Source organism: Streptomyces sp. NPDC002573, assembly GCF_042889625.1.
GTDB classification, from domain to species: domain Bacteria; phylum Actinomycetota; class Actinomycetes; order Streptomycetales; family Streptomycetaceae; genus Streptomyces; species Streptomyces gibsoniae.
Genome location: NZ_JBIARC010000001.1, coordinates 394,830 through 452,500 on the forward strand (window position 1 = coordinate 394,830; position 57,671 = coordinate 452,500).

44 protein-coding genes, 3 tRNA genes and 1 pseudogene (2 of these 48 cut by a window edge) are annotated in these 57,671 nt (G+C 72.4%); 25 read left to right on the top strand and 23 right to left on the bottom strand.

The genetic code is table 11. The annotated features are described in order from the left end of the window. The 5 genes in view from ACFYX0_RS01845 to ACFYX0_RS01865 are tightly spaced (at most 16 nt apart) and all read left to right on the top strand, a layout consistent with a single transcriptional unit that may run on beyond the window. Positions 1–1,176: the 3' portion of a condensation protein gene (locus ACFYX0_RS01845; protein ID WP_388965190.1), read on the top strand. It extends 126 nt beyond the left edge of the window; only the last 1,176 of its 1,302 coding nucleotides appear in the window; its start codon lies off the left edge, out of view; it ends in the stop codon at positions 1,174–1,176. Beyond that, entirely contained in the window at positions 1,173–1,907 is a 735-nt protein-coding gene (locus ACFYX0_RS01850; protein WP_355907320.1) for a class I SAM-dependent methyltransferase, read from the top strand. Before ACFYX0_RS01845 ends, ACFYX0_RS01850 begins: the two co-directional genes overlap by 4 nt. Positions 1,908–1,923: 16 nt before the next feature. After that, positions 1,924–2,835, top strand: a complete 912-nt coding sequence (locus ACFYX0_RS01855; RefSeq protein WP_388965338.1) for a hypothetical protein — start codon at positions 1,924–1,926, stop codon at positions 2,833–2,835. Continuing rightward, complete coding sequence (locus tag ACFYX0_RS01860; RefSeq protein WP_355907317.1) at positions 2,832–3,050, top strand: Trm112 family protein; 219 nt, start codon at positions 2,832–2,834, stop codon at positions 3,048–3,050. Before ACFYX0_RS01855 ends, ACFYX0_RS01860 begins: the two co-directional genes overlap by 4 nt. Continuing rightward, positions 3,047–3,856, top strand: a complete 810-nt coding sequence (locus ACFYX0_RS01865) for an FkbM family methyltransferase (protein WP_388965193.1) — start codon at positions 3,047–3,049, stop codon at positions 3,854–3,856. The genes ACFYX0_RS01860 and ACFYX0_RS01865 overlap by 4 nt, the downstream gene beginning before the upstream one ends. On the opposite strand, the gene ACFYX0_RS01870 is transcribed toward ACFYX0_RS01865, so the two are convergent. The 3 genes from ACFYX0_RS01870 to ACFYX0_RS01880 form a co-directional block, all read right to left on the bottom strand. After that, a complete protein-coding gene (locus ACFYX0_RS01870; protein ID WP_388965196.1) occupies positions 3,813–4,187 on the bottom strand; it encodes a hypothetical protein in 375 nt (124 codons plus the stop codon). The genes ACFYX0_RS01865 and ACFYX0_RS01870 overlap by 44 nt on opposite strands. 75 nt (positions 4,188–4,262) lie before the next feature. Further along, on the bottom strand, positions 4,263–4,640 hold the full coding sequence (locus ACFYX0_RS01875; RefSeq protein WP_388965199.1) for a hypothetical protein: 378 nt from the start codon (positions 4,638–4,640) through the stop codon (positions 4,263–4,265). 11 nt (positions 4,641–4,651) lie between these two features. After that, a complete protein-coding gene (locus ACFYX0_RS01880) occupies positions 4,652–8,731 on the bottom strand; it encodes a polymorphic toxin-type HINT domain-containing protein (protein WP_388965202.1) in 4,080 nt (1,359 codons plus the stop codon). 968 nt (positions 8,732–9,699) lie between these two features. On the opposite strand from ACFYX0_RS01880, the gene ACFYX0_RS01885 reads away from it, so the two are divergent. Then, a complete protein-coding gene (locus ACFYX0_RS01885; protein ID WP_355919617.1) occupies positions 9,700–10,284 on the top strand; it encodes a hypothetical protein in 585 nt (194 codons plus the stop codon). On the opposite strand, the gene ACFYX0_RS01890 is transcribed toward ACFYX0_RS01885, so the two are convergent. Continuing rightward, positions 10,281–11,174: a RimK family alpha-L-glutamate ligase gene (locus ACFYX0_RS01890; RefSeq protein WP_388965205.1), complete on the bottom strand. Its 894-nt coding sequence runs from the start codon at positions 11,172–11,174 to the stop codon at positions 10,281–10,283. The two genes, ACFYX0_RS01885 and ACFYX0_RS01890, sit on opposite strands and share 4 nt — an antisense overlap. 187 nt (positions 11,175–11,361) lie before the next feature. Here ACFYX0_RS01890 and ACFYX0_RS01895 point away from each other — a divergent pair, with 187 nt between their 5' ends. The 4 genes from ACFYX0_RS01895 (at position 11,362) to ACFYX0_RS01910 (ending at position 16,178) form a co-directional block, all read left to right on the top strand. After that, a complete protein-coding gene (locus ACFYX0_RS01895; protein ID WP_388965208.1) occupies positions 11,362–12,876 on the top strand; it encodes an acyl-CoA synthetase in 1,515 nt (504 codons plus the stop codon). Further along, complete coding sequence (locus ACFYX0_RS01900) at positions 12,869–14,230, top strand: carboxyl transferase domain-containing protein (RefSeq protein ID WP_388965211.1); 1,362 nt, start codon at positions 12,869–12,871, stop codon at positions 14,228–14,230. The genes ACFYX0_RS01895 and ACFYX0_RS01900 overlap by 8 nt, the downstream gene beginning before the upstream one ends. Positions 14,231–14,436: 206 nt before the next feature. Then, positions 14,437–15,474 carry a rod shape-determining protein gene (locus ACFYX0_RS01905; protein ID WP_355919605.1) on the top strand — a complete coding sequence of 346 codons (1,038 nt, stop codon included), beginning with the start codon at positions 14,437–14,439 and terminating at the stop codon, positions 15,472–15,474. A 521-nt stretch (positions 15,475–15,995) separates the two neighbouring features. Continuing rightward, complete coding sequence (locus ACFYX0_RS01910) at positions 15,996–16,178, top strand: hypothetical protein (protein WP_388965214.1); 183 nt, start codon at positions 15,996–15,998, stop codon at positions 16,176–16,178. A gap of 227 nt (positions 16,179–16,405) precedes the next feature. On the opposite strand, the gene ACFYX0_RS01915 is transcribed toward ACFYX0_RS01910, so the two are convergent. The 3 genes from ACFYX0_RS01915 to ACFYX0_RS01925 all read right to left on the bottom strand — a co-directional run bounded on the left by ACFYX0_RS01915 (position 16,406) and on the right by ACFYX0_RS01925 (position 16,796). Further along, positions 16,406–16,479, bottom strand: a tRNA-Ile gene (locus tag ACFYX0_RS01915). 166 nt (positions 16,480–16,645) lie between these two features. Further along, a tRNA-Asn gene (locus ACFYX0_RS01920) sits at positions 16,646–16,718 on the bottom strand. A gap of 5 nt (positions 16,719–16,723) precedes the next feature. Further along, positions 16,724–16,796, bottom strand: a tRNA-Asn gene (locus ACFYX0_RS01925). 164 nt (positions 16,797–16,960) lie between these two features. Between ACFYX0_RS01925 and ACFYX0_RS01930 the strand changes: the two genes are divergently transcribed. The 4 genes from ACFYX0_RS01930 to ACFYX0_RS01945 all read left to right on the top strand — a co-directional run bounded on the left by ACFYX0_RS01930 (position 16,961) and on the right by ACFYX0_RS01945 (position 22,850). After that, entirely contained in the window at positions 16,961–17,266 is a 306-nt protein-coding gene (locus tag ACFYX0_RS01930; protein WP_355919599.1) for a YtxH domain-containing protein, read from the top strand. Positions 17,267–17,470: 204 nt separating this feature from the next. After that, the gene (locus ACFYX0_RS01935; RefSeq protein WP_388965217.1) at positions 17,471–18,931 is read left to right on the top strand and encodes an FGGY family carbohydrate kinase; all 1,461 of its coding nucleotides are present in this window, start codon (positions 17,471–17,473) and stop codon (positions 18,929–18,931) included. 257 nt (positions 18,932–19,188) lie between these two features. After that, positions 19,189–20,922, top strand: a complete 1,734-nt coding sequence (locus ACFYX0_RS01940; RefSeq protein WP_388965220.1) for an ABC transporter ATP-binding protein — start codon at positions 19,189–19,191, stop codon at positions 20,920–20,922. After that, positions 20,922–22,850, top strand: a complete 1,929-nt coding sequence (locus ACFYX0_RS01945; protein ID WP_388965223.1) for an ABC transporter ATP-binding protein — start codon at positions 20,922–20,924, stop codon at positions 22,848–22,850. Before ACFYX0_RS01940 ends, ACFYX0_RS01945 begins: the two co-directional genes overlap by 1 nt. Before the next feature lie 33 nt (positions 22,851–22,883). Here the strand turns inward: ACFYX0_RS01945 and ACFYX0_RS01950 are convergent. The 5 genes and pseudogenes from ACFYX0_RS01950 to ACFYX0_RS01970 form a co-directional block, all read right to left on the bottom strand. Further along, a pseudogene (locus ACFYX0_RS01950) lies at positions 22,884–24,184 on the bottom strand (RNA polymerase sigma factor). Between the two features lie 156 nt (positions 24,185–24,340). Further along, the gene (gene dnaG / locus ACFYX0_RS01955; protein WP_388965226.1) at positions 24,341–26,248 is read right to left on the bottom strand and encodes a DNA primase; all 1,908 of its coding nucleotides are present in this window, start codon (positions 26,246–26,248) and stop codon (positions 24,341–24,343) included. A gap of 46 nt (positions 26,249–26,294) precedes the next feature. Further along, entirely contained in the window at positions 26,295–27,560 is a 1,266-nt protein-coding gene (locus ACFYX0_RS01960; protein ID WP_355919582.1) for an FAD-dependent oxidoreductase, read from the bottom strand. 138 nt (positions 27,561–27,698) lie between these two features. Continuing rightward, positions 27,699–29,075 (bottom strand): deoxyguanosinetriphosphate triphosphohydrolase, encoded by a 1,377-nt coding sequence (locus ACFYX0_RS01965; RefSeq protein ID WP_388965229.1) that lies wholly within the window; start codon positions 29,073–29,075, stop codon positions 27,699–27,701. 84 nt (positions 29,076–29,159) lie between these two features. Next, the gene (locus tag ACFYX0_RS01970; protein ID WP_355919576.1) at positions 29,160–30,056 is read right to left on the bottom strand and encodes a sirohydrochlorin chelatase; all 897 of its coding nucleotides are present in this window, start codon (positions 30,054–30,056) and stop codon (positions 29,160–29,162) included. A gap of 210 nt (positions 30,057–30,266) precedes the next feature. On the opposite strand from ACFYX0_RS01970, the gene ACFYX0_RS01975 reads away from it, so the two are divergent. Continuing rightward, positions 30,267–30,962 (top strand): vancomycin high temperature exclusion protein, encoded by a 696-nt coding sequence (locus ACFYX0_RS01975; protein WP_388965231.1) that lies wholly within the window; start codon positions 30,267–30,269, stop codon positions 30,960–30,962. 12 nt (positions 30,963–30,974) lie between these two features. Here ACFYX0_RS01975 and ACFYX0_RS01980 read toward each other — a convergent pair whose 3' ends face one another. Together ACFYX0_RS01980 and ACFYX0_RS01985 are read right to left on the bottom strand one after the other, a co-directional pair. Continuing rightward, positions 30,975–31,883: an intradiol ring-cleavage dioxygenase gene (locus tag ACFYX0_RS01980; protein WP_388965234.1), complete on the bottom strand. Its 909-nt coding sequence runs from the start codon at positions 31,881–31,883 to the stop codon at positions 30,975–30,977. Between the two features lie 116 nt (positions 31,884–31,999). After that, on the bottom strand, positions 32,000–32,410 hold the full coding sequence (locus ACFYX0_RS01985; protein WP_355919567.1) for a gamma-glutamylcyclotransferase family protein: 411 nt from the start codon (positions 32,408–32,410) through the stop codon (positions 32,000–32,002). A gap of 227 nt (positions 32,411–32,637) precedes the next feature. Here ACFYX0_RS01985 and ACFYX0_RS01990 point away from each other — a divergent pair, with 227 nt between their 5' ends. The 3 genes from ACFYX0_RS01990 (at position 32,638) to ACFYX0_RS02000 (ending at position 35,890) form a co-directional block, all read left to right on the top strand. Then, the gene (locus tag ACFYX0_RS01990; RefSeq protein WP_388965236.1) at positions 32,638–34,287 is read left to right on the top strand and encodes a M4 family metallopeptidase; all 1,650 of its coding nucleotides are present in this window, start codon (positions 32,638–32,640) and stop codon (positions 34,285–34,287) included. Between the two features lie 311 nt (positions 34,288–34,598). Then, positions 34,599–35,117 (top strand): hypothetical protein, encoded by a 519-nt coding sequence (locus ACFYX0_RS01995; protein ID WP_388965239.1) that lies wholly within the window; start codon positions 34,599–34,601, stop codon positions 35,115–35,117. A gap of 134 nt (positions 35,118–35,251) precedes the next feature. Beyond that, on the top strand, positions 35,252–35,890 hold the full coding sequence (locus ACFYX0_RS02000) for a class F sortase (protein WP_388965242.1): 639 nt from the start codon (positions 35,252–35,254) through the stop codon (positions 35,888–35,890). A 39-nt stretch (positions 35,891–35,929) separates the two neighbouring features. On the opposite strand, the gene nirD is transcribed toward ACFYX0_RS02000, so the two are convergent. The 4 genes from nirD to ACFYX0_RS02020 form a co-directional block, all read right to left on the bottom strand. Further along, positions 35,930–36,280 carry a nitrite reductase small subunit NirD gene (nirD, locus tag ACFYX0_RS02005; RefSeq protein ID WP_388965340.1) on the bottom strand — a complete coding sequence of 117 codons (351 nt, stop codon included), beginning with the start codon at positions 36,278–36,280 and terminating at the stop codon, positions 35,930–35,932. A gap of 5 nt (positions 36,281–36,285) precedes the next feature. Further along, on the bottom strand, positions 36,286–38,919 hold the full coding sequence (nirB, locus tag ACFYX0_RS02010; protein WP_388965245.1) for a nitrite reductase large subunit NirB: 2,634 nt from the start codon (positions 38,917–38,919) through the stop codon (positions 36,286–36,288). A 258-nt stretch (positions 38,920–39,177) separates the two neighbouring features. After that, entirely contained in the window at positions 39,178–41,919 is a 2,742-nt protein-coding gene (gene ppdK / locus ACFYX0_RS02015) for a pyruvate, phosphate dikinase (protein WP_388965248.1), read from the bottom strand. A gap of 507 nt (positions 41,920–42,426) precedes the next feature. Next, complete coding sequence (locus ACFYX0_RS02020) at positions 42,427–43,647, bottom strand: ROK family protein (RefSeq protein WP_388965251.1); 1,221 nt, start codon at positions 43,645–43,647, stop codon at positions 42,427–42,429. Between the two features lie 120 nt (positions 43,648–43,767). On the opposite strand from ACFYX0_RS02020, the gene ACFYX0_RS02025 reads away from it, so the two are divergent. The 3 genes from ACFYX0_RS02025 to ACFYX0_RS02035 all read left to right on the top strand — a co-directional run bounded on the left by ACFYX0_RS02025 (position 43,768) and on the right by ACFYX0_RS02035 (position 49,941). After that, positions 43,768–45,495 (top strand): hypothetical protein, encoded by a 1,728-nt coding sequence (locus ACFYX0_RS02025; protein WP_388965253.1) that lies wholly within the window; start codon positions 43,768–43,770, stop codon positions 45,493–45,495. Next, a complete protein-coding gene (locus ACFYX0_RS02030; protein WP_388965256.1) occupies positions 45,492–47,429 on the top strand; it encodes a glycogen debranching N-terminal domain-containing protein in 1,938 nt (645 codons plus the stop codon). Before ACFYX0_RS02025 ends, ACFYX0_RS02030 begins: the two co-directional genes overlap by 4 nt. A gap of 880 nt (positions 47,430–48,309) precedes the next feature. Then, positions 48,310–49,941 carry a sulfatase-like hydrolase/transferase gene (locus ACFYX0_RS02035; protein ID WP_388965343.1) on the top strand — a complete coding sequence of 544 codons (1,632 nt, stop codon included), beginning with the start codon at positions 48,310–48,312 and terminating at the stop codon, positions 49,939–49,941. 77 nt (positions 49,942–50,018) lie between these two features. Here ACFYX0_RS02035 and dusB read toward each other — a convergent pair whose 3' ends face one another. Continuing rightward, positions 50,019–51,092, bottom strand: a complete 1,074-nt coding sequence (gene dusB, locus ACFYX0_RS02040) for a tRNA dihydrouridine synthase DusB (RefSeq protein ID WP_388965346.1) — start codon at positions 51,090–51,092, stop codon at positions 50,019–50,021. 278 nt (positions 51,093–51,370) lie between these two features. Between dusB and ACFYX0_RS02045 the strand changes: the two genes are divergently transcribed. Next, on the top strand, positions 51,371–52,816 hold the full coding sequence (locus ACFYX0_RS02045; protein ID WP_388965258.1) for an MFS transporter: 1,446 nt from the start codon (positions 51,371–51,373) through the stop codon (positions 52,814–52,816). Positions 52,817–52,930: 114 nt separating this feature from the next. Here the strand turns inward: ACFYX0_RS02045 and ACFYX0_RS02050 are convergent, their stop codons facing one another. Further along, positions 52,931–53,851, bottom strand: coding sequence for a helix-turn-helix domain-containing protein (locus tag ACFYX0_RS02050; protein ID WP_388965261.1), 921 nt, complete (start codon positions 53,849–53,851; stop codon positions 52,931–52,933). Between the two features lie 101 nt (positions 53,852–53,952). On the opposite strand from ACFYX0_RS02050, the gene ACFYX0_RS02055 reads away from it, so the two are divergent. Beyond that, positions 53,953–55,380 (top strand): MFS transporter, encoded by a 1,428-nt coding sequence (locus ACFYX0_RS02055; protein WP_388965263.1) that lies wholly within the window; start codon positions 53,953–53,955, stop codon positions 55,378–55,380. A gap of 155 nt (positions 55,381–55,535) precedes the next feature. Here ACFYX0_RS02055 and ACFYX0_RS02060 read toward each other — a convergent pair whose 3' ends face one another. Further along, entirely contained in the window at positions 55,536–56,111 is a 576-nt protein-coding gene (locus ACFYX0_RS02060) for a YdeI family protein (protein ID WP_388965265.1), read from the bottom strand. 207 nt (positions 56,112–56,318) lie between these two features. Between ACFYX0_RS02060 and ACFYX0_RS02065 the strand changes: the two genes are divergently transcribed. Further along, the gene (locus ACFYX0_RS02065; RefSeq protein ID WP_355919089.1) at positions 56,319–56,519 is read left to right on the top strand and encodes a hypothetical protein; all 201 of its coding nucleotides are present in this window, start codon (positions 56,319–56,321) and stop codon (positions 56,517–56,519) included. Between the two features lie 10 nt (positions 56,520–56,529). Further along, on the top strand, positions 56,530–56,988 hold the full coding sequence (locus ACFYX0_RS02070) for a VOC family protein (RefSeq protein ID WP_388965268.1): 459 nt from the start codon (positions 56,530–56,532) through the stop codon (positions 56,986–56,988). Here ACFYX0_RS02070 and ACFYX0_RS02075 read toward each other — a convergent pair. Then, the gene (locus tag ACFYX0_RS02075; protein ID WP_388965270.1) at positions 56,985–57,599 is read right to left on the bottom strand and encodes a TetR family transcriptional regulator; all 615 of its coding nucleotides are present in this window, start codon (positions 57,597–57,599) and stop codon (positions 56,985–56,987) included. The two genes, ACFYX0_RS02070 and ACFYX0_RS02075, sit on opposite strands and share 4 nt — an antisense overlap. 26 nt (positions 57,600–57,625) lie before the next feature. Beyond that, positions 57,626–57,671, bottom strand: the end of a protein-coding gene (locus tag ACFYX0_RS02080) for an aldo/keto reductase (protein WP_388965273.1). Its footprint extends 998 nt past the window's final position; the window shows 46 of its 1,044 coding nt (coding positions 999–1,044); the start codon falls outside the window, past its right edge; it ends in the stop codon at positions 57,626–57,628.

A 57,671-nucleotide genomic window follows, 5' to 3' on the forward strand; every position in this document is an offset into this window, starting at 1 on the left:
GTCCATCTCCCGGGCGCCCTGGACCCCTCCCGGCTGCGCGAGGCGTTCACCCGGGCGCTGCACCTCCACCCCCGCATCCTGATGCGCGAGGCCCCCGTCCCCTGGTACGGCCGCCGCTACACCTGGGAGCTGACCGGGAACCCGGAGATCGAGGCGATCACCTTCGCCCCGTCCGGCCCGGACGCGCTGCGGGAGGCGAGGGCGCGGGCCCTGGCGCAGGCACCGCCGCTGACCCTGTCCCCGCCGATCCGCCTGGAGGTGGTGCCCGGCACCGGTGAGGACGACGGCACGGTCCTCGTCCTCACCGTCAACCACACCGCCCTGGACGGCCCGGCCTGTCTGCGGATCCTCGCGACGGCCGCCGAACTCTACGGAGGCCGCGACCACTCCCCCACGGCCCCGCCCGTACGCCCGCCCGAGACCCTCCCCCGGCCCCCGGACACCCCCTCGACCTGGGCCCCGCCCGCGCGGGTGGCGCCCGGCAGCCCCGGAGCCGCCCCCGGCAACGGCCTCCTCGTCACCGAACTCCCGCTGCCCCGCCGCCCGAAGGGCGCCCCCTACACCGTCAACGACCAGCTGATGGTGGCCACCGCCCTCACCGTCGCCCGCTGGAACCGGGAGCACGGCGCCCGGCCCCGCCCCATGCGCATCACCATGCCCGTCGACGACCGCCCCCGGGACGCCGGCATGCCCATCGGCAACGGCACCCGCCTCGTCGAGGTCCCCTTCTCACCCGGCGAGCTGACCGGCGCCGGCCTGCCCGCCCTCGTACGCCGCACCGCACGGCGGACCCGCGCGCTCAAGTCCCTCCCCCGCCCCCAACTCGGCCACGGCGCCGCCCTGCTCACGGCCCCCGTGGTGCCCGTCGCCTGGCGGGGAGCCGTCACCCGTGCGCTGCGCCGGGCCGCCACCCCCTGGACCTCGACCACCCTGCTCAGCAACATCGGCCGTGTCCCGTACCCGATGGACTTCGGCGAGGGGGCGGGCCGCGCGCACGCCGTGTGGTTCTCGGCCCCGGCCCGGATGCCCCGCGGTCTGACGTTCACCACCGCCTCCACCGCCGGCCGGCTGCATCTGGCCCTGCGCTGGTCCCGCGCCCTGCTCGGCGAGGACGACGGCGCGCGGCTGCGCGACCTCTTCGAGCACTGTCTGCACGCCACCGAGGAGGCCCCATGACCACGACCGCCCCCCTCCGCCGCGGACTGCGCGACTTCTACGAGGACCCGGCCGTGCCCGTCGCCTCCGGCACCGCCCGCAGTCTGCGTCAGGCCCGGATGCTGGCCGCCGCCCTCGGTCCGGCCGCGAACGGCGCGCGCACCGTCCTGGACATCGGGTGCGGCGACGGCACCGCGGCCGCCACCGCCGCACCTCTCCTCGCCGGCCATCGGATCGTCGGCGTCGACTGGTCCCAGGACGCGCTCGGCCGGGCGCGCACCCGGCTGCCGTACACGGTGCGCGGCGAACTCACCGACGGCGGGCTGCCGTTCCGTACCGGCGCGGCCGACGCGGTCCTGTTCAGCGAGGTCGTCGAGCATCTCGTCGACCCGGACTCGGCGCTCGACGAGATCCGCCGCGTGCTGCGCCCCGGCGGCCATCTCATGCTCTCTACCCCGAACCTCGCCGCCTGGTACAACCGCGCCCTGCTGCTCGCGGGCGTCCAGCCCGTCTTCTCGGAGGTCAGCCTGCGCGCGATCCACGGCCGCCCCGGCCGGGAGGTCGTGGGGCATCTGCGGCTCGCCACCGCCCGCGCCCTGCGGGAGTTCGTCGCGGCGGCCGGGTTCGAGATCGTGGCCCTGAAGGGCGCGCCCTTCCACGGCGTGCCGCGTCCGCTGCGCCCGCTGGACCGCCTGGCCTGCGCGGTGCCGTCGGCGGCCTCCATCCTGCTGCTGCACGCGCGAAGGACCTGAGGCCATGTGGTGGGGAGTGGCCGCGGCCCTGCTGGCGAACCTGCTCTACAGCTCCGGGTTCGTCCTGGAGAAGAAGGCCCTCGCCGCGCTGCCCGCGGTGGACTTCCGCCACCCGGCCCGGCTGCTGCGCCTGGTCCTGGGCAGCCCGCTGTGGATCGGGGGGTCGCTGGCGCTGGCCGCCGGTTTCGGCGCGCAGCTCGCCGTCTACCGCACCCTGCCGATCGCCGCAGCCCAGGGGATCTTCGTCTCCGGTCTGGTGCTGCTGGTGCTGCTGTCGGCGCGGCTGCTCGGCGAGGAGACCACCGGGCGGGAGCGGTACGCGCTCGGCGCCATCCTGCTCGCGCTGCTGATGGTGGTGCTGTCGCTGCGGGAGGGCTCCGACAAGGTGAGCCGCAGCGCCCCGTATCCGCTGGTCCTCACGATCTGCGTGCCTACGCTGGTGCTCGGCGTGTGGCTGTACGGGGCCGCCGAGCGGCGCGCCCGCCACCGGCACCGGATGCCCACGACGGGTGTCGAGTACGGCGTGGCGGTGGGCCTGCTGTACGGGGTCAGCTCGCTCGCCATCAAGGGGGTGGCCGGATATCTGACCACGAGCGGGCTCGGCGACGCCGTGCTCGGCCTGGTGCGCTCCCCGTACCCGTATCTGCTCCTGTGCACCGGCGGTTTCGGTCTGGTCATGTCGCAGGCGGCGCTGCAACGCTGCCGGGCCTCGCTGATCGTCCCGGTGTGCACCACGGTGACCTCTCTGTTCACGGCGGTGCTCGGCACCCTGTCGTTCGGTGAGGCGCTGCCCCATGAGCCGCTGCGGCTCGCCCTGCGTCTCGGGGGCACGGCCCTCGCGGTCGCGGTCCTGCTGGCGATGCCGAGGCACGACACCGCACCGCCGCCCCGACACCCCCTGCCCGCCAAGGAGTTGACTCGCCCGTGAACGCCGACGACCCGCTGCTGAGGATTCTGGCCTGCCCGCTGGACAAGGGCCCGCTGCATCTGCTCCCGGCCGACGACACCCCCGAGGCCCTCTACAACCCGCGGCTGCGCCGCCGTTACCCGATCGTCGACGGGATTCCGCAGCTGCTGCCCACCTCCGGTGAGCAGGTGAGCGAGGACGAGCACGAGCGGCTGCTGAAACGGCTGACCCGATGACGACGGCCGCCGCCCGCGTCGCCCGGTGTCTGCCCACCCGTCTGGTCGCGGCGACCGCCCGGCTGCTGTACCCGCGGTTCGAACCGGAGCTGGCCCGCCTCGCCGAGCTGTGCCCGCCCGGCTGCGGCACGGCGGTGGACGTCGGCGGCTGGTACGGCCCGTGGACGCACCGCATGGCGCGCCGGGCCCGCCGGGTGGTGACCGTCGAACCGGTTCCGCATCTGGCCCGGCTGCTGTCCGCCACGGCACCGGCGAACGTACGGGTCGTCCCGGCGGCGGCCTCCGACCGCCGGGGCACCGCGCGGCTGTGGCTGCCGCCCGGCGACGCGGGCGACCGGGGCGTGTCCTCCCTGGTCCGCCGGGACATCCACGCCCGGTCCCTTCAGGTGCCCTGCGTGCCCCTGGACGAGCTGGGGCTGCGCGACGTCGGCTTCATCAAGGTCGACGTGGACGGCAACGAGCCGGCGGTGCTGCGCGGGGCCCGGGAGATCCTGACACGTGACCGGCCCGCCCTCTTCATCGAACTGGAGGCCCGGATCCAGCCGATCGCGCCGGTCGTCGCCTTCCTCGCGGATCTCGGCTACGCGGGCTGGGTCCTGCCCGCCCGCTCCTGGCTGCCGCTCGACCCGCGGCTCCTCCAGGCGCACCAGGCGAGGACGTCGTACGTCGTCTCCCACGGCCTGCTGCGCCGCGTCCTGCCCCTGCGCGGCCCGCGCTACGTCAACTCGGCCCTGTTCCTGCCGGACGGGCGCCGGCCGGGGGTCACGGGGTTCCGGGGATGGGGCCGAAGTGGGAGGGGTCTCTGAAATCGCCCTCGTCCTCGTGCCGTTGAAGAGGCCCACCGACGATGAATCCGCGCATCCGGTCCTCGCCGATGACGTGGAGGTGCACGGGTTGGGACGTGACCGGAATGCCGTAGACGGATTCCACTTCCCGCACTTCCTCGGGAGTGCCCGCGCGGATGACGATGCCGCGGTAGAGCGGCTCCAGCAGGACCCCGCGGACGCCCTCGACGTAGAGGTCGATGCGCCGCTGGTCCGTTTGGTCCCGCGTGGCCCGCAGCAGCAGCCGGTCGCGGTGAGCTGCTGTGTAGTGCCACACCTGAAAAATGCGTTCCGACCGGAAAAGCTGGGCCATCTCTCCGTGCCTTCGGTGTCGTTCACGGCGTCCCGGCCCGGCGCGATGCCGGGCCGGGACGTACAGCGGATCTCTCTAAGCCGTCTCCGGCATGGGGAGGAAGCCGGACGGGGCGTCGTCGTCCGCGCCGGGGTGCTCATGGCACTCCAGCGGCCCGCCAACGACGAAACCCGTCATGCGGTCCTCCCCGATGACATGGAGCCGCCCTCCCTGTCGGAAGACCTCCGGGCCCAGGATCGAGGTGATGTGGCGCACCTCCTCCGACGTCCCCTCACGGATCACGATCCCGTCATACGAGGGGCGCAGGAACATCCCGTTCACACCGCCCACATGGAGGTCGATGCGGGTGTCGGACTCCGTCCGGCGGGAACTGCGCAGCAGGAGCCGGGCGTGGTGGGCGACGGTGTACTGCCACACCGTGAAGGCCCGTTCGGAACGGAAGATCTCGGCCATTTCCCTGTCCGCTACTTCTTCTTCTCCGGAGGCTTCGGCGGATCGAGTTTGACCTCCTTGCCGTCCTCGTCGAGGAAGTGCACATTCTTCCACTCGAGGTCACCGACCCGGTAGTGGTACTCGATCTGTGCCATTTCCCAGTCCGTGGCCGAGCGGTCCATCGTTCGGCCCCTTGCCACGGACGTGTCGAATTTCTCCTGCCAGGTCCCTTCGGTGGGACTGAAGCCCTTCAGGTTCACCCAGACCTGCTTGTTGCTCCGGAGGGCGTCCTTCACCCCGCTCATCCACTTGGTGAAGGGCGTACCGTCCGGGAGTTTGCCGATTTCCTCCTCAAGGCTCTTGTCCATGAGGTTGTAGCCCTTTTGCTGCGTGGTCGCGTCGTCGATGTACTTTTTCAGACCCAGCACCAGCGGCTTGCACTCGGAGTTGTGGACCAGCAGCGGGGTCTTCCCGGCCAGCACGTAGAACGTGTGCAGCCCCTCGACCGTGAGGCTGTAGGTGACGGCCTGCCGGTCGAAGGCGTGGTTGGCGACGACGGTCGCCGTCGCCCCGCTGTCCGTGCGCAGACTGTCCCCCGGCAGCAGATCCTCGGCGGGCACCCAGGCGCGGAGATTGACGCTCCAGAAGGGGTGGTCGTAGGTGGCCGTGATCGGACTACGGCCGCCGGTCGGCCCCCGGACGGTCACCGCGGCGAAGTGCTTGTCGTCCTTGGTGACGATCTGCCGGGTGACGTGCCGCGCCCCGGTCTCGCCGGTGAGCGGGTCCGTGGCCCTGACCAGGTCGCCGGCCCGGAGCTTCTCGATCGGCTTCTGGCTGCCGTCCGCCATGAGGACACGGGTGCCGGCCAGGAAGCACTCCCCGCAGCCGCGCTGGAGCCTCATCAGCGTCTTGTAGGCGATGCCGATCATGCGGAACTTGGACGAGACCGCCATGTCCCGGCCGAGTTGCCAGCACGCCTCCAGGTCGCCCTTCTGGGCGCAGTTCTCCAGCTGGGTCAGACCGGTGATGTCGTTGATGAACCCGTTGGCGGCCTTCGCCAGCGCTTCCAGCTCGGGGGCCCTGGACAGCACGTCGCAGTAGGCCTCGTGGTGCTGGCACCAGCGACCGGGGTTCTCGGCGGCCTCGCAGCCGACGATGCCGCACCGGTACAGCGCGGCGGCCCGCTGGCCCGGGTCCTTCTCCGCGGCCTCCTTCTTGGCCACGGCCTCCCGCCGGCGCTGCTCCTCCTCCTCGCGGTACTTCTTGACCGCGGTGGTGAACGCCTCGGCCGCCGCCTGCATGGCATCGGCCGCGCTCTTGCCGGCCCGGTCCGCCGAGGCCTTCGCCTCGGCCGCCGCCGTCCACGCGGAACTCGCGGAGTTCTGGGCCATCTCCGCCGACATGGTGGCGTCGCCGGCCGAGACCGCCGCGTCGTGCGCCGACTGGTCGGCCCGGTCGGCCGCGGCACGTGCGGTCCTCGCCGAATCCGCCGCCTGCCGCGCCGAGGCCTCGGCGTCCTTGGCGTGCTGGTCGGCCTCCTTGGCGTAGTCGGCCGCCTGGCTCTCGGACTGCCGGGCCTTCGTCGCCCACTTGTCCGCCTCGGTGGCCGCCTTGCGAGCCTTGGCCGCCGTGACCTGGGCCTTCGCCGCGTTCTGCTGGGCCTTGGCCGCGACCTCGGCCGCCTGCGCCACCAGCTGCTGCACCTGCTGCTGGTGCGTGAGGGACAGCATGTCCTTGCGCTGGGCGGTGTACTGGCCGGACTCGACGAACTGGCGGAGCAGATAGGAGGGGCCCTCCAGCGCGATACGCGCCGCGGACTTCACCTCCGGGGTGCCGGTGTCGGCGAGCTGGGCGGCCTTCACCCGGTCGTCCTCGACCTGGGCCTTGGCGAGGGTGTCGGTCAGGAACGTCCGGTAGGAGTCGGTGGTCCCGGCGTCCAGCGCCTTGCGGGCCCGCTCCTTGACGATGGGGCCCCCGGCGTCGGCGGCCTGCGCGATCGCCACCCGGAACGCCTCGCTGCCCACCTGGTACTGGCCCTCGTGCAGGAACGCGCCCACGGTGGCGGCGTCGCCCTTGAGCGCCTGCTCGGCGCCGTCGCGCACCTCCTTGACCGCGCTCTCCTCGGCCAGCCGCTCGACGTCCGTCCGGTCGTCCTGCTGCTGGGCGTCGGTGCGGCCGGTGCGCACGTAGGCGACGACGCCCGCGGTGTCCGCGCCGAGCGCGGTCTGGGCGGCGGCGCGTATCCAGGGCTTGCCGTCCTTGGCGTCGGCCAGGGCGAGTTGCCGGCCGAGCCGGGCGATCTCCTCGTCGCTGGTTCCGCCCTGTGCCTTCTGGGCGAGGTCGTCCGCGGTGCGACGGCGCTGGTCGGCGTCGTCGGCCTCCTGCTTGCGCTGCGCCTCCTGGGCGTCCTCCTGGGCCTTGAGATCGCGGGCGTTCTCGATGCCGGCGTTGGTCCGGGTGAGCAGCTCCGCGCTCTCCACCTGGCGGGCGAGCGTGTACACGGTCTGCGCCTGCTGGGCGGCCTTGGAGGCGGCGTTCGCCGCTTCGGTGGCCGCGTTGGCGTGCTCGGTGGAGCGCTGGGCCGCGGAGTTCGCCTCACCTGCGTGCTTGGCGGCGTCGTTCGCCGCGTCCGCCGCCTTCTTGGCGTGCGCGGCGGCCGACCGGGCGGCGTCGCGGGCGTCGGCGGCTGCCGTGGCCGCCTTGCGGGCGAGCGACTCGGCCTCGCCGGCGGCCCGGTTGGCCTCCGCGGCCTGCCGGCGCGCCTGGGCGGCGGCGGCCCGGGCGTTCGCCGCGGCGGCGCTGCTCTCCCCGGCGTACTGGCCGGCGAGGACGGCGGCGTCGGCAGCCGCGGCGGCGTTTGACCCCGCGCCGGCCGCGGAGGCGGCGGCGTCACCGGCGGCCGTGGCGGCCTTGACGGCCTGGTCCGCGGCGTCGGCTGCCTTGGTGGCGCCCTCGGCCGCCGCGTTCGCCTGCTGGGCGGCCTTCTTGGCCGCGTCCGCCTGCTTCGCGTCGGTCGCGGCCGCCGCGGCGGCGTTGCGCGCGTTCGAGGCGGCGTTGGCGGCACCGACGGCGGCGGCTGCCGCCTGGGCCGCGGCGGACGACGCCACGCGGGCCGACCTGGTGGCGGCGTCGGCCGCGGCGATGGCCCGCTGGGCGGCCTTCGCGGCTCCGGCGGCGGCACTGGCCGCCCGGTTCGCGGCGCGTGCGGCGTCCTCCGAGTCCTGCTTGGTGGCCTGCGCCTCCTGCGCGGCCTTCTGCGCGGCCTCCTTGGCCTGTTTGGAGGCCTCGATCGCCTCCTTGGAGGCGGCTTCGGCGGCCTTGGTCTCCTTGGCGGCGACCTTGCCCGCCCGCTCCGCCTGGTCCGCCAGCTCCCCGACGCTCGCGTACTCCTCGTCCTGGCTGCGGGCCACGAACTGGCCCACGTCCAGGAACTCGCGGATGTCGTCGGCCGAGCCGTTCAGCGCGAGCCGTCCGGCGGCCTTCACCTGCGTTCCGCCGGCGGCCACGATCTGGGCCGCCAGAACCCGGTCGTCCTGTTCCTGGGCCTCGCGCTGTCCCGAGGTCAGGAACTTGTCGATGTCCTCGGAGGTGCCGTTGAGGGCCGCCCGGCCGCGCGACTGCACCTCGGGGCCGCCCGCGTCGATCGCCCGGGCGACGAGGACCCGCTCGTCCTGCTGGAAGGCGTTCTGCCAACCCGCCTTCAGGAACTGGGCAAGACCGGGCTCCGGGCCGTCGAGGGCCTGGCGCACCGCGTCGAGGGTGTTCTCCCCGCCCAGGTCGCCGATCTGCGCCGCCTCGACCCGGTAGTCCTGCGTCTGCAGGTCCCCGTAGGTCGTGAGGAAGCCGGCGACGTCGTCGTCGCTGCCGGTGAGGGCCTGCTCGGCCGCGGCCTTGACCTCGGTGCCGCCGGTGGCCCAGATGTCCACCACCTGCTGCCGGGCGGTCAGGTGGTACGGCTCCACCGTGCCGTCCGGCGTGTCGCCCGAAATGCCGTCGGCGACGGCCGGGTACGCGCTCAGCAGACCGGCCAGGACCGCCGTCGCCGCCGCCCACGAGACGCCTCTGAGGATGCCTCTTCGTCTTCGCGCGGGCGGGCGCTGACTCCGTTTCATGGAACTCCTTGCTCAGCGGAGAAGGGGTGGGTGCATTCCGGCACTCAACGGGGCCGGAGGAAAGGGGAGTTCTGCCGGACCGTCCGAACGCGCGGGACAGGTGGCAGCACCCGTCGTCGCGGGGGCCGGCTAGCGGGATCGCCGGCGCGGGGCCGCGTCGAACGGGTCTGGGGGTCGGGAGATCGGAGACAGGGCGCCCGGAAGTCCGGGCAGGGAGGGCGAGGTGAGTGCGCGAGACGGGTGCGACAGGCGGGAGGAAGCCGGAGGCGAACGGCCCTCGCCGCACCGGCGCACGAGAACGCGAGGTCGCATCCGCCCGTCCGGCCGTCCTCAGCCGGTCACACGCGGTGGGTCACCTGAGCGAAAGGGGCGTCACCCGCGCGGCCTGAGCCGGGACACGCGCGACCGCGCCGCCCCGGGCCCGTCGGCCATCTCGGCGGACGGGGTGTCACCGTGCCGTGCGAGCAGCCCAGCGGCCGTGGTCACGGCAGCGGCAAGCCTCTTCATCTGCGTCCCTCTCCCCCTCGGCGCATCTGTCGCAGGGGGTGCTCCGGGACCGCGACGAGAGTCGGCACCACGGGCTGCACTGGTCAGTGAGCAGCCCGAAAGCGTGCCGTGAGCGGTCGGCCGTGCGCGGCGCACACGTGCGCCAAGAGCTCCGAACACGAGGCGAGCCGGGCGCTCGTTCCGTTCGAAGCTCTGAACCCCCTACCACTCCCCCTGCCGTCGAGAGAAGCGACCGCAGGAGGCGTGCGCAGCGAAAATTGCTCGCCGCACACGGTAGACGGTTGACCGTCGCTTTACTAGATCATGACAATGTGGCCGATCTCATGGGCCTCAGGAGCAACCTGTGAGCCACTGCCCCCATCCCGCCGCCCCCTGCCCCTCCTGCCCGCGGTGACCGTCGACGGGCAGTACGGTGGGGCCCGTAGACCCTCCACCGAGACCCAAGGCTGTCGGCGGCGCTCGTGAACCGGATCCCCCAACCCCCCTTCGGCCCGCGGGACTTCCAGCTCGTCCTGTTGCGCCGTATGGCCGACCACAACCCGGACCTGGTGGAGGACGCCCGCCGGACGCTGGGCGTGTCCATCGCCGACATGCGCGAGGCCAACCGGCGCTGGCAGGCGATGGTCCGCTCGCCGCGCGCCCGTTCGACCGGCGCCCTCATCCGCTCGGTCCTCGGCGAACCCGAGTCCAAGGCCCCCCGCCGGATCGGTGACCTGGACTGCGAGGCTCGGCTGTGGCCCGTCCCGCTCTGGCCCGATCTGCGCTTCGAGGTGCTGGCCGGCCCGGGCGGGCAGGTCTGGAACGAGTGGCTGATCCGGGCCCCCGGCGCACCGGCGCCGAAGCTGGAGACGATCGACGACCTGACCCCCTGGTCCTGCACGGTCGACGAGGCGGCCCGCGCCTTCGCCCCGGCCCGCCCCCTGGAGGGCACGGCCCCCACCCGCTGGGGCCTCGCCTTCACCGCCCCGGACGCGAACGGCGTACGGCGGGAGGTGGTCGCCGAGTTCACCTGGGGGCTGTTGCAGCGGGTGGCCGTCGGCGACTAGCGCACGCTCCTGTCCACCGCGGCCAGGACGGCGTCCACCACCCTCGGCACGGACCCCGGGTGCAGGGAGAGGAACAGATTGGGCTCGACCAGTTCCAGCTCCATCACACACGGCTGACCGTCCGCGCCGTCCACCAGGTCGACACGGGCGTAGAGCAGTTCCGGAGCGCCCGGTACGGCGGCCAGGGCGCGCTCGGCGACGGCGCGTTCGGCCGGGGTCGGGGTCCAGGGCTCGAGGCCGGGGTGCGCCACCTTCCGCTCGTCGTACGCAGTGCCGGGCGTGAGAACGGCCCCTTTGCGGCTGGCGTGCAGCAGCCGCCCGCCGAAGAACTGCAGCGCCCGCTCGCCGGCCACGTCTATGCCCCGCACATAGGGCTGCACCATCGCCGTGAACCCCTCGGCGTGCATCCGTGCGAGCTGCCGTACGGCGGTGTCGTGCTCCTCGGGCGTGTACCGGGCGGCGAACCGGGCGCCCGCGCCCGAGGTGGGCTTGACGACGTACTCGTCGTCGGGCAGCTCGACGGGGTCGCCCGGGGCCACGTACCGGGTGGGAACGACCGGGACGCCCGCGGCGGCCAGCTCCCCGAGATAGCGCTTGTCGGTGTTCCAGCGCACGACGGGCGCCGGGTTCGCCAGCCGCGTGAGCTTCCCGCACCGTTCGGCCCAGGCGGTGAACTCGGCGGCCCGCCAGCTGTAGTCCCAGGTGGAACGGATCACGGCCAGGTCGTACGCCGCCCAGTCGACGTCCGGGTCGTCCCAGTACACGGCGTCGGCACCCGCTCCGGCCGCCGTCAACTCCCGTACGAGCACGGGAAGATCACCGTCGGTCGTCACCTCGGGACCGGGCCGGCAGGTGACGAGCGCGACGCGCGCGGTGGCGGTACGAAACACGTCAGGACTCCTGTTCGCGGGACGACATGTGCGCGCAGGCTAACAACGCCCCGGGAGACCGCGGCACCCGTGTTGACCTTCACCTGAGGTCTCCGTCACTGGGGAGGCGGGTTTTCGCTCACCCTGGTGTAGGAACGGATTCGATGTCCGCACCACGTCCTGTCCGCTTCGACGCGAGGAGTCCCGCGTGCCCTCCCTCTTTCCGGCCCTGACCGACCCCCGGGCGGCGCGGCGGCCCGCGCTGCGGTTCGGGGAGCGGGCCCTGACCCATGCCGAGCTGGCCGCGGCGGCGGGCGCGCTCGCCGGGCGACTGGGCGGGGCGGTACCCCCTGGGGCGGAGCCGACCGGAACGGAGTCGACCGCTCCGGTGGCGGCGGCCCAAGCGGCCCAAAGGGTGGCCCTGTGGGCCGCGCCCTCGCTGGAGACCGCCGTCGCGGTGGTGGCCGCGCTGACCGCCGGAGTGCCCGTCGTCCCGCTCAACCCGAAGTCCGGGGAGCGCGAGCTCGGCCACATCCTGGCGGACAGCGCGCCGTCGCTCGTCCTGGCCGCTCCCGGCGACGAACTGCCCGAACCCGTACGGGCGTTGGAGCGCGTGGACGTCGACGTACGCGGCACGGGAACGTACGCACCCGCCGAGGTCGACGACGAGAGTCCCGCCCTCGTCGTCTACACCTCCGGGACCACCGGCCCGCCCAAGGGCGCCCTCATCCCCCGCAGGGCCGTGGCCTCGACCCTCGACGCGCTCGCGGACGCCTGGCAGTGGACCGAGGACGACGTCCTGGTGCACGGGCTCCCGCTGTTCCATGTGCACGGGCTGGTGCTCGGCGTCCTGGGCCCCCTGCGGCGCGGCGGCTCCGTACGGCACCTGGGGCGCTTCGACACCGAAGGCGTGGCCCGCGAACTGGGCGCCGGGGCGACCATGCTGTTCGGGGTGCCGACGATGTACCACCGGATCGCGGAGGCGCTGCCCGGCGACCCCGAGCTGGCCAAGGCGCTCGCCGGGGCCCGGCTGCTGGTCTCCGGGTCCGCCGCGCTGCCGGTGCACGACCACGAGCGGATCGCCACCGCGACCGGGCGCCGGGTCATCGAGCGGTACGGCATGACGGAGACCCTGATGAACACCAGCGTCCGCGCGGACGGGGAGCCGCGCGCGGGAACGGTGGGCGTGCCGCTGCCGGGCGTGGACCTGCGGCTCGTCGAGGAGGACGGCACCCCGATCCCGGCGTACGACGGGGAGACCGTCGGCGAGATCCAGGTGCGCGGCCCGAACCTGTTCACCGGGTACCTCAACCGGCCCGACGCGACCGCCGCCGCCTTCACCGCCGACGGCTGGTTCCGCACCGGGGACATGGCGGTGCGCGAGCCCGACGGCTATGTGCGCATCGTGGGCCGCAAGGCCACCGACCTGATCAAGAGCGGGGGGTACAAGATCGGGGCGGGCGAGATCGAGAACGCGCTCCTGGAGCACCCGGGGGTGCGGGAGGCCGCCGTCACCGGCGAACCCGACGACGATCTGGGCGAGCGGATCGTCGCCTGGGTGGTGCCGGCCGACCCCGCCGACCTGCCCGGCGCCGACGAACTGGCCGACCATGTGGCGCGCCGGCTCGCCCCGCACAAGCGGCCCCGCACGGTCCGCTACCTCGACGCCCTGCCCCGCAACGACATGGGGAAGATCATGAAGCGGGCACTGGGCGATGCCTGAACGCCTGTCCGCGCGGGAGGCGCTCGCCCTCGTCACCGACGACTTCACCCGGCTGCCGGGCCCGGCGGCCGGGGAGTCCGGCCCGAACGGACCGCTCGCCTGGACGGGCTACGACGCCTCGCGCGCCCGCGCCACGGCGCGCACCGGCGAGGAGGAGTCCGTGGTGGTCGGGCGCGGGACCGTCGGCTCCACCCCGGCCGTGCTGATCGCGTTCGAGTTCGGCTTTCTGGGCGGCTCGCTCGGCGAGCGCACCGGGGACCGGCTGGAGGCGGCGCACACCTACGCCCGTACGCACCGGCTGCCGGTGCTCTCGCTGGTCGCGACGGGCGGCAGCCGGATGCAGGAGGGCATGCTCGCACTGACCCAGCTCCAGCGCGTGGCCCGGCAGTCGGCGCTCACCCGTGCCGCCGGGCTCGCGCAACTCGCGGTCCTGCGGGACCCGACGACCGGCGGCGGCTGGGCCACCCTGGGCGCGGGCGCCGACGTGGTGCTGGCCCTGCCCGGCGCCCAGGTGGGCTTCGCGGGCTCCCGGGTGCGCCCGCCGGACGCGGACCCGGCGGCGTACACGGCGGAGGCGCAGGTGGCGGCGGGCACGGTCGACGCGGTCGTACCGCCCGGGGAACTGCGGGCGGCGGTGGCCCTGTGGCTGGGACTGCTGACGGCGCCCTCGGCCGAACCCGCCCCGGTGCCCCGGGCGCTGGGCGCGGCCGGCCTCCCGGCGACCGGCTGGGACGCCGTACGGCGGGCCCGGGATCCGGAGCGGCCCCGCGCGCGGGCGTATCTGGACGCGTACTTCACCCGCCGCGCGGAGCTCGGCGGCGACCGCGGCGGCGGCCGGGACCCGGACGGCATGCTGTGCGGCTTCGGCAGCCACGACGGCCGTACGATCGCGTACGCCGCCCAGACCGGTACCGCCACCCGCCCCGCCGGATACCGTTCGGCCACCCGGCTGATCCGGCTGGCCGACGCCCTGTCCGTGCCCGTGCTGACGCTGGTGGACACGCCGGGCGCCGCCAACGACGCGGAGGCCGAGCGGCAGGGGGTGGGCGCCGCCATCGCGGACCTGTTCACCGCCGTGGCGACGGCCCGTACACCGCTGACCACCCTGGTGATCGGGGAGGGCGGCTCGGGCGGGGCGCTGGCCCTGGCCGCACCGGACAACACCTGGGCCACCCCGGACAGCTACTTCTCGGTCATCGCGCCGGAGCTCGCCGCCGCGATACTCAAGCGCCCGGCGGACCAGGTGCGGGCGACGGCGGACCAGCTGCGCGTACGCCCCCAGGATCTGGTAGCCCTCGGAGTGGTACGGGGAATCGCGGGCGAGAGGACCGTCTCACCCCCGCCGCACGGATGAACCGGCACGGCACCGCCGAGGACCGGCAGGGGGCTCCGACACGGACCCCGCACACCCTCCCCAGGACACAACGCGCCCGGACACACCCGATCGGGTGAACCCGCCTGGCCCTCTTCAAGGGGCGGGGTCTCCCGGACCGGGCGACGATGCAGAGGAGAGGCCCGCCACCCGGCGGCCACCCGCGGTCCGTTCTCGGGAGGTACCGCATGACCGTCAGCCTGGACCAGCTGCGCCGTTGCCACTTCGCCGTCGACCTCGGCGCGGCCAGGACCCGTGTGTACGTCAAGGGCTCGGGGCTGGTCGTCGACCAGCCGAGCGCCGCGGCGGTGAACACCCGGACCGGTTCGCTGATAGCGGTCGGCGAGCTGGCCGAGAAGATGACAGGGCGGACCCCCTCGTACATCCGCGTGATGCGACCGGTGTCCGGCGGCACCGTCGTCGACATCGAGATGGCCCAGCGCATGCTGCGCCATCTGCTCGGTGAGAAACTCCGCCGCACCCTGCGCCGCAAGCCCCGGCTCCGGGCCGCCGCCTGCACCCCGCACGATGCCGACCCGCTGGCCCAGCGCGCGGCGGTGGAGACGCTCGTCGGGCTGGGGGCGCGCCGGGTGGAACTGGTCGACACCCTGGTCGCCGCCGCGGTGGGCTGCGGGCTGCCCGTCGAGCAGCCCGAGGCCTCCATGATCATGGTGTGCGGTGCCGCCGCCACCCAGATCGCCGTCCTGTCGCTGGGGAACATCGTGACCGCGGAACGGATCCCGGTGGGCGGCGAGGCCGTCGACCACGCGATCGTCCAGCATCTGCGCCACGAGCACGCGTTGATGCTGCCGAGCCAGTCCGTACGCCCGCTGCGGGTGGCCCTCTCCGGCAACGGGACCGCCCCCGACACACTCGCCGCCACCGAGATCCTCGGCCGGGACGTGGCGACCGGGCTCGCGCGCTCGGTGAAGGTCGACACGGCGGCGGTGCGGGAGGCGATCGAGACCCCGCTGACGGCCGTGCTCGACGGCATCGGCAAGGTGCTGCGGGACTGCCCGCCCGACCTGGTGGCCGACCTCGCCGACCGCGGCATCATGATGGTCGGCGGCAGCGCCCTGCTCCCGGGCCTGGACCAGATGCTGCGCCAGTGGACCGGCATGCCGGTACGCATCGCCGAACGCCCCGACATCTGCGCCGTACAGGGCCTGGGCGCCATGCTGGAAGGCAAGATCAAGCCCCTGACCCTGAACCCGCTGGCGGCCTGACCCCGGACTACCGCGCGACGAGCGCCCGCAGTCCCTCCACGGACTCGGGCGCCGGCCGGTTGCTCCCGTGCCCGCTCACGGCACCACGCCGCCAGACGCGACTCCGGCGCGCGAAAAACGCCGGAGCGACCGATGGGCCCGCCCAAGAGCACCCCGAACCGCTCCCCCTCGAAGCCGCCCTTGCCGCGCCGGGCGCTGTCGGCGTTCGCCATGTTCCCCGGCCCGCGCCCTGCTGCCACCATGAGCATGGCTGTGTGTCCGGAGTGTCTAGTGCTGCGACCGGGAAGGTTCACGGCTCGCGACGCCCGGCATGGCACCAGGGAGAAGCCGGTGGCCCAGTCCGACGCGCCCGTGGCCTGGATCGGCCTCGGCGGCGTGCTCGCGGGCGCCGTGGGCGCCGCGCTGGGGCCAGATACGCCTCGCTCGGAGGGATCAAGGCCGCCGCGGTCCCGCAGCTCGACCCTCTCCAGGCCGAACTCCGCGCCTTCACCACGCCGTTCATCGAGGCCAGGATCCAGCTGATGCCGGCGCTGGGCGGGCAGACTCCACCGGACGAATGGGCACGGATCGCGCCAACCCTGCCGCGTACGGCGCCCAAGTGTGCCGATCCGCTCGCCCCGTACGAGATGCCGGTCACCGTGCGCGGCAACGCCCACCGGGTGGACGGCCAGATCCGCTCCCACCAGGCCCGCCGCATGATGTGAGTCCCGACGGCCGGGCGACGTGTCTTTCATCCCGTCGGTCGCGTCCGCGCGAGTCAAGCCCGCCGCGCCGAGAGCCGGCCCGGGCCGTCCGTGATCCTCCCCCGACCGAGTGCACCTGGAGCGAAACGGACGACTGCGGCCCCCGGAGCCTGTCCGGGGGCCGCAGACTTGATCGGCGCGCTCTGAGTCACTGCTGATCACATCGTTTCTGCGCGCGTAGCGTGCAGTGGGGCGGGTGGGACTCGAACCCACGGCCGACGGATTATGAGTCCGCTGCTCTAACCGGCTGAGCTACCGCCCCATCACGGCGCGTCGCGTACATGTGTGCGCGCCGTCTGCCGCAGCATAGCCGCTCATACGATCTCCTGCTTCGGATGGTCGGCTACACGTGACCTTGAGGACTCCGCCGTGGGCGTGACGGTTCCTGCGGACATGAAAAAGGACCCCTGAGGGGTCCTCTTCAGACGCTCCCCCGACTGGACTCGAACCAGTAACCTGCCGGTTAACAGCCGGCTGCTCTGCCAATTGAGCTACGGAGGATCGAGCTCCCCCGACTGGACTCGAACCAGTAACCTGCCGGTTAACAGCCGGCTGCTCTGCCAATTGAGCTACGGAGGAATGCCTCGTTGCATCGAACGTACCCTCCTGGGTATCCGCCAGGGGGCGCGCGCTCGCTGCGACACATACATTAGCGCAAGCAGAGGGGTGCTCCGCCAATCGGTACCCGCCGCGCCGGATGCCCACCCAAGGGACGACGCAGACGCAAGGGAAGGATGGCCGCCATGCGCTATCGGCTCACGTTCGTCGCCGGGCTTGTCCTGGGCTATGTGCTCGGCACACGAGCCGGACGCGAACGTTACGAGCAGCTGAAGAAGTCCGCCCGTCAGGTCGCGCAGAACCCCGCCGTGCGCAACACCGCCGAGACGGCCGCACAGCAGGGGCGCGAGATCGCCGGCAAGGCGTACCACGCGGTGAGCGACAAGGTCGGCGACCACATGCCCGACTCGGTCGCCGGCCGGGTGCGCTCGCTGCGGGCACGGAACGCGAACGGCGACGGCTCGGACGACTGGGGCACCAGCAACACCTGACCCCGGGCTCGGGAAGTAAGGGATCGCACCGGCAGCACCACCTGCCGCTCCCGCCACGGCCGCACCCGACCCGCTTCTGCCACGGCTGTCCCTCCCGCCCCAGCGGGCACCCCGACCGCCTCCGCCGCGGTAGCCCTCCGATGACAGTCCGCCGCCGTCCCGAGGAGACGCGGCCACCCCCCTCCGTACGGCAGAATTTCCGCCATGGGGATAGTCGCCGGGTTGGACAGTTCGCCCGATTTCACTCGTATCGTCGTCTGCGACGCGGACACGGGGTCCGTGCTCAGGCAGGGATATGCACCGCATCCCGTCGAGAGCACCGAGGGTGGCAGCCGTCCCTCCGACGTCGATCCGCAGGCCTGGCTGCTGTCCCTGGGGGAGGCGGCCGGCGGCGGACTCCTGGAGGGCGTCCAGGCCATCGGTGTCTCGGCGCAGCAGAACGCGCTGGTCCCCCTCGACTCCCGGGGCGCCACCGTGCGGCCCGCGCTGGTCGGCGGTGACAAGCGGGCGCAGGTCGCGGCGGCCGACCTGATCGACGCCCTCGGCGGACGGCAGGCCTGGGCCGAGGCCGTCGGCTGCGTCCCGCAGGCCGCGCAGCCCGTGACCAAGCTGCGCTGGCTGGCCCGGAGCGAACCCGACAACGCGCGCCGCACCGCCCTGCTGCTGCAGGCCCATGACTGGCTCGTGTGGCAGTTGCTCGGGCGGCCCCTGAGAAGGACCACCGACCGCGGCGGGGCCTCCGGCACCGGGTACTGGTCGGCGGCGACCGGCGCCTACCGCACCGACCTCGTCGAGCTGGCGCTCGGCCACCAGGCCGCGCTCCCCGAGGTGCTCGGCCCCTCGGAGGCGGCCGGTACGACACCGGAGGGCCTGCTGATCTCCGCGGGCACCGGCGAGACCATGGCCGCCGCCCTCGGCCTCGGCATCGGGCTCGGCGACGCGGTCGTCTCGCTCGGCGCCTCCGGGTCCGTGATGGCCGTACACCCCGAGGCGCTCGTCGACTCCACCGGGATGATCACCTCCCTGGCGGACGCGACGGGCATGCATCTGCCGGTGGTGACCACGCTCAACGCCGTGCGCACCCTGCGCGGCGCCGCCGAACTCCTCGGCATGCCCGACCTGGAGTCGCTGTCGGAGCTGGCCATGAAGTCGACGCCCGGCTCCCACGGTCTGGTGCTCCTGCCCTATCTGGAGGGCGAGCGGACCCCGAATCTGCCGCACACCGCGGGCACCCTGGCCGGGCTGCGGCGCGAGTCGATGAAGCCCGAGCACCTGGCGCGCGCCGCGTTCGAGGGGATGCTGTGCGGGCTCGCGGACGCGCTGGACGTGCTGCGCGGCCGCGGGGTCGACGTGCGGCGGATCTTCCTGCTCGGTGCCGCCGCGGAGCTTCCCGCCGTACAGGCGGCGGCTCCCGCCCTGTTCGGAGTCCAGGTCGTGGTGCCGCAGCCCGCCGACTACGCGGCGTTCGGCGCGGCCCGGCAGGCGGCCTGGTCCCTCGGCGTGTCACAGGGCACCCTCGACCCGCGCACCCCGCCGGCCTGGCAGGGCGCGGTGGCGCAGGTTCTGGAGCCCGGTGACGAGCTGGCCGTGGGTCAGGCAGTACGTCAGCAGTACGTGTCGGTACGCGAACAGACGCATCCGGGGGCGTTCCGGTCACAGCCGTAGCTCATGGGCCGTGGGCCGGAGGCCGGTCCCGCGCCTGCCCGCGCCGCCCCCGATGTCGCAACGTCACACGCCCGGATGTCCCCGCGCCACCCCATCCGTCACCTCCCCCTACTCCGCCCGGTAGCTGAGTCCGAGTCAGCCCGACGGCCCCGCCGTCGGCTTAATTCGGTTGAGGTAACGCGGGTGGAGTGTCCGACGATAGGGGGTGGTGCACCTCCGCCCGCCCCGCCTCCGTCTGCAACTCCGAGAGATCTCGCGTGCTCATACGACTTCTGAGGGCCCACCTGGCCCCATACCGGAAACCCATCATCCTGCTGGTGCTGCTGCAGTTGCTGCAGACCTGCGCCACGCTCTATCTGCCCACCCTCAACGCGCACATCATCGACCACGGTGTCGTGAAGGGGGACACGAACTACATCGTGACCTTCGGCGGTCTGATGATCGCGGTCTCGCTGGGTCAGGTCCTCTGCAACATCGGCGCCGTCTACTTCGGCGCCCGTACCGCGTCCTCCGTCGGCCGGGACATGCGGGCCGCCGTCTTCGACCGGGTGCAGTCGTTCTCCTCGCGTGAGCTGGGCCACTTCGGCGCGCCTTCGCTGATCACCCGCACCACGAACGACGTGCAGCAGGTGCAGATGCTCACGCTGATGACGTTCACCCTGATGGTGTCGGCGCCGATCATGTGCGTGGGCGGCATCGTCATGGCGCTCGGTCTGGACGTGCCGCTGTCCGGCGTCCTGGTGGCCGTGGTGCCCGTGCTCGGCATCTCCGTGACGCTGATCGTGCGCCGGCTGCGCCCGCTGTTCCGCACCATGCAGGTCCGTCTCGACACCGTGAACCGGGTGCTGCGCGAGCAGATCTCGGGCAACCGGGTGATCCGCGCCTTCGTCCGCGACGACTACGAGAAGGGCCGCTTCCAGGGTGCCAACACCGAGCTGACCGAGGTGTCCCTCGGCACCGGCCGCACGCTGGCGCTGATGTTCCCCCTGGTGATGACCGTGGTGAACCTGTCGTCGATCGCCGTGGTCTGGTTCGGCGCGCACCGCATCGACAGCGGCGGCATGCAGATCGGCGACCTGACCGCGTTCCTCGCCTACCTCATGCAGATCGTGATGTCCGTGATGATGGCGACCTTCATGTTCATGATGGTGCCGCGCGCCGAGGTGTGCGCCGAGCGCATCGAGGAGGTGCTCGGCACCGAGTCGAGCGTCGTGCCGCCCGCCGCCCCGGTGTTCGAGCTGCGTCGCCACGGGTATCTGGAGATCCGCGGCGCCGGGTTCCGCTACCCGGGTGCCGAGGAGCCGGTCCTCAAGGCCATCGACGTGGAGGCCCGGCCGGGTGAGGTGACGGCCGTCATCGGGTCGACCGGCAGCGGCAAGTCGACCCTGCTCGGGCTGATCCCCCGCCTGTTCGACGCCACCGAGGGCGAGGTGCTCGTGGACGGCGTGAACGTCCAGGAGGTCGACCCGGCGCTGCTCGCGAAGACGGTCGGACTCGTCCCGCAGAAGCCGTACCTGTTCGCCGGGACGGTCGCCACCAATCTGCGCTACGGCAACCCGGACGCCACCGACGAGGAGCTGTGGCACGCGCTGGAGGTGGCGCAGGCCAAGGAGTTCGTGTCCAAGCTGGAGAACGGCCTCGACTCCCCCATCGCACAGGGCGGGACCAACGTCTCCGGCGGCCAGCGCCAGCGCCTCGCCATCGCCCGCACCCTCGTGCAGCGCCCCGAGATCTACCTCTTCGACGACTCCTTCTCCGCGCTCGACTACGCGACCGACGCGGCCCTGCGCGCGGCGCTCTCACGCGAGACCGCCGAGGCGACCGTCGTCATCGTCGCCCAGCGGGTGGCGACCATCCGGGACGCCGACCGGATCGTGGTCCTCGACGAGGGCCGGGTCGTCGGCACCGGTCGCCATCACGAGCTGATGGCAGGCAACGAGACCTACCGGGAGATCGTGCTCTCCCAGCTGACGGAAGCGGAGGCCGCCTGATGGCCGGGCCCATGGGACGCATGATGGGCGCGGGCGGCCCCGACCAGCGCTCGATGGACTTCAAGGGGTCCGGAAAACGGCTCCTCGCCCAGTTCAAGCCCGAACGCACCCTCATGATCGCGATGCTGGTCTGCGGTGTGCTGAGCGTGGGGCTCTCCGTGATCGGGCCGAAGATCCTCGGCAAGGCCACCGACCTGGTCTTCGCCGGCATCATCGGCCGGCAGATGCCCGCCGGGCTCACCAAGGCGCAGGTGCTCGCCTCCATGCGCAAGCGGGGCGAGGGCGGCATCGCGGACATGCTGTCCGGCACGGACTTCACCCCGGGCAAGGGCATCGACTTCGGTGCCGTCGGGAACATCCTGCTGCTCGCGCTGGGCACGTTCCTGGTGTCCGGCCTGCTGATGGCGGTCACCACCCGGCTGTCCAACCGGGCCATCAACAAGACCGTCTACCGGCTGCGTGAGGACGTACAGGCGAAGCTGTCGCGCCTTCCGCTGTCGTACTTCGACAAGCGGCAGCGCGGCGAGGTCCTCAGCCGCGCCACCAACGACATCGACAACATCGGGCAGACGCTCCAGCAGTCGATGGGGCAGATGATCAACTCGCTGCTGACGATCATCGGTGTGCTCGCGGTGATGTTCTGGGTGTCGTGGCTGCTGGCGCTGGTCGCGCTGGTGACCGTGCCGCTGTCCTTCGTCGTGGCCACCCGGATCGGCAAGCGGTCGCAGCCGCACTTCGTGCAGCAGTGGCGCACCACCGGCCAGCTGAACGCGCACATCGAGGAGATGTACACCGGGCACACCCTGGTGAAGGTGTTCGGCCGCCAGGAGGAGTCGGCGCGGCGGTTCGCGGAGCAGAACGAGCAGCTCTACGAGGCCGGGTTCAAGGCGCAGTTCAACAGCGGCATCATGCAGCCGCTGATGATGTTCGTGTCGAACCTCAACTATGTGCTGGTGGCCGTCGTGGGCGGTCTGCGGGTGGCGTCGGGTGCGCTGTCCATCGGTGATGTGCAGGCCTTCATCCAGTACTCGCGGCAGTTCTCGATGCCGCTGACGCAGGTCGCGTCGATGGCGAACCTCGTGCAGTCGGGTGTCGCCTCGGCGGAGCGGATCTTCGACCTGCTGGACGCCGAGGAGCAGGCGGCGGACCCGGTGCCGGGCCTGCGTCCCGAAGAGCTGCGCGGGCGGGTCGCGCTGGAGGACGTGTCGTTCCGCTACGACCCGGACAAGCCGCTCATCGAGCACCTGTCGCTGGCGGTGGAGCCGGGGCACACGGTCGCTATCGTCGGCCCGACCGGAGCCGGCAAGACGACGCTCGTGAACCTGCTGATGCGGTTCTACGACGTCACGGGCGGCCGGATCACGCTCGACGGGGTCGACATCGCGAAGATGTCCCGGGACGAACTGCGGGCCGGGATCGGCATGGTGCTCCAGGACACCTGGCTGTTCGGCGGGACCATCGCGGAGAACATCTCCTACGGTGCCGCGCGCGAGGTCACGCGCGGGGAGATCGAGGAGGCCGCTCGGGCGGCCCACGCCGACCGGTTCATCCGTACGCTGCCGGACGGCTACGACACCGTGATCGACGACGAGGGCACGGGCGTCAGCGCGGGCGAGAAGCAGCTCATCACCATCGCGCGGGCGTTCCTGTCGGACCCGGTGATCCTGGTCCTCGACGAGGCGACGAGCTCCGTCGACACCCGGACCGAGGTGCTGATCCAGAAGGCGATGGCGAAGCTGGCACACGGACGGACGTCGTTCGTCATCGCGCACCGGCTGTCGACGATCCGGGACGCGGACACGATCCTCGTGATGGAGAACGGCTCCATCGTGGAACAGGGCACGCACGAGGAACTGCTGGCGGCCGACGGCGCCTACGCGCGGCTGTACAAGGCGCAGTTCGCGCAGGCGGTCGCGGAGGTCGACTGAGTTCCCGGGGCCGCTCCTCGTGAGCGGCCCCTCTCAGTCGAGATAGCCCCTCAGCTGGTCCGCGAACGCGTGGTCCCGGAGCTTGTGCAGGGTCTTGGACTCGATCTGGCGGATGCGTTCGCGGGTCACGCCGAAGATACGGCCGATCTCCTCCAGGGTGCGGGGACGGCCGTCGACGAGGCCGTAGCGGAGTTGTACGACCTTGCGTTCGCGTTCGCCGAGGGTGGACAGGACCGCTTCCAGGTGCTGCCGCAGCAGCAGGAACGCGGCCGACTCGACCGGGCTCGCGGCGTCCCCGTCCTCGATGAGGTCGCCGAGGGCCACGTCGTCCTCCTCGCCGACGGGCGCGTGCAGCGAGACGGGCTCCTGGGCGAGCCGCAGCACCTCGATGACCCGCTCGCCGGGCAGTTCCAGGTGTGCGGCGACCTCTTCCGGTGTCGGTTCGTAGCCGCGTTCCTGGAGCATGCGGCGCTGGACGCGGACGACGCGGTTGATGAGTTCGACGACATGCACCGGGACGCGGATGGTGCGGGCCTGGTCGGCCAGGGCGCGGGACATGGCCTGGCGGATCCACCAGGTCGCGTACGTCGAGAACTTGTAGCCGCGGGCGTAGTCGAACTTCTCGACGGCCCTGATCAGGCCGAGGTTCCCCTCCTGGACGAGGTCCAGCATGGTCAGCCCGCGGCCGATGTAGCGCTTGGCGACGGAGACGACGAGCCGGAGGTTGGCCTCGATCAGCCGCCGCTTGGCCATCCGCCCCATGACCACCAGCCGGTCCAGGTCCAGGGCGAGTTCGGTGTCGAGGTCGGGGGTGCGGGCGAGCTTCTCCTCGGCGAACAGTCCGGCCTCGACGCGGCGGGCGAGTTCGACCTCCTCGGCGGCCGTGAGCAGGGGGATGCGGCCGATCTCGCGCAGATACTGGCGGAACAGGTCCGAGGAGGGACCGCCGGTGTCGGCGTGCCCGCGGAGCGGCTCGACGGGCTCGGGCGCGGGCTCTGCCGCGTCGGCGTCGGGGAGTTCGGGCGGCTCCTCCGTTCCGGACGGGTCCTGCGGTTCGGCGTCCGTCTCGGGGTGGTGCGCGAGCCGGCCCTGCGGGGGCACCGCGGCAAGGACGTCGCTGTCGGCGTCCGGATCGTCGTGGCCGGTCTCGGTCTCTATCAGGGTCTGGGTCTGCACGGGTGCGACCTCCAGGAATGTCGCTGCTGAGGGGTGCGACAGCGGTACGTCGGGGACGGGACCGGTGGTCCGCCCACCGGCCATCCCGTAGTCGTCGAGCGGGACCGCGGGGTGTCGGACCCGTGGACGGGCCGGCCGCGCTCCGGGGACTCAGGCACCGCACCCCAGTGTGGGGTACGACACATCGCCGCCACGAGGGGCGTGCGACCACTTTTTGAGTCCGGTGCGTGACCGGCCGGTTACTCAGCTCGCTTGACCGTCGCACCGGCAGTGACCGATGAGGCAGGACGGGGAGCCGAAGTCCCCGGCGGCGCTCAGAGGGCTGACGCGCCGCGTTCCCGCAGTGCCTGGTCGTACTGTTGCAGGACCCACAGCTCGTTCTGCACGGCGGCGAGTTGGGCCGGGTCTCCGTAGGCGCCGAGGCGGGTCAGGGTGCTCTGGACGTCACGGACCCGGCGTTCGACCGCCCGGCGGCGGACCGTGACCAGCTGGGCGCCCACGTAGGCCTCGTCCACCTCCTTGCGGAGCATGATCGCCTCGACGGCCAGCTCCGTGACCATGGCGCGGACCGTGTCGTCGGGTGCCGCGTCGCGGACGCGGACCAGATACTCCTGCGGGTCCTGGGCGCCGTACTCGGCACCTCCCGCGTCCATGATCGCCTGGCGGACGGCCGCGTACGGCGCCGCCGTGAACTCGTCGACCCCGTACGCGTCGAACGCCGGGGAGACCATCTCCGGCCACTGGAGCGCGAGTTTGAGCAGTTCCCGCTCGGTCGCGTAGACCGGGTTGCGGAGGTTGAGCGCGGGGCCCGGGACCGCCGGGCGGGGCGCCGCCTGGTACGGCTGCTGAGCGCGCTGTCCGGCCGGCGCCGGTCCCCGGCCGCCCCGGTCGCGGGCCCAACGGGCCAGCTGAGCCACCCGCTTGACCACGAACTGGGTGTCGAGGATGCCGAGCATGCCGGCGAGCTGGACCGCGACCTCGTGCTGGGCACCGCTGTTCTTGATCCGGGCGACGACCGGCGCCGCCTCGTCCAGCGCGGCGGCGCGGCCCGCCGGGGTGTCCAGATCGTAGCGGCCGACGATCTGGCGGAGCGCGAACTCGAAGAGGGGGGTGCGGGGTTCGGTCAGGTCGGCGACCGCCTCGTCGCCCTTGGCGAGACGCAGCTCGCAGGGGTCCATGCCGTCCGGCGCGATCGCGATGTAGGTCTCGGCGGCGAACTTCTGGTCGTCCTCGAAGGCCCGCAGGGCCGCCTTCTGCCCGGCCGCGTCACCGTCGAAGGTGAAGATCACCCGGGCCGAGCCGTTGTCCATCAGCAGCCGGCGCAGGATCTTGATGTGCTCGCCGCCGAAGGCCGTGCCGCAGGTCGCGATGGCCGTGGTGACGCCCGCGAGATGGCAGGCCATGACGTCGGTGTAGCCCTCGACCACCACCGCCCGGCTCACCTTGGCGATCTCCTTCTTCGCCAGGTCGATGCCGTACAGCACCTGGGACTTCTTGTAGATCGCGGTCTCGGGTGTGTTCAGGTACTTGGGTCCGTTGTCCGCCTCGTACAGCTTGCGCGCGCCGAAGCCGACGACGTCCCCGCCGATGTCGCGGATCGGCCACATCAGCCGGCCGCGGAAGCGGTCGATGGGGCCCCGGCGGCCCTCCTGGGAGAGGCCGGAGAGGATCAGCTCCTTGTCGCTGAAGCCCTTGCCGCGCAGATAGCGGGTGAGGTGATCCCAACCCTGGGGGCTGTAGCCGACGCCGAAGTGGACCGCGGCGGCCTGGTCGAAGCCCCGCTCGGCCAGGAACGCGCGTCCCGTGTCGGCCTCGGGGCTGGTGTCGAGCTGCTCCGCGTACCAGTCGGCGGCGAGCCGGTGGGCCTCGACCAGGCGGATGCGCTCACCGCGCTGGTGGGTGGGGTTGTACCCGCCCTCCTCGTAGCGCAGCGTGATGCCGGCGCGGGCGGCCAGGCGCTCGACCGACTCGGAGAAGGACAGGTGGTCGACCTTCATCACGAACGTGATGGTGTCGCCGCCTTCCTGGCAGCCGAAGCAGTGGAACAGTCCCTTGCTCGGGCTGACCTGGAAGGACGGGGACTTCTCGTCGTGGAAGGGGCACAGGCCCTTCAGGTTGCCGCCGCCCGCGTTGCGCAGCTGGAGGTACTCGGACACGACGGCGTCGATCGGGACCGCGTCCCTGACCGCCTTCACGTCCTCGTCGTTGATCCGTCCTGCCACGAGGAGATTCTACGGGGGCGGTGTGACAGCGGCGGCAGCCGTCGCGTCAGGGGACCAGGCTCTCCAGCGGTACCCCGGGGTCCGCCAGTGCCTCCTGGTCCACCGGCGTCCTGGCCCGGATCAGGTTCTGGATCCGCTCTGTGACGTCCCACACGTTCACGTTCATCCCGGCCAGCACCCTCCCCTCCTTCAGCCAGAACGCGATGAAGTGCCGCTTGCCCACGTCACCGCGCAGCACCACCTCGTCGTACGACCCGGGCGGCGCCCACCCCGAGTACTCCATCCCCACGTCGTACTGGTCGGAGAAGAAGTACGGCACCCGGTCGTACGTCACCTCGCACCCGAGCATCGCGCGGGCCGCCGCCGGACCGCCGTTCAGCGCGTTCGCCCAGTGCTCCACGCGCAGCCGGGTGCCGAAGAGGGGCAGGTGGAAGGAGGCGATGTCGCCGGCCGCGTAGATGTCGGGGTCGGAGGTGCACAGCCGCTCGTCGACCACGACGCCCCCGCCGTGCGCGCGGTCGGCGATCTCCAGGCCCGAGGACTCCGCGAGCGCGGTGCGGGGCGCGGCACCGATCGCCGCGAGCACGTCGTGCGCGGGGTGCTCCTCGCCGTCGTCGGTGCGGGCGGCCAGCACCACACCGTCCTGGCCGACGATCTCGGTGAGCCGCACCCCGAAGCGGAAGCGGACGCCGTGCTCGCTGTGCAGTTCGGCGAAGAGGCTGCCGAGCTCGGGGCCGAGGACCGCGTGCAGCGGGGTCGGCTCGGGCTCGATGACGGTGACCTCCGCGCCGTACTCGCGGGCCGCGGCGGCGACCTCCAGGCCGATCCAGCCGGCGCCCGCGATCACGAGATGGCCGTTGTCCCGGCCGAGTGAGGTGAGGACGCCCTTGAGGCGCTCGGCATGGGCGAGACGGCGCAGATGGTGGACGCCCGCGAGGTCCGTGCCGGGGATGTCGAGGCGGCGCGGCTCGGCGCCGGTGGCCAGCAGCAGCTTGTCGTAGTGGACGAGGGTGCCGTCGTCGCCGAAGCGGACCGTCTTCGCCGCGCGGTCGACGGCGTCCACGGTCTGGCCGAGATGCAGCTCGATGTCGTTGCGCGCGTACCAGGAGGGTTCGTGGACGAAGACGCTGTCGCGCTCCTCCTTGCCCAGCAGATAGCCCTTGGACAGCGGCGGTCGCTCGTAGGGGTGGTCGCGTTCGTCGCAGATCAGTATCACGCGGCCGGTGAAACCCTCCGCGCGGAGCGTCTCGGCCGCCTTCGCGCCGGCAAGACCTCCTCCGACGATGACGAATGTCTGATCCGCGTCGACCACTTGATGCCTCCTCGTAAGGATGTCGCCACATGGGAGCGTCCCGCACGTGGTGGGCTGCGGGAAGAGGGGGTGGCCCGATCAGGCCACTCAGGGTCACCTCCTGGACCCGTATGTCCCGGCTGTCTCAGTGTGTGCGGGTCACCCGCGTCCCGTCAGCCGGGCGCGCAGGGATCCCGCCGAGGCGTCGGTGAGCGAGGCGATCTGGTCGACGATCACCCGCTTGCGGGCGCGGTCGTCGGCCGCCTCGTGGAACAGCGCCCGGAACTGCGGGTCGAGCCCTTCGGGCGCGCGGGCGGTGAGCGCCTCGGCCAGTTCGGCCACGACGATCCGCTGCTCGGCGCGGATCCGCTCCTGCTCGGCGCGCTGCATCACATACCGGTCGGCGACCGCCTTGAGGACCGCGCACTCCATGCGGGTGCTTCTGGGGACGACGAGTTCGGCGGCGTACCGGGTGAGGCGGCCGCTGCCCCAGGCCGCCCGGGTCGCGCCCTCCGCGGCCAGGCAGAAGCGGCCGATGAGCTGGCTGGTGGCGTCCTTCAGCCGGGCCTGGGCGACGGCGGAGCCGTCGTAGCCGTGCGGCCACCACTCCTGGGTCAGCAGCCGGTCGAGGGCCTCGGCCAGCTCCTCGGGGTCGGTGTCCGCGGCCACGTACCGCCCGAGGGCGACGGCGAAGACCGCCTGCCGCTCGGGGTCGGCGTGCAGACAGCCCGGGTCGATGTGACCGGCGTGCAGGCCGTCCTCGAAGTCGTGCACCGAGTAGGCCACGTCGTCGGACCAGTCCATGACCTGGGCCTCGAAGCAGGTGCGGTCGTCGGGGGCGCCCTTGCGGAACCAGTCGAAGACGGGCCGGTCGTCCTCGTAGACCCCGAACTTCGGGGACGCGGGGTCGGCGGGGTGGGCGCCGCGCGGCCAGGGGTACTTGGTGGCGGCGTCGAGGGCGGCGCGGGTGAGGTTCAGCCCCACGCTGACGAGTTCGCCGGTGCCTGGGCTGCGCACGAAACGCTTGGGCTCGATCCGGGCGAGCAGGCGCAGGGACTGGGCGTTGCCCTCGAAGCCGCCGCAGTCCCGGGCGAACTCGTTCAGCGCCTGTTCGCCGTTGTGCCCGAAGGGCGGGTGGCCGAGGTCGTGGGAGAGGCAGGCGGCCTCGACGAGGTCCGGGTCGCAGCCGAGGGCCGCGCCCAGCTCCCGGCCGACCTGGGCGCACTCCAGGGAGTGGGTGAGCCGGGTGCGAGGGCTCGCGTCCCAGGCGTCGGTGGGGGTCCCCCCTGTTCGAGCGGAGCCGAGAACCTGGGGGACGCTGCCCGGGGTGACGACCTGGGTCTTGCCCGCCAGACGGCGCAGTGCCGCCGAGTGCAGCACGCGGGCGCGGTCGCGCTGGAAGGCGGTGCGGCCCGGGCGCTTGTCCGGCTCGGCGGCCCAGCGCTCGGTGTCCGTGGCGTCGTAGGCCCGGGCGGTCGCCGGACCGTCCCCGTACCGCGCGGAGGTCGTGTGGCCCTTCGGTGCAGTCCCGTCCATGACCCGACAGTAGACGCAGCCGGTGACAATCGGGATGTCGGCGTCCGCTTGGACTCGGCCGTTTCCCGCGCGGGCCGGTCGCGGTCAGGCCGACGCCAGGGCGTGGACGGCGGCCGGCTCGGAGGCGGCGAGGGCCTGGTCGTAGCGGTGCAGGACCAGACGGGCCACGGCCGGGTGCGCGCCGAGCGGGGCGGCCGCGATCCAGGGGGCCGCCGCGGCGCACTCGGTGGCGAACCGGCCCGGCGCCGCGAAGTACGAGGCGACGGCGATCCGGTGGTGGCCGCGGGCGGCGAGCGAGCGCACCGCCGCGGACACGGTGGGCGTGGCGGCGGAGGCGTAGGCGGGGACGACGGGCACACCGAGGCGTTCGGCGAGGAGCCGGGCGGTGCGGCGGGTGTCGGCGGCGGAGTCGGGGTCGCGGGAGCCGGCGGCGGCGAGCACCACCGCGCTCGCCCGGCGCCGGGCGTCGCTCCCCTCGGCCGGCCAGCCGGCCTCGACGAGCCGGGCGTAGAGCGTCTCCACGAGCAGGGGGTGCGGGCCGAGCGGGGCGGCCACGCGGGTGCCGGCCCGCGCCGCGCCGGCCATCTCGGGGATGTCCCGCTTGACGTGGTGGCCGCGGCCGAGGAGCAGCGGTACGAGCACGGCCCGGCCCTCGCCGAGGGAGGCGAGCGTGTCGGGGAGCAGTGGCGCGTTCAGCTCGATGTGGCCGAGGCGCACGGGCAGCCGGGGCCGCAGTTCGCGCACCCGTTCCGCGAGGGCGCCCACGGTGGACAGGGCCCGCGGGTCGCGGCTGCCGTGCGCGACCAGGACCAGCGTGGGCGGGGCCGGGTGCCGGGTGCCGTCGCGGGAGACGAGGCTGAGCCGGCTGCCGAGCTCGCCGGCGATCCGGTTCATGAGCTGCGCCGCGCTGTCGAGGCCGGCGCCGTGGGGCGGCCGGCCGCCGGGGCGGGACTCGTCGTGGGAGGGGTTCGACGCCGTCATGGACCGATCCTGGCGGTGCCACGTTGCCGTGCCGTTGCAGGGCCGTGACGGGTGTTTTCCGGGGTTTCACGGCAGCGGTGCGGGTGGTGTGATGAGGCGTCCGGGGACCCGCGGCTCGGTGGGCGAACCGGATCACCGTACGCCGCGTCTCCACTGACGACGACCGGTGACGACCGGTGCACCACCGACTCCCGGAGGGGACGCGTTTCGATGGGCCTGCCGCGCCTGAGGATCCGCAGACCGAGGCTGCCGCGCACCCGCACCGGGCGGCGGCGCACCGTTCAGGTCCTGATGCTGCTGTGCGTCCTGGCGCTGCTGCCGTCGACCTGGCTGTATCTCGCCACGGGCGACCGGCTGCGCACGGTCGCGGACGTGCCGCGGACGCAGGTCGCCGTGGTGTTCGGCGCGGGTCTGTGGGACGGCGAGCCGTCGCCGTACCTCGCAAACCGTCTGGACGCGGCGGCCCGGCTGTACCGGGAGGGCCGCATCGGGGTCGTGCTCGTCACCGGCGACAACAGCCGCGCGGACTACGACGAGCCGGACGCGATGCGCACCTATCTGACGCGGCACGGCGTGCCGGACGAACGGATCGTCAGCGACTACGCGGGCTTCGACACCTGGGACTCCTGCGTCCGTGCCCGGAAGATCTTCGGCGTGGAGCGGGCGGTCCTGATCAGCCAGGGCTTCCACATCCGCCGCGCGGTCGCCCTGTGCCGGGCGGCGGGCATCACGTCGTACGGCGTCGGTGTCGACGCCAAGCACGACGTGACCTGGTACTACGGCGGCACCCGGGAGGTCTTCGCGGCGGGCAAGGCGGCCCTGGACGTGGTGTTCCACCCGGACCCGAGGTTCCTCGGCCCGCGGGAGCCCGGGGTCGAGAAGGCCCTGGCCGCGTCGGGGCGGTGACGGGGCCGGGGCTCAGGGAGACGGGGGGTTCGCCGGGCGGGAGGCGCTCGCCGCGCTGTCCGGTGCCGGTGTCCTCGCGGTGCGCGGGGTGCTCGTCGCGGACGGCGTGGGCTCCCGCGCCGGGTCGACGCCGATGGTCAGCACCCCGACGAGCCCCCGGCCCACGCTCCCCGTGACGCTCATCAGTCCGTCCTTCCCGCCGCCCCTGCGGTACACCGGGTCCTCGGCGAGCGGAGTGCGCGTGCCGGTGCGCCGGGTGTACGGGGTCCTCGCGTACACCGCGTCGGTGTAGCGGTCGGGGAAGAAGAGCTGTCCGGTCCAGTTGACCCTGCCGCCTTGATAACCCCGGTCGGTCCAGCTGCCGCCGGTGCGGACCATGACGTTGATGTGGGGGGCCCGGCCCGTGCTCCAGCCGGGGAAGACCGTGGTGAACTCGGCGAGGCCCGCGTCGTCGGTCGTCTGGGCGCCACGCAGGAACGTCCTGGAGCCGGCCGGGCCGCCCGGCGCGGGTGCCCGGTCGCCCGGACGCGCGTCGGGATGGCCGGAGTAAGAGCCCCAGACGTCGCAGTGCCAGATCTCGACGTCGGCGCCCGCGAGGACGGCGCAGGCGTGCGGATGGTCACGCACGGTCAGCCGCAGCCTCAGCGGAACGCCCTGCCTGCCCTCGGTGACGTCCTTGCGCAGGGGCGCGCCGTCCAGGTGGTAAGGGCCCGGCACCACACTGCGGTTGAGCACGCACAGCTCGGCGTCCGGTGCGGTGTCCGGCACCCCGTCGCGACCGGGTCCGGCCCCCTCACGCCCCCGAGCACCGGTGTCGTCGTCCGAGGAGAGGACGGAGAAGAGCCCGAATCCGAGGACGGCACCCGCGGCGGCGCCGCCCAGCGCGAGTGCCCGCCGCCGGGTGATGTCGCTGTCGGTCATGGGCGGGACCCTAGGGCCGTGCGGGGCGGCGGCGGGAGGGGACGCACGGTGCGGTCGCCCGCACGAGCGACAGGGGGCCAGGGGCTCACAACTCCGCGCGCGCGGGGGCGCCCGGCTCACCCCCGGGCGCGCCAGTCGCCGCCCTCGACGCGTCTGCCGTGCGTCCGCAGCCGTGCCGCGACGGCCGGCCCGGCGACGTACACCCAGGCCCGTACGGCCCGGCCGTCTCCCGCCGTCACCTCCCGCGCCACCCGGTCGTAGAGGCTGCGGGGGTCGCCCGGCACACAGTCCTCCAGGCGGTCGAGGGCGACGAGGAGCGCGTCGTACGAGCCGGGGAGCGCGGTGACGATGTCGCCGCTGACCGTGCCACCGTCCGTCTCCACGGCGTACGGGTATCCGGGGCCGTGGTACAGCACGGCCCCGGCCAGCAGCCCCGGTTCCTCGGAGCGGGTGCGGCCGCGCAGGAACAGGTCGTGGTTGCGCTCGCCGGGGCGCAGGGTCCCGTACACGAAGAACGGCAGACTCACGGGCCCGCCTCCCGGCCGCCGTCCCGGGCGGATCCGCCGGCCCTGACCATGGCGCTCTCCTTCCGCGCTCTACCGAAGCCTTGCAGGAACGATTCTGCCCCCCACACATACCTCCGCGAACGCGCTATGGACATGACATGTCATGGACCTTTAAATCTGAGCGACGTCAGGGGACCCACGCCCCTGGCTCCCCACACGCGCCCCCGGGCGCCTTCCCGAGGAGACCGATGAGTCGGATACGGCACATCCGAGGTTCCCGTCTCGCCGCGGCCGGCACCGCCGTGACCACTGCGGCCCTGTTCGCCGCCGCTCTCGCCCCCGCCCCCGCCGCCGGCGCGGCCGACAGACCCGGCCGCGCCACCGCGATCGACCACGCCACCGCGGCGCTGGCGCACCAGGCCTCGCGTCTGGGCCTCACGTCGGCGGAGGGCACCAGCGTCCGCGACGTCGTCGTAGACGCGAACGGCACCCAGCATGTGCGCTACGACCGAACGTACCGTCACCTCCCCGTCCTCGGCGGCGACTTCGTCGTCCATCTCGCCCCGAACGGCACCTACCGCAGCGCGGACCTGGCCACCCGGCGCACCGTCTCCCTGCCGACCGTCACCCCCTCGGTGAAGGCCCCCGAGGCCGCCGACCTCGCCTCCGCCGCGCTGCGTGCCGCCAACGCCGGAGAACTGCTGAAGAACGTGACCGCCAAGCCGCAGCTCGTCGTCGACGCGCTGCGCGGCGCGCCCCGGCTGGCCTGGCGCACCGATGCGGTCGGCCAGGACTCGCTCGGCAACCCGGTCGCGCGCACGGTCCTCACCGACGCCCGCACCGGCAAGCAGATCGACGCCTGGGACAGCATCGAGACCGCGAGCGGCGACGGACAGTCCCTCTACAGCGGCACGGTCCCGCTGGAGACCACGCAGTCCGGGTCGACGTACCAGCTCAAGGACGCCACGCGCGGCAACACGTACACCGGAGACGCCGCGAACAAGACGGACCTGTGCTTCCTCGGGATCTGCTTCAGCCGCGCCCCCGCCACCCTGTTCACCGACGCCGACAACCACTGGGGCACGGGCGCGACGTCCGACCGCTCGTCGGCGGGGGTGGACGCGCAGTACGGCACCGACGAGACCTGGGACTACTACAAGAACGTCCACGGGCGGAACGGCATCGCGGGCGACGGCAAGGGCTCGTACAACCGCGTGCACTACGGCAACAACTACAACAACGCCTTCTGGGACGACAGCTGCTTCTGCATGACGTACGGCGACGGCGACGGGACGACGTTCGGGCCGCTGGTGGCGCTGGACGTGGCGGGCCACGAGATGTCCCACGGCGTGACGTCGAAGACGGCGGCACTGACGTACTCCGGTGAGTCCGGCGGCCTGAACGAGGCGACCTCGGACATCTTCGGGACGCTGGTGGAGTGGTACGCGAACAACTCCTCCGACCTCGGTGACTACCTCATCGGCGAGAAGATCGTCCGCTCCGGCTTCGGCAAGTCGGCGCTGCGGTACATGGACCAGCCGTCCAAGGACGGAAACTCGGCGGACTGCTGGAGCAGTTCGGTCGGCAACCTCGACGTCCACTACTCCTCGGGCGTCGCGAACCACTTCGCGTACCTGCTCGCGGAGGGCAGCGGCGCGAAGACCCTCAACGGGGTTGGCTACAACTCCCCCACCTGCGACGGTTCGACGGTCGCGGGCATCGGCCGGGACAAGCTCGGCAAGATCTGGTACCGGGCCCTGACGGTCTACATGACGTCCTCGACGAACTACGCGGGCGCGCGCACGGCGACCCTGAACGCGGCGAAGGACCTCTACGGCGCGGGCAGCGCGGAGTACAACGCGGTGGCCGCGGCATGGAGCGCGGTGAACGTCGCCTGACGGTCGGTCATGGCCGGCCGGGTGCCGGCACCCGGCCGGCCCCGCCCTGTCCCCGTCACCCGTTCATCGCCACTACTCCAGCTTTCGTGATCTTTTCCGCGACGGATTCGCCGTGCGGTCGTGACCTGCGCAAACGCCTCCAGGATTCACCCGCGAGGAGCGCGGCTGAGCACCCGTTCGCCACGATGCGGACGCATCGTCGACGAGCGGTACCCGCCCGGTGCCCTTTTCCTCGGAAGAGCAAGGGCACGACCGACACAGCGGCATGCTGGGGATGCCGCGGGCCGTGCCCTCTCGGAGGAGCACACACGATGCGACGTACGGCCCGTCCCCTGACCGGCACCGCGCTCGCCCTCGGCGCCGCGGTCCTCGCCGCCGCGCCCGCGTACGCCGGTGACACCGGAATCCTGGAGGTCTCCCCCTCCGCCGTCGTTCCCGGCGCCCAGGTCACCGTCAACACGGCGGCGTGCGGAGCTAACCGCGCGGCGGCGGGCGACGCCAGCGCGGTCGGGGCCGGCCAGTTCGTGATCGCGCCCGGCACGCACCAGCAGTACGCGAGCGGGCAGTTCCGGGTCCCGCCGGGCGCGCAGCCCGGCACGTACGAGATCGTCGCCAAGTGCTCGGGCGGCGCGCACGCCACCGTGACCGGCGATCTGACGGTGACCCTCACCGCGGCCCAGACCCAGCCGCGGGGAAGCATGAAGACGGGGGTCGGCGGCGCACTGGGCCCCGACCCCGTGAAGACCGCGGCCGGTATGGCGGCTCTCGCCGTCGCCGCCGCGGGCGGTACCTGGCTCCTGCATCGCAGGCTACGAGCCGACGAGATGTGAGCGGACGCTCCCACGCTGTCCGCTCACCGGTACCGCCCTCCCCATCCCCCTCCGGGTCCGACTGCCCCTCGCGGCCCGGAGGGGGCCCCAAGGCCCACGGCCCTCAGGGCCGCCGGTCCGAGAAGGAGGACCCCGTGCGCAAGGTCGGCAGGTCCGGCACGGCCGGCGACGTCGTCATAGCGTCCGTCACGGTGATCGCCCTGTGCTCGGGGGTGTGGCTGCTGCGCGGCGCCGCCGAGACCCACGCCCCACCGCAGCCCTCGGACACCCGGACGGTCGCGCACGTCGGACGCGAGCCGGCCGCCGTGTCCGCGCTGCCGCCCTCGGTCCCCGACCGGATACGCATCCCCTCGATACGCGTGGACGCCCCGCTGATGGGACTCAGGCTGACCCGCACCGGCAGCCTCGACGTCCCGCCCGCCGTCTACAAGAACCTCGCCGGCTGGTACGAGGCGGGCACCATGCCCGGCGAGACCGGCACCGCGATCGTCGCCGGGCATGTCGACAACGCCGAGGGCCCGGCGGTCTTCTACGACCTCGGCGCACTGGGCAGGGGCAGCACGATCGAGGTCGACCGGCGCGACGGGTCGACGGCCGTCTTCACGGTCGACGCGGTCGAGGTGTACCAGGCGAAGGACTTCCCCGACCAGAAGGTCTACGGGGCGGCGCCCCGCCCCGAACTGCGGGTCATCACCTGCGGCGGCGGCTACTCCAGGACGACGGGCTACCAGGGGAACGTGGTCGTCTTCGCGCATCTGACCGGCAGTCGCTGACCGCCGGGGACGGTCGCTGAGGACAGCAGGGTGGCGTGTTCAGGCCGTCCGCACCTCGTACGTCGCCAGCCGCACGGTCTCGTCGTCCAGGCACTGCCCGGACAGCAGGTCGAAACGCTGCTTGAGAAGCGGCGAGGCCACATAGGGCCGGCCCTCATGGGTGCCGGTCAGACCGCGCGAGACAACGGCGGCTCCGCCGAACGGGTCGCGGTTGTCGACGGCGTACAGCCGGCCCGCCCGGTCCAGGAACAGGGCGACCTGACGGCCGTCCGGCAACAGCGCCGCCACCCCGCGCCCCGGCGTCAGCAGGGCGAGGTCGCAGAGCGTCAGCCAGTCCTCCCCGAAGCGCAGTTGGACGCGTCGCTCCGTCTTCTCGGGGGCCAGGGTCAGCAGGGTCATCGCGAGGCACTTCCTTCCAGGGGGGGCCTGCCGAGGGTCAGCAGCGGCAGGTCGGGCTTGATCTGGTCGCGCTCGGCGACGAAGCCGACGACCGGATCGGGGGTGTCGGGGGCGTTGACGAAGGACACGAACCGGGCCAGCCGCTCCGGGTCGCCGAGGGTCTCCGCCCACTCGTCGCGGTAGTTGGCCACATGCGCGGCCATCAGGTTCTCCAGCTCCTCGCAGATGCCGAGCGAGTCGTGCACGACCACGTCCCGCACATGGCCGAGGCCGCCCGGGATCCGCTCCAGCCAGGCCGAGGTGCGCTCCAGGGGGTCGGCGGTACGGATGTAGAACATCAGGAAGCGGTCGATCAGCCGGACGAGTTCGGCGTCCGACAGATCCTGGGCGAGCAGATCCGCGTGGCGCGGGGTGGCGCCGCCGTTTCCGCCGACGTAGAGGTTCCAGCCGCCCGCGGTGGCGATCACCCCGAAGTCCTTCGACTGGGCCTCGGCGCACTCCCGGGCGCACCCGGAGACCGCCGACTTCAGCTTGTGCGGGGACCTCAGGCCCCGGTAGCGCAGCTCCAGGTCGATCGCCATGCGGACCGAGTCCTGGACGCCGTAGCGGCACCAGGTCCGGCCGACGCAGGACTTCACGGTGCGCAGCGCCTTGCCGTACGCGTGCCCCGATTCGAAGCCCGCGTCCACCAGCCGGGCCCAGATGAGAGGGAGCTGCTCGACCCGGGCGCCGAACAGGTCGATGCGCTGACCGCCGGTGATCTTCGTGTAGAGGCCGAAGTCACGGGCGATCTCACCGATCACGATCAGCTTCTCGGGGGTGATCTCCCCGCCGGGGACCCGGGGCACCACGGAGTACGACCCGTTCTTCTGCAGATTGGCGAGGAAGTGGTCGTTGGTGTCCTGAAGGGCGGCCTGCTCCCCGTCCAGGATGTGGCCGTCGGCGCCGATCGAGGGAGCGAGCGAGGCGATGATCGAGGCCACCGCCGGCTTGCAGGTCTCGCAGCCGTCGCCGTCCCGGGCCCCCTGCCGGCCGTGGCGCTCCAGCAGAGCGCGGTACGAGGTGATCCGCAGCGCCAGGACGATCTCGTACAGCTCCTCGCGGGTCTGCGCGAAGCAGCCGCACAGGCCCTTGTCGACCTCGATGCCGCCCGCCTCCAGCTCGGCGTCGACCAGCTGCCCCAGCACCTTCAGACAGCTGCCGCAGCCCGTGCCGGCCTTGGTGCACTTCTTGACCTCGGGCACCGTCGTACGGCCCTCCTCGGTCACCGCGGCGCGGATGGCGCCCTTGGTGACGTGGTGGCAGGAGCAGACGACCACCTCGTCCGGCAGCGCCGACGGACCGAGCTGCGCCGGGCCGCCGGAGCCCGCCGGGAGCACGAGCTGCTCGGGGGCGACGGGTGGCACCGAGCCGGTGAGCGCGCGCAGCGTCCCGTACGCCTCCGCGTCGCCGACCAGGATGCCGCCGAGCAGTTCGCCGTCACGGCCGATGACCAGCTTCTTGTACGTGCCCGAGCGGGCGTCCGCGTAGACGACGTCGAGGCAGTCGGCGGTGGTGCCGTGCGCGTCGCCGAAGGAGGCCACGTCCACGCCGAGCAGCTTCAGCTTGGTGGACAGGTCGGCGCCGGTGAACGAGGAGCGGTCGGCCTCGTCGGCGGCGATGGTCGCGGCGGCCGTCCCGGCCATCTCGTAGCCGGGCGCGACCAGGCCGTAGACCCGCCCGTCGGCCGCCTGCGCGCACTCGCCGATCGCGAACACCCGTGGGTCGCCGACGGTGCGGCAGCGCTCGTCGACCGTGATGCCACCGCGCTCGCCGACCGGGAGGCCGCAGTAACGGGCGAGCTGGTCGCGGGGGCGCACCCCGGCCGAGAACACGACCATGTCGGTGGCGAGCACGGTTCCGTCGGACAGCCGCATGCCCGTCACCGCGCCGTCCTCGCCGGTGAGGATCTCCTGGGTGCCGGTGCCCGTGTGCACGGTCAGGCCCATGTTCTCGATGGTGCGCAGCAGGGCGGCGCCGCCGCCCTCGTCGACCTGCACCGGCATCAGGCGCGGCGCGAACTCCACGATGTGGGTGGCGAGGCCCAGTCCCTTGAGCGCGCCGGCCGCCTCCAGGCCGAGGAGACCGCCGCCGACCACCGCGCCCGTGACCGCCCCCGCCCTCGCGTACTCCTCGATGGCGAGCAGGTCCTCGATGGTGCGGTAGACGAAGCAGCCCGTCGCGTCCCTGCCCGCGACGGGCGGGACGAAGGGGAAGGAGCCGGTGGCGAGGACGAGCGTGTCGTACCGGACCGTCAGCCCGGACCGGGCGGTCACCGTCCGCGCCTGCCGGTCGACGGCGGTCACCGGGTCGCCGAGGTGCAGCTCGACACCGTGCCGGGCGATGAACTCCCGGTCCGTCAGGGACAGTTCGTCCGGGGTCGTGCCCGTGAAGTACGAGGTGAGGTGGACTCGGTCGTAGGCGGGGCGGGGCTCCTCGCCCAGCACGACCACCCGGTGCGTGGCGGTCAGACCGCGCTCGGCGAGCGCCTCGAGGAAGCGCTGGCCGACCATGCCATGGCCGACGAGCACGATCGTGGGGGTGTCTGCGAGTCCGGTGCCGGTCGTCGCCGCGCGCATGTCCGAGGTCATGCACCGCAGCGTGCGGCGCCGACGTTACCCGGCCGCATCACCGCTGTTTCCCGGGCGGAACGCTGCGCTCAGCGGGGGCCGGGCGCCGGTGTGAGGGGGCGAGCTACGCCCACCGGGCCGAGGCACGGCATACGCGCACGACGAGAGGGCGGCATCCCCCGCACAGGGATGCCGCCCTCTCCGGATGGTCCGGAGCCGCCTTCGTGAGTCGGTGAGGGTCGGGTACCGACGACGGCTCCGGAGGTCTTGCGGTGCGGGTCAGCGGTGGTCGCTGCCCTGCGACTGCGAGGCCGCCCGGCCCGCCTCCAGACGGGCCACCGGGATCCGGAACGGCGAGCAGGACACGTAGTCCAGTCCCACCTCGTGGAAGAAGTGCACCGACTCGGGGTCGCCGCCGTGCTCGCCGCACACACCGAGCTTCAGGTCGGGCCGGGTCTCCCGGCCCGCCTTGGCCGCGTCACGGACCAGCTTGCCGACGCCGTCCCTGTCGATGGTCTCGAACGGGGAGACGCCGAAGATGCCCTTCTCCAGGTAGGCCGTGAAGAAGCTCGCCTCCACGTCGTCCCGGCTGAAGCCCCACACCGTCTGGGTGAGGTCGTTGGTGCCGAAGGAGAAGAACTCGGCGGCCTCGGCGATCTGCCCGGCCGTCAGGGCGGCGCGCGGCAGCTCGATCATCGTGCCGATCGCCAGCTTCAGCCGGGTGCCCGTGGCCTCCTCGACCTCGGCGATCACCCGGTCCGCCTCCTCGCGCACGATCTCCAGCTCCTGGACCGTGCCGACCAGCGGGATCATGACCTCCGCGCGCGGGTCGCCCTTCGCGGCCTTGCGCTCGGCCGCCGCCTCGGCGATCGCCCGTACCTGCATGGTGAACAGGCCCGGGATCACGAGGCCGAGGCGCACGCCCCGCAGGCCCAGCATCGGGTTCTGCTCGTGCAGCCGGTGCACGGCCTGGAGCAGGCGCAGCTCGTTCTCGTGCGGCTCCTGGCGGGACTCCGCCAGCGCCACGCGCACCGACAGCTCGGTGATGTCGGGCAGGAACTCGTGCAGCGGCGGGTCGAGAAGGCGGATGGTCACCGGGAGCCCGTCCATCGCCTCGAAGAGCTCGACGAAGTCCTTCTTCTGCAGCGGGAGCAGTTCCTTCAGGGACTCCTCGCGCTCGGCCTCCGTGTCGGCCAGGATCAGCCGCTCGACCAGCTCGCGCCGGTCACCGAGGAACATGTGCTCCGTGCGGCACAGGCCGATGCCCTGCGCGCCGAAGCGCCGCGCGCGCAGCGCGTCCTCGGCGTTGTCCGCGTTGGCACGCACGCGCAGGCGCCGCTTGCGGTCGGCGAACGCCATGATCCGGTGCACCGCCTCGACCAGCTCGTCGGCGTCGTCGGCGCCCGCGTGCATCCGGCCCTCGAAGTACTCCACGACCGGGGAGGGGACCACCGGGACCTCACCGAGGTAGACCTTGCCGCTCGACCCGTCGATCGAGATGACGTCGCCCTCCTCGACCACATGGCCGCCGGGCACGGTCATCCGCCGGCGCTTGGTGTCGACCTCCAGTTCCTCCGCGCCGCACACACACGTCTTGCCCATGCCGCGCGCGACGACGGCCGCGTGGGAGGTCTTGCCGCCGCGGGAGGTGAGGATGCCCTCGGCCGCGATCATGCCGTCGAGGTCGTCGGGGTTGGTCTCACGGCGGACCAGGATGACCTTCTCGCCGGAGCGCGACCACTTGACCGCGGTGTACGAGTCGAAGACCGCCTTGCCGACCGCCGCGCCCGGCGAGGCCGCGATGCCCCGGCCGACCTGCTCGACCTTCGCGCTCTCGTCGAACCGCGGGAACATCAGCTGCGCGAGCTGCGCGCCGGTGACGCGCTGGAGCGCCTCGGCCTCGTCGATCAGACCCTGGTCCACCAGCTGCGTGGCGATACGGAAGGCGGCGCCCGCCGTGCGCTTGCCGACGCGGGTCTGGAGCATCCAGAGCTGACCGCGCTCGATGGTGAACTCGATGTCGCAGAGATCCTTGTAGTGGTTCTCCAGGGTCTCCATGATCTGCATCAGCTGGTCGTACGACTTCTTGTCGATCTGCTCCAGCTCGGCGAGCGGCACCGTGTTGCGGATGCCCGCGACGACGTCCTCGCCCTGCGCGTTCTGGAGGTAGTCGCCGTAGACGCCCTGGTGGCCGGAGGCGGGGTCGCGGGTGAAGGCGACGCCCGTGCCGGAGTCGGGGCCCAGGTTGCCGAAGACCATCGAGCAGACGTTGACCGCCGTGCCCAGGTCGTGCGGGATGCGCTCCTGGCGGCGGTAGAGCTTGGCGCGGTCGCCGTTCCAGGAGTCGAAGACCGCCTTGATGGCGAGGTCCATCTGCTCGCGCGGGTCCTGCGGGAAGTCGCGCCCGGCCTCGGTCTTGACGATCTTCTTGAACTTGGTGACCAGCTTCTTGAGGTCGGCGGCCTCGAGTTCCGTGTCGACCGTGACCTTCTTGGCCGTCTTGGCCGCCTCCAGCGCGTCCTCGAAGAGCTCGCCCTCGACGCCGAGCACGGTCTTGCCGAACATCTGGATGAGGCGGCGGTACGAGTCCCACGCGAAGCGCTCGTCGCCGGCCTGCTTCGCCAGGCCCTGCACCGACTTGTCGGAGAGGCCGATGTTCAGGACGGTGTCCATCATGCCGGGCATGGAGAACTTCGCCCCGGAACGCACCGAGACCAGCAGCGGGTTGTCGGCCTGGCCGAGCTTCTTGCCCATGCGGTCCTCAAGGGCGGAGAGGTGCGCACTCACCTCGTCACGCAGTGCCGCGGGCTCCTGGCCGCTGTCCAGGTAGACCTTGCAGGCCTCGGTGGTGATGGTGAAGCCCGGAGGGACGGGCAGACCGAGATTGGTCATCTCGGCGAGGTTCGCACCCTTGCCGCCCAGGAGGTCCTTGAGGTCCTTGTTGCCCTCGGTGAAGTCGTAGACGAACTTCACACCCTCCACGCCGTTCTCCGTTACGTGGGGATCTTTGTTTTCCGACACGGTCTCGACTCCTCGAGGACGCGGTGGCTGCCCTGACGGCGAGGAACATACCCAGATCGAAGGAGCCTGGGTACGTCCACTTGCGCGTCATGCGCCTGTAACCACTCGTCCGCCACTGGATCGAAAGTCAAAGCTTCGCAAGCGCCGACCGGGGGATGTTTTCACTTCTTGAACGCGCCAACACCCGTAGACCCGTTTTGCCGCTCAAATGAGCAGCTATCGCCACGTTTGAGTTCGATCGATGAACGATCAAGGGGTGGCACTGAGTGCCATCCTTTGAGAAGTGCAGTCGCCCAAGTTCTGCTCATCTGAGCGCAACCACTATCAGGGGTGGCGAGAATCACGCTATGCGAGGCAGCCCGTTTTCACCATGCGGACGCCCGTACGGACGGAAATGTCCGCGTCATGCGCACGACGCCGCGGGGGCGTCGCACCTCCCGATCGCGTCGCACCTCCCGATCGCGTCGCACCTCCCGATCGCGTCGCACCTCCGGACCGCATCGCGCCTCATACCCCGAGCGCGAGCAGCCGTTCCTCCACCCGCTCCGGTGTGTAGAGATGCTCGACGACCAGGGCACCGGCCCCGGCCAGGCCCGCCCGCTCCCCGAGCCGGGAGGTCACCACGTCCAGATGCGCGGTGGAACGCGGCAGCGCCCGCTGGTACAGCAGCTCCCGCACCCCCGTCAGGAAGGGTGTTCCGGCCAGATCCCCGGCGATCATCAGCACCCCCGGGTTCAGCAGCGTCACGACCGTCGCGAGAACGTCCCCGACCCGCCGCCCGGCCTCCCGGGCGAGCGCGGCGGCCTCCGGGTTCCCCGCGGCCAGCAGCTCCCGTACGTCCGAGCCGGAGGCGGCCCGCACCCCCTGCTCCGCGAGCCGGCGCGCGACGGCACCGCCGCTCGCGACGGCGGCGAGACAGCCGTAGGAACCGCAGCGGCACAGCGCGCCCGACCCCTCGGGGACCCGGATGTGGCCGATGTCCCCGGCGCCGCCGTCGACGCCCCGGTAGATCCGGCCGTCGACGACCACCCCCGCGCCGATGCCGGTGGACACCTTGACCAGCACGAACGCCGAGCAGTCCGGGTGCGCGACACGCTGTTCCCCGTACGCCATCAGGTTCGCGTCGTTGTCCACGAGCACCGGCACGTCCGTGGCCCCGTGCGCATGCTCGGCGAAGGCGCGGCCGAGACGCCCGCGTATGTCGTACGCGTCCCAGCCGGGCATGATCGGCGGCTGGACGACTCGTCCGGTGTCGCTGTCCACGGGTCCGGGAACGGCGAGGCCGATCCCGCAGACCTCGTGCGCCCCGTGCCCCGCCTCCTCCAGCAGCCGGGCGAACCGGCGGCCCAGTTCGCCGAGCACGACGTCCGGGCCCTCCTCTATGACCAGGACCCCGGTGTGCTCGGCCAGGATCTCCCCGGTCAGGGAGAGGACGGCGGCGCGGGCGTGCCGGGTGTCGAGGTCGGCGGCGAGCACCACGGCATGGGCGTCGTCGAACTCCAGGGTGATCGAGGGGCGCCCGCCCAGCGGGGAGTCCACCGGTCCGCCCGCGCCCTCGCGCAGCCAGCCGGCCCGGAAGAGACGGTCCAGGCGCTGGCCGACCGTGGCCCGGGACAGGCCCGTGGCCTGCTGAAGGGCACCCCGGGTCGTGGCCCGGCCACTGCGGACCAGCGCGAGCAGATCTCCCGCGCCGGCCTGCCGACCCGGCGTCCCGGCTCTTCCTCTCATGCGCACCCCCTTGCGTTCACCAACCGCGCCTTACATAGTGAGTTTTGCTTGTTAAATAGACGTAACTCCACGGTAGCCACTGCCGAACCGAGCGGCAGGACGTCGTTCAGGGAGACCTGAGTGGACCGCACCACCCGACTCACCGCCCGCCGTACGGAACCAGCCCGTCCCGTACGCACTCCCGGCACGCCACCGACGCCCCCTCCACGCCTCGGCCCCCGCCCCGGACCCGCCGTATACGGTCCGTCCACCCGCCGGGGGGCGCTGCACGCGAGGGCCGCACAGGTGCTCGACGGAAACTGGACGGGCACCTCCACGGTGCCGTCGCACAGCCTGTACCCCCACCAGTGGTCCTGGGACTCCGCGTTCATCGCGATCGGCCTGCGCCATCTGTCGCCGCTGAGGGCGCAGACGGAACTGGAGACGCTCCTCGACGCCCAGTGGGCGGACGGGCGCATCCCGCACATCGTCTTCAACCCCTCCGTACCGCTCGACGCCTACTTCCCGAGCCCCGACTTCTGGCGTTCCTCGACCGCGGGGCGCGCTGCGGGCGCCCCGCGCACCGTACAGACCTCGGGCATCGTGCAGCCACCGGTGCACGCGCTGGCGGCCTGGCTGGTGCACCGGGCCGACCCGGGGCTGTCCCGGGCGCGCGGCTTCCTCCCCCGCGTCTACCCACGCCTCGCCGCCTGGCACCGCTATCTGCTGCACCGGCGGGACCTGGGCGGCGGCGGGCTCGTCTCGGTGGTGCACCCCTGGGAACAGGGCATGGACAACAGCCCCGCCTGGGACGCCCCGCTGTCCCGGATCACCCCGGCCCCGGCCCGCGACTTCCGCCGCGCCGACCTGGACCACGGCGCACCGCAGGACCGCCCCACGGACCTGGACTACGGGCGGTACGTACGGCTGGCGGCGGACTACCGGGCGGGCGGGTACGCCGACGGGGAGGGAGGGTTCGCGGTGGAGGACCCGGCGTTCAACGCGCTGCTGATCGCGTCGGAGCACGCGTTGGCCCGGATAGCCCGGGAGCTGGGCGCGACGGGCACCGCCCGCCATGCCCGCGCGCAGCGCCTGACGACGGCCCTCGTCGACCGCCTCTGGGACCCGGCCGAGGGGATGTTCTTCTGCCGGGATCTGCGTGGAAGGGTGGACGAGAGCGGTGCTCTTCACGTGGAGCAGCGCTCACGGGAGAGCGGTGCACTCTCTTCGGAGCGGCACTCTCGGAGCGGCGCCTTCCCGACGGGCCGGCGCTCTCGGAGCAGCGCTCTCCCGACGGAGCACCGCTCTCAGAGCGGTGCTCTCTCAACGGAACAGCGCTCCCCCTCCGGTGCCCTCGTCCCCGAGCGCTGCGTCTCCGGACTCGTCCCGTTGCTCCTGCCCACGCTCCCCCGCGACATCGCGGCCGCACTCGTGCGCACCCTGTCCGGTCCCCACTTCGGGCTGGGCGGCGCGACCCGGCTCGTGCCGAGCTACGACCTGCTCGGCGAGGCCTTCGACCCGCACCGCTACTGGCGCGGCCCGGCATGGTTCAACATCGGCTGGCTGCTGGAGCGCGGCCTGAGGACACACCGGGAGCAGCCGGCGGCCGACGCCCTGCGCGAGGCCCTGCTGGAGACGGCGGACACCTCGGACTTCGCCGAGTACGTCGACCCGTACACCGGCGAGGCGTGCGGCGTGCAGGGCTTCAGCTGGACCGCCGCGCTCACCCTCGATCTGCTGCACAACCCCCCACACCCACCAGCGCACCCGAGAAAGCCAAATAAGGGGGAATCCCTTACCAAACGTGGCGTATCCCCCGCGGACACCGGCACGTTCGACAGGAGCGACAAGGGAGAGGACCGGGGATGACGGACCGGCATCATCTGCTCGTGCACGGCGGCACGTTCGCCGCCGTGGGCGACGGAGGCGACATCAGCGGAGTGCGGGGCGGCAACTCCCCGGCCGGGTTCTTCGTACGGGACGCACGGCACTTGAGCCGGTGGCAGCTCACCGTCGACGGCGCGGTGCCCGAGGTGCTCACCCCGGTCACCGCAGGGGACACGGCGCACTGCGTCCTCGTACCGCGCGGCGGTCGGCAGGAGCCGCCCGCATACACCCTCTTCCGTGAACAGGCCGTCGTGGACGGCGCGTTCGTGGAGTCGCTGCGGGTCACCAACAACCGCCCGGTGCCGACCAGGGTACGGGTGGCGGTCACCGCGGACGCCGACTTCACGGACCAGTTCGAGCTGCGCTCCGACCATCGCACGTACGCCAAGTCGGGTGCCGTGCGATCCCGTCAGGTCCGCGACGACGGCGTGGAGTTCGGCTACCGGCGCGGCGAGTGGCAGTCCGGCACCACCGTCACGTCCGAGCCCCCGCCGGACGGCGTGGAGGAGACCGGCACGGGCGCCCGCCGCCTGGTGTGGGCGCTGGAACTCGACCCGCACGGCTCGGCGGAGCTGCTGCTGCGGGTCGCCGCCCGGCCGCACGGGGTCGCACAGGCCCCCGCGGTCCCGGCGTCCCCCGCCGCAGCCGTCGAGCAACTGCACGCACTGGAGGACGCGTTCGTCGAGGGCGTGGCGTTCCCCACCGGCTGGCCCGAACTGGCCACGGCGTGCGCTCAGGGCCTGAACGACCTGGCCTCGCTCCAGGTCCCGGCGACCGGACCCGACGGCGAGGAACTCCTCGTCCCCGCCGCGGGCGCCCCCTGGTTCCTCGCGCTGCTGGGCCGCGACGCGCTCCTCACCTCCCTCTTCGCGCTGCCCTACCGCCCCCGGCTGGCCGCCGCCACCCTGCCCGCGCTCGCCGCGACGCAGGCGACCGAGGTCACCTCACGTTCGGTGGCCCAGCCCGGAAAGATCGTCCACGAGGTGCGGCACGGCGAGCTGGCGCACTTCGGGCAGGTGCCGTTCGGGCGGTACTACGGTTCGGTCGACGCGACCCCGCTCTTCCTGGTGCTGCTGGGGGCGTACGTCGAGCAGACCGGCGACCTGGCGCCGGCCCGCCGCCTCGAACCGCACGCGCGGGCGGCGATCGGCTGGATGCTGGACCACGGCGGGCTCACCTCCCGGGGCTATCTCGTCTACCGCGCCGACCAGGGCGGCCTCGCCAACCAGAACTGGAAGGACTCCCCCGGCGCCATCTGCTCAGCCGACGGCAGCCGTCCGCACGGACCGGTGATGGCGGCGGGCGCGCAAGGATATGCGTACGACGCCCTGCGCCGCACCGCGCACCTGGCCCGCACGGTGTGGGACGACGAGGTGTACGCGGCGCTGCTGGAACAGGCGGCCGGGGATCTGCGCGACCGGTTCCAGCGCGACTTCTGGATGGAGGAGCACTCCTTCCCCGCGCTCGCACTGGACGGCGAGGGCCGCCAGGTGAACGCGCTCGCGTCGGACGCGGGGCATCTGCTGTGGTCGGGCCTGCTGGACAAGGAGTACGGCAAGCTGGTCGGCCGGCGCCTGCTGGAACCGGACTTCTTCTCCGGCTGGGGGGTGCGCACCCTGGCCGCGGGCCAGGCGGCGTACCACCCGTTGTCGTACCACCGCGGCTCGGTCTGGCCGCACGACAACGCGCTGATCACGCTCGGCCTGGCCCGCTACGGGCTGCACGACGAGGCCCGTACGGTGGCGAACGCGCTGGTGGAGGCGTCGACGGCGACGGGCCACCGGCTGCCGGAGGCGTACGCGGGCTACGGCCGTGGCACCCATCCGGAGCCGGTGCCGTACCCGCACGCCTGCACCCGGGAGTCCCGTTCGGCGGCGACACCGCTCGCGCTGCTCACCGCGGTCGGGGGCGCCTGACGCGCGTGTCCGTGGAGCCGGGCGGAGCCGGTTGACCTCGGGTTTGCCGGGTGTTTGCCGGGCGCTGGGGCGGTCGGCTTGAACGTAGCCCGGCGGCGGCCCGTACGGGATGATGGCGGGCCCAGCCTCCCCAGCGTGGCCCGCCCCTCCACCACGGGCTTCGCACGGAAGGACCCTCGGGTTGCCTCTCAACACACGTCAACGACAGACGCAGGACAAGGCTGGGGTGGTCGCCGACGGGGTGCTGCCGGCGGAGGATGAACAGCCGGACGCGGAGGGGACTGCGGCCGCTCCGGAGACGTCGCCGGAGAAACCGACCTCGGAGCACCGGACCGCGGAGGAACGGCCGTCGGAGCCGTCGGAGCACCCGACAGCGGAGGAGCCGGACGGTCCCGGCACCGCCGAGGCCGCCCCCACCGACGAGCCCGTGGCCGCGGATGAGAACGACGAGGCGGAGGGGACCACTTCCGCTGACGCCCCCGTCGCCGCCGAAGACGAAGCCACCGGCGAGGAAGCGGCAACGACCACGCACGCGGACGCGGACACGACCGCGGAGACGGACGCAGACACCTCTGAGGAAAAGGACGCTGACGCAGAGGTAGAGGCAAAGGCCGCTGCGAGCACGGCAGCTGACGCAGAGGAAGAGGCAAAGGCAGGCGCGGACAAGGAAGCTGACACAAAGACAGCGGCAAGTGCAGGCGCGGATGCGGATACTGACGTAGAGTCAGCCATTCCCGCAGCCGCGGACAAGGAACCCGACGCGGACAAGGGCGCGAGCAACCCCGTACCCGTCACCGAGGAAGGGGGGACGGCAGCCGGTGTCCCGTCCGCCCGCTCCCGGCGCGGGCGGCGGCTGCGCGCCTGGAAGGAGAACAACCCGGTGGCCGCCAAGGTCATCGGGATCAGCGTCTCCGTGCTCGCCGGTCTGTTCGTCGTCGCCTCGTTCGTGCTGCCCAACCGGCCGGAGAACTTCGAGCTCGCCCAGTTCACCCGGCTCCCGGTGGAGGCGCTGATCGGCGCCGTCGTGCTGACCGCGCTGCCCCGCCGGCCCCGGCTGATCACCGCCTGGCTCGGCGGCGTCCTGCTCGGTGTGCTGACCATCCTCAACCTGCTGGACGTCGGCTTCTACCAGTACCTCGGCCGCGGCTTCAACGTCATCCTCGACTGGCCGCTGTTCACCGACGCCTACTCCTATCTCCAGGACACACTGGGCGGAACGGGCGCCCTGGGCGTGCTGATCGCGGCTCTCGTCATTCCCGTCGTCGTGCTCGGCGTCTCGGCGCTCGCCGTCGTACGGCTGAGCAACGTGATGGCCCGGCACCGCGCCACCACCACCCGCAGCGTCCTGGTACTGAGCATGGTGTGGATGACCTGCCAGGCCCTCAGCCTCCAGGTCGCCGGCGTGCCGCTGGCCGCCGAGCACACCGTCACGATGCTCCAGTACCGCTCCGACCGGATCCGGGAGACGGTCCGTGACGAGCGGGAGTTCGGCAAGACGGCGAGGGCGGACACCTTCGGCAACACCCCGGGCTCCCAGCTCGTGCCCGACCTGCGCGGCAAGGACATGATCTTCACGTTCATCGAGAGCTACGGCCGTAGCGCCGTCGAGGACCCGATCATGGCGCCCGGCGTCGACAAGACCCTGGACTCCAGCACCCAGGCCCTGGCGAAGGCCGGCTTCCACGCCAAGAGCGGCTGGCTGACCTCGGCGACCTACGGCGGCAGCAGCTGGCTCGGCCACTCCACGTTCATGTCCGGCCTGTGGGTCAGCAACCAGAACCGCTACCGCACTGTCACCGCGAGCGACCACCTCACCCTCACCGACGCGTTCAAGAAGACCGGCGCCTGGGACACGGTCGGCGTCATGCCGGGTGTGCAGAAGGGCTGGCCGGAGTCGAAGTGGTACGGCCTCGACAAGGTCTACAACGCCTTCCAGCTCGGCTACAAGGGCCCGAAGTTCAGCTGGTCGACGATGCCGGACCAGTACGCGCTGGAGCAGTTCCAGCAGCGGGTGCACGGCAAGAAGCACGACAAGCCGCTGATGTCGTTCGTCATCCTGACCTCCAGCCACCAGCCCTGGGCGCCCATCCCGAAGATGGTCCCCTGGAACCAGCTGGGCAACGGCTCGATCTTCGACGCCATCCAGAAGGCGGGCAACAAGCCGGCGGACATCATCGCCGACCCCACCCGGTCCAAGGAGGAGTACGGCAAGACCATCCAGTACTCGGTGACGGCCCTGACCCAGTGGCTGGAGCGCTACGGCAACGAGAACACGGTCCTCGTGTTCCTCGGCGACCACCAGCCGATCTCCCGGGTCAGCGGCGACCACGCCAGCCGTGACGTGCCGTGCGCGATCGTCGCCAAGGACCCGAAGGTGTTCGACAAGATCGCCGACTGGGGCTGGTCGGACGGCCTGCGGCCCGCGCACAACGCGCCGGTGTGGAAGATGAGCGCCTTCCGCGACCGCTTCCTGAAGGCGTACGGCTCGACCCCGCACCCGTCGAAGGGCTGACCCGCCGCCCGAATCCCCGGGGGCCGCACCGCACCGGACGGTGCGGGTGCGGCCCCCTCGGGTTTCCGCTCCGGAGTTCAGCCCCCGGACGTGTCCAGCTCCGCGTCCTCGCTGATGCCCGAGCAGTCGTACGGGTCCTTGAGCCAGCCGTCCGGCAGCACCACGCGGTTGTTGCCGGACGTCCGGCCGCGCGGGCCGTCGGCGCCGACCGGCCAGGCCTGGTCGAGGTCCAGCTCGTCGAGACCGGCCCGCAGCTCCTGGAGCGAGGAGGTGATGGCGAGCCGCTTGCGCATCTCGGAGCCGACCGAGAAGCCCTTCAGATACCAGGCCACGTGCTTGCGGAAGTCGACGACTCCGCGCGACTCGTCGCCGAGCCACTCGCCGAGCAAGGTGGCGTGCCGGACCATGATGTCGGCCACCTCGCGCAGGGCCGGCCGCGCCGTCTCCCCGGTCCGTCCCTCGAAGGCCGCCACCAGATCCGCGAACAGCCACGGCCGCCCCAGGCAGCCGCGGCCGACCACGACCCCGTCGCAGCCCGTCTCGCGCACCATGCGCAGCGCGTCCTCGGCCGACCAGACATCGCCGTTGCCGAGCACGGGGATCTCCGGCACATGCTCCTTCAGCCGCGCGATCGCGTCCCAGTCCGCCGTGCCGCCGTAATGCTGTGCGCTGGTGCGGCCGTGCAGCGCGATGGCCTGCGCGCCCTCCTCGACGGCGATCCGGCCGGCGTCCAGGTAGGTGAGGTGGTCGTCGTCGATGCCCTTGCGCATCTTCATCGTGACCGGGAGGTCACCGGCTCCGCTCACGGCCTCGCGCAGGATCGCCCGCAGCAGGTTCCGCTTGTACGGCAGCGCGGCGCCGCCGCCCTTGCGGGTCACCTTGGGCACCGGGCAGCCGAAGTTCAGGTCGATGTGGTCGGCCAGGCCCTCTTCCGCGATCATGCGGGCGGCCTTGCCGACGGTCGCCGGGTCGACGCCGTAGAGCTGGATCGAGCGCGGCTGCTCGCTCGCGTCGAACTTGATCAGCTGCATGGTCTTGTCGTTGCGCTCGACCAGCGCCCGGGTCGTGATCATCTCGCTCACGAACAGGCCCTTGCCACCGCTGAACTCCCGGCACAGTGTGCGGAACGGCGCGTTGGTGATCCCGGCCATGGGCGCGAGCACGACGGGCGCCCGGAGGGCGTGCGGACCGACCCGCACCGCGGAGTCCGTCCGGCTCGCCGGGGTCGCCGAGCTCTCCGGGTCGCCCGGGTTCGTCGGGGTCGTCGGATCCGCCGAGGTCATCGGGTTCGTCGGGGTCATCGTGGACGTGGGCATTTCCCCATTGTCACGCACGCCGGCGGGTACCCGGCACGGGTGGCCCGGTGATCGGACCACCGTGCATCGGTCATTAGTTAGCCGCACTATCGAATTCGTCGTACGATGTTCCCATGCCCGAGCTGAGCCACCGCCGGCGTCTGCTGGTGCTCGCGATCTGCTGTATGAGCCTGCTGATCGTGAGCCTCGACAACACCGTCCTGAACGTCGCCCTGCCCTCGATGCAGCGCGAACTGCACGCGACCACGTCGGGGCTGCAGTGGACCATCGACGCGTACACCCTCGTCCTGGCCTCGCTGCTGATGCTGGCGGGCTCCACAGCCGACCGGATCGGCCGCAAGCGCGTCTTCATGGCGGGCCTCGTCGTCTTCAGCGTCGGCTCGCTGCTGTGCTCCCTCGCCCCGAACCTGGAACTGCTGGTCGTGTTCCGGATGGTGCAGGCGATCGGCGGCTCGATGCTCAACCCGGTCGCCATGTCGATCATCACCAACACCTTCACCGACGCCCGGGAGCGGGCCCGCGCGATCGGTGTGTGGGGCGCCGTCGTCGGCATATCGATGGCCGCGGGCCCGCTGGTCGGCGGGCTGCTGGTGGAGTCGGTCGGCTGGCGCTCGATCTTCTGGGTCAACCTGCCGGTGGGCCTCGCCGCGCTCCTGCTGACCCTGCGCTTCGTCCCCGAGTCCCGGGCGCCCAAGGCCCGCCGCCCCGACCCGGTCGGCCAGCTGCTCGTCATCGCCCTGTTCGGCTCGCTGACCTACGCGATCATCGAGGCCCCGGACGCCGGCGCCGCCCGTGTCGTGCCGTTCGGCGCGCTCGCGCTCGTGGCCCTGCTCGCCCTGCTCCGGTACGAGCCCCGGCGCACCGAACCCCTCATCGACCTGCGGTTCTTCCACTCGGCGCCGTTCAGCGGGGCCACCGTGATCGCCATCAGCGCGTTCTCGGCTCTGGGCGGCTTCCTCTTCCTGTCCACCCTGTATCTGCAGAACGTACGGGGCCTGGACGCCCTGCACGCGGGTCTGTGGATGCTCCCGATGGCGGCCCCGACCTTCCTGTGCGCACCCCTGTCCGGCCGGCTGGTCGGCAGCCGCGGACCGCGGCTGCCGCTGCTGATCGCGGGCTGCGCGATGACCGCGAGCGCCGTGCTGTTCGCGGCGTTCGAGGCGGAGACGTCGAACGTCACCCTGTTCGTCGGCTACGTCCTCTTCGGCATCGGCTTCGGCTTCGTCAACGCGCCCATAACCAACACCGCCGTCTCCGGTATGCCGCGCGCCCAGGCCGGTGTCGCCGCCGCCGTCGCCTCCACCAGCCGCCAGCTCGGCCAGACCCTCGGCGTCGCAGTGGTCGGCGCGCTGCTGGCCGCGGGCGTGGGCTCCGGGGCGTACCAGGACACCTTCGTCTCCGCCGCCCGCCCCGGCTGGTGGGTCCTGACCGTGTGCGGTGTCGCGGTGCTCTCCCTGGGCGCCCTGACCACGGGCCGCTGGGGCCGCCGCACGGCGGACCGCACGGCGGAGCGGCTCCAGGCGGCCGAGGTGCGCGAGGCGGCCGGAGTCAGCGCCTAGGCCCTGTCGTCAGACGACAGGACCTAGCGCCGCGACCGGAGAGCCTCACCGGCACGCGTCGCCCGGCACGGCCTTGGTGCGCACCCGCCCCGCGAGGGGTACATGCCGCCCCGGCTAGACCGCGACCCGCTCCCGCTCCCGGGCGAGGGAGAGCAGCCGCTCGAGCCCCGCACGGGATCCGGCGTCGGCGGGTGCGTAGGTCACCATCCGGGGGCCGTCGTGCGGTCCCAGCCACAGGTCCGTGTGGTCCAGCGTCAGCAGGCCCACATGGGCGTTGCGGAACTGCTTGCGCTTGCTGCGGGCGCTCACCACCTCGTGCAGCTCCCACGCCTCACGGAACTCGGCGGACTCCGCCGACAGCCGTTTGAGCAGCATCTTCCAGGCGGGCTCGCCGAGGTGGCCGGCCATCGAGGCGCGGAACTTGGCGGCCATCAGCCGCATGGTCTCCTCCAGCAGCACGATCGACGCCTGCCAGTCCGGGTTCGTGTAGCAGAGCACCATGCAGTTGCGGTCGGCCGGCGCGATCGCGTCGAGGTCGCACAGCAGCAGCCCGTAGGTGCGGTTGTAAGCGAGGATGTCGTACCGGCTGTTCTGGATGCAGGCCGGAATCGGCTCCAGCTGCTCCAGCAGGGCCCGCTGGGCCTCGGTGACGGACGGGCAGTGCGCGCCGGGCGCGGGGTCGACGACCCCGGCCAGATTGAACAGATGCGCCCGCTCGCTCACGTCGAGCAGCAGCGCACGGGCGAGGGCGTCGAGGACCTGGACGGAGACCTGGATGTCCCGGGCCTGTTCCAGCCAGGTGTACCAGGTGACGCCGACCGCGGAGAGCTGGGCGACCTCCTCGCGGCGCAGCCCCGGGGTGCGACGGCGGCGGCCGCGGGGCAGCCCGACCTGCTCGGGGGGGATGTGCTCGCGGCGGTGGCGCAGGAAGGCGGCCAGTTCGGACCGGCGGATCTCGGAGGCGGGCATCGCCCGCACATCGTCCTGACCGGCGGTCCCCGGGACCGCCGCCGTCTGCTGCACCATGGTCGTCATGCCTCCAGCCTGCCGCCCACCGGACCCTGTTGCCAGGTAGCGCTGCTACCAGGATAAGGGGACTCTGGTACCACGCTGGGAGTTGCCGCAGGCTCTATGCCGTGACCGAGACTCTGATTTCCCGTACCGTCCGCTCCCCGGTGGCGACACCCCGGTTGGGCGGGCTCGGACTGTTCACGGTGCTGCTCGGTGCGGCACTGCCCCTCATCGACTTCTTCATCGTCAACGTCGCCCTCCCGACCATCGGCGGGGACCTGCACGCGAGCGAGCCCGTCCTCGAACTCGTCGTCTCCGGGTACGGACTGGCGTACGCCGTCCTGCTCGTCCTCGGCGGCAGGCTGGGCGACCTCTTCGGCCGGCGCGAGTTCTTCGTCGCCGGGATGGCGGCCTTCGGCGTCACCTCGCTGGCGTGCGGGCTCGCCCCGAACGCCTGGACGCTGGTCGCGGCGCGTGCCGCCCAGGGCGCGGCGTCCGCGGCGATGCTCCCGCAGGTGCTCGCCACCATCCAGGCGGCGACCAGCGGACAGCGGCGCGCCCGGGCGATGAGCCTGTACGGCGCGACCGCCGGGCTCTCCATGGTCGCCGGGCAGATCCTCGGCGGTGTGCTCGTGGCCGCGGACATCGCGGGCACCGGCTGGCGCTCGGTGTTCCTCGTCAACGTCCCGGTCGTGATCGTCGGCCTGGTCCTGGCCGTACGCGCGGTCCCCGAGACCCGCTCGCAGCACCCCGAGCCGGTGGACGGCCCCGGCACCGCGCTGCTCGCGGTCTCCCTGCTGACGCTGCTCGCCCCGCTCACCGAGGGCCGGGCGACGGGCTGGCCGCTGTGGACCTGGCTCTCGCTGGCGGCTTTCCCCTTCGCGACCTGGGCGTTCTACGCCGTGGAGCGCCGGGCGGACCGACAGGGGCGGACGCCCCTGGTGCCGCCGACCCTGTTCGCGCTCACCTCGCTGCGGCGCGGGCTCGTCCTGCTGGTGCCGTTCTCGCTCGGCTTCAGCGGCTTCATGTTCGTGATCGCGGTGGCGCTGCAGCGCGGTGCCGGGCTCGGCCCGGTCCCGGCGGGTCTCGCGCTCACGCCGATGGCGGTGGCGTTCTTCGCGGTCTCGCTCTGCGGGCCCCGGCTCGTGGCCCGCTTCGGCACCCGGGTGGTCACGGCCGGCGGACTGGTTCAGGGGGTCGGCGTGGCGCTGATGGCGCTCACCGCATGGCACTCCTGGCCCCATCTGGGCACGGTGGAGCTGCTGCCGGGCGCGGCGGTGGCCGGTGCCGGCCAGGCGCTCCAGCTCCCGATCCTGCTGCGGATCATCCTGTCCGAGGTGCCGCCGGCCCGGGCGGGTGTCGGCGGCGGTGTCATGATCACCACCCAGCAGTCGGCGCTGGCGCTGGGAGTGGCGACGCTCGGCTCCCTCTTCCTGTCCCTGGTGTCCGACTGGGGCATGCGGGACGCACTGGTCACCACGCTCCTGGTCCAGCTGGCCGGGATCGCCCTGACCGTGGCCCTGAGCCTGCGGCTGCCGCGCACGATCAGCTAGCACGCGCGCGTACGACGGCACCTTCCCGCACCTCGCGGCCGGACGCCCCGGCCCCGCTCACCCGGGGCCGATCAGGCATCGAGGCCCCGCCGCCCCGGATCCGCCGGACAGACCCTGCCCGGTCCGGGGCGGCAAGGCCTCGGCCGCCGCCGTCCTCAGGGATAGATCTTCTTTCCTTCGGCGAGCATCGCCACGTACTTCTCGATCCGGCGCACCCTCGTCTCGGGTTTCTTGGCGTCCTGCACGCGGTACAGGACCGCATAGCGGTTCCTGCTGTCCAGGGTGGCGAAGAACTCCGCCGCGGCCGGCTCGGAGGCCAGGGCGCGGGCGAGGTCCTCGGGGACCGACGCCGTGCTCGCACCGTCGTAGGCGGCGTCCCAGCGACCGTCCGCCTTGGCCCGCTCCACCTCGGCCAGCCCCGCCGGACGCATCCACCCCTGCTCGATCAGGGCCGCCGCCTTGTCCCGATTGATCTTGGACCACCTGCTCGCGCGTGTGCGCGGGGTGAAGCGCTGAAGCCAGTTCTCGTCGTCGAACTTCTTCTTCTGCCCGTCGATCCAGCCGAAGCAGAGCGCCACGTCGAGCGCCTGGGCATAGTCGAGGGCCGCCACTCCCGGCGTCTTCTTCCTGATCTTCAGCCACACACCGGCCGAGGACGCGTGCCGTTCGTCGAGCCACTCCTCGAAGGCCTCGGCGGATGCGAATGCGACGATCTCCAGGTCTTCTGCCACACCGGCAGCCAACCATGCGCCGGACGACGGTCGTGCCGCATTCGGGATTCGAGCGAGCGCGTCATGGTCGCCGTCCCGTCCGGACGGTGACCGGCAGACGGCGGGTCCGTCAACTCGCCGTACGAAAGCGCCCATCCACCACCGTTGATCTTCCGATTGCTGCACACTCCTTGCTGCGCGAGCGGAGAGGCACTCCCAGGAGGCGTCATGCTGCAGATCAACACGAGCAAGGTCAGCGGCCGGGACCGGAACGGACGTGAGCACGTGGTGCGCGTGCGACGGGCCGGGATGCAGCGCACCATCACCTGCGACACCTGCGGCTGGCGCATGGACACACCGTTCCTGCCGTGGCTGAAAGCCGAGGAACACCTCACGGAAGCCCACCAGGCGACGCCGGACCCGCGGTAGAACTGCCCGCATGGCAACGGCACTGGACTGGAAACTGGTCGTCGACACGGACGACGCCCCCGCCCTGGCCGACTTCTGGGCGGCGGCGCTGGGATACACGGTGGAGAACAACAGCGTGCTGATCGACCGCCTGCTGGCGGCGGGCGAGCTGCCGGAGGCGGCGGTCGCCGAGTACGACGGGATCCGCGTCTTCCGCGGCTTCGCGGCGATCCGGCACCCCGAGGACCCCTACGACGAGGCGACCGGCATCGGCCGGGGCCGCCGCATCCTCTTCCAGGACGTCCCCGAGCCCAAGAACACGAAGAACCGCCTGCACCTGGACGTGCACGCGGGACCGCAGCACCGTGACGCGACGGTGGCGCGGCTGGAGTCGCTGGGCGCCACCCGCGTCGAGGAGCGGGACAAGGGTCCGGCCGGCCACTGGTGGGTGATGCAGGACCCGGAGGGCAACGAGTTCTGCGTGGCCTAGGACGTCTCGGAAGGACCGCCGGTCGCCCGCAGTCCGCGCAGCAGCAGGTCCACCACCGCGTCGAACTCCGCCTGGATCCCGGGACGCCCCCACTCCCTCGCGTAGAAGGGGTCGTGGAAGCGTCCCGTCGCGTCGAAGACCGCCCGGGCCGTGACCGCCGGGTCGAGGGCCGTCGCGAACACGCCGCGTGCGACACCGTCCCGGAGGATCTCCGTGAGCTGGCCGAGGAGGTCCGCGATGTGCTGGTCCACCACCTGGCTGTTCTCCCCGGTCAGCACGGAGAACGTGGCGAACAGTTCCGGGTCGTCGCCGGCCTTGTGCCGCTTGGCCTCGAACAGGGCCGACAGCCAGTCGCGCAGCCGCGTCTCCGGGTCACTGTCCCGCGCGGCGATCCCGGCGAGTCTGCCGGACGCGCGGTCCAGCCACCGCTGGGTGACCGCCTCACGCAGCGCCGCCTTGGTACGGAAGTGGCGGTAGACGCTGCCGTGGCTGACACCGAGCGCGCGGGCCACGTCCACCACGGTGGCCTTGGCCGGGCCGTGGCGGCGCAGCACCTCCTCGGTCGCTTCGAGGATGCGCTCGGCGGTCAGGGTCTCGGTGGTCGGTGACATGACTCAGACCGTACCCGGCGCCATGGTCAGCGCTCGCTGTCGAGGTGAGCCATCTGCATGTCGGGGTAGCGG

Excerpts from the sequence above, each read along its gene's own strand:
- nirB (WP_388965245.1), bottom strand. The coding sequence starts at position 38,919 with ATGACCTCGGACATGCGCGCGGCGACGACCGGCACCGGACTCGCAGAC.
- ACFYX0_RS01905 (WP_355919605.1), top strand. The coding sequence starts at position 14,437 with ATGACCGTCAGCCTGGACCAGCTGCGCCGTTGCCACTTCGCCGTCGAC.
- ACFYX0_RS01870 (WP_388965196.1), bottom strand. The coding sequence starts at position 4,187 with ATGGCCCAGCTTTTCCGGTCGGAACGCATTTTTCAGGTGTGGCACTAC.
- ACFYX0_RS01850 (WP_355907320.1), top strand. The coding sequence starts at position 1,173 with ATGACCACGACCGCCCCCCTCCGCCGCGGACTGCGCGACTTCTACGAG.
- ACFYX0_RS01880 (WP_388965202.1), bottom strand. The coding sequence starts at position 8,731 with ATGAAACGGAGTCAGCGCCCGCCCGCGCGAAGACGAAGAGGCATCCTC.
- ACFYX0_RS01865 (WP_388965193.1), top strand. The coding sequence starts at position 3,047 with ATGACGACGGCCGCCGCCCGCGTCGCCCGGTGTCTGCCCACCCGTCTG.
- ACFYX0_RS01970 (WP_355919576.1), bottom strand. The coding sequence starts at position 30,056 with ATGACGGCGTCGAACCCCTCCCACGACGAGTCCCGCCCCGGCGGCCGG.
- ACFYX0_RS02070 (WP_388965268.1), top strand. The coding sequence starts at position 56,530 with ATGGCAACGGCACTGGACTGGAAACTGGTCGTCGACACGGACGACGCC.
- dusB (WP_388965346.1), bottom strand. The coding sequence starts at position 51,092 with ATGGCCGGGATCACCAACGCGCCGTTCCGCACACTGTGCCGGGAGTTC.
- ACFYX0_RS01995 (WP_388965239.1), top strand. The coding sequence starts at position 34,599 with ATGCGACGTACGGCCCGTCCCCTGACCGGCACCGCGCTCGCCCTCGGC.
- ACFYX0_RS01990 (WP_388965236.1), top strand. The coding sequence starts at position 32,638 with ATGAGTCGGATACGGCACATCCGAGGTTCCCGTCTCGCCGCGGCCGGC.
- ACFYX0_RS02065 (WP_355919089.1), top strand. The coding sequence starts at position 56,319 with ATGCTGCAGATCAACACGAGCAAGGTCAGCGGCCGGGACCGGAACGGA.
- ACFYX0_RS01900 (WP_388965211.1), top strand. The coding sequence starts at position 12,869 with ATGCCTGAACGCCTGTCCGCGCGGGAGGCGCTCGCCCTCGTCACCGAC.
- ACFYX0_RS01930 (WP_355919599.1), top strand. The coding sequence starts at position 16,961 with ATGCGCTATCGGCTCACGTTCGTCGCCGGGCTTGTCCTGGGCTATGTG.
- ACFYX0_RS02030 (WP_388965256.1), top strand. The coding sequence starts at position 45,492 with ATGACGGACCGGCATCATCTGCTCGTGCACGGCGGCACGTTCGCCGCC.
- ACFYX0_RS01935 (WP_388965217.1), top strand. The coding sequence starts at position 17,471 with ATGGGGATAGTCGCCGGGTTGGACAGTTCGCCCGATTTCACTCGTATC.
- ACFYX0_RS02075 (WP_388965270.1), bottom strand. The coding sequence starts at position 57,599 with ATGTCACCGACCACCGAGACCCTGACCGCCGAGCGCATCCTCGAAGCG.
- ACFYX0_RS01975 (WP_388965231.1), top strand. The coding sequence starts at position 30,267 with ATGGGCCTGCCGCGCCTGAGGATCCGCAGACCGAGGCTGCCGCGCACC.
- ACFYX0_RS02020 (WP_388965251.1), bottom strand. The coding sequence starts at position 43,647 with ATGAGAGGAAGAGCCGGGACGCCGGGTCGGCAGGCCGGCGCGGGAGAT.
- ACFYX0_RS02045 (WP_388965258.1), top strand. The coding sequence starts at position 51,371 with ATGCCCGAGCTGAGCCACCGCCGGCGTCTGCTGGTGCTCGCGATCTGC.
- ACFYX0_RS01980 (WP_388965234.1), bottom strand. The coding sequence starts at position 31,883 with ATGACCGACAGCGACATCACCCGGCGGCGGGCACTCGCGCTGGGCGGC.
- ACFYX0_RS01965 (WP_388965229.1), bottom strand. The coding sequence starts at position 29,075 with ATGGACGGGACTGCACCGAAGGGCCACACGACCTCCGCGCGGTACGGG.
- ACFYX0_RS01875 (WP_388965199.1), bottom strand. The coding sequence starts at position 4,640 with ATGGCCGAGATCTTCCGTTCCGAACGGGCCTTCACGGTGTGGCAGTAC.
- ACFYX0_RS02050 (WP_388965261.1), bottom strand. The coding sequence starts at position 53,851 with ATGACGACCATGGTGCAGCAGACGGCGGCGGTCCCGGGGACCGCCGGT.
- ACFYX0_RS01945 (WP_388965223.1), top strand. The coding sequence starts at position 20,922 with ATGGCCGGGCCCATGGGACGCATGATGGGCGCGGGCGGCCCCGACCAG.
- ACFYX0_RS01910 (WP_388965214.1), top strand. The coding sequence starts at position 15,996 with ATGCCGGCGCTGGGCGGGCAGACTCCACCGGACGAATGGGCACGGATC.